Consider the following 57,671-nt stretch of genomic DNA (forward strand, 5'->3'; position numbering starts at 1 on the left):
TCAGACAACTAGTATTTAGCTGGGACAAGCCTTTGAGCTGTTCCAAAAAAAATAACCCCTGAGTGTCTTGCTGTTAGATCACAGCTCGACCAACTAAGGGGTATCGATGGCTGAATTGCGTAAGCTATTTACTACTATCCACAGCGGCTGTATGCGATCGCGTTTTCGCAAAGTTAACCTTATATTAACCAATGGTATAACTTCACGGTAAGACCAGTTGCTCAGACCTCAGACAAATAGTATGTAGCCGGGAAACGCTTTTGAGCTGTTACACAAAAAAAATACCCCTGTCTTGCTCTTAGATCACAGACAGAGGAATGAAGGGGTATTGATGACTGAATTGCGTAAGCTATTTACTACTATCCACAGCGGCTGTATGCGTACGGGTTTTCTTATAGTTAACCAATGGTATAACTTCACGGTAAGACCAGTTGCTCAGACCTCAGACAACTAGTATTTAGCTGGGACAAGCCTTTGAGCTGTTCCAAAAAAAATAACCCCTGAGTGTCTTGCTGTTAGATCACAGCTCGACCAACTAAGGGGTATCGATGGCTGAATTGCGTAAGCTATTTACTACTATCGACAGCTGCTGTATGCGATCGCGTTTTTCCAACGTTAACCAAAGAGTTAACCTTATGTATAAGAGATGGTTTAGCCGATGATGGCGGTTTCGGGCAACCAAGAATACCCAAGAATACCAGTGCCTGCACCCTTTGGGAGCGTCAATTTGCTACACTTCTGATCAAATATTGGTATTGCCTCCAAAATCAAAACCATGACAGCTACACCACTTGCATCCATACCCCTAAGTGCGATCGCTCAAAAAACCCGTCAAGCTGCACAGAAGTTAGCCGTTCTCTCAACAAAGGCTAAAAATGAAGCTATTGAGGCAATAGCCCAAGCCTTGGAAGCTGCAGCACCGGAAATCCTAGCGGCGAATGCTGCAGACTGCCAAGCGGCTGAGGCAGATAACATTCCGAAACCCCTTTACAATCGCCTGAAGTTGAACGAAACGAAGCTCAAGGGGGCTATTCAGGGGGTGCGAGATGTGGGCAACCTTGGTGATCCTGTAGGCAACGTCCAAATTCATCGAGAACTGGATCAAGGACTAATCCTCAAACGAGTCACTTGTTCCTTAGGAGTTTTAGGAGTTATCTTTGAAGCTCGTCCCGATGCCTTAATTCAAATTACCTCTCTTGCGATTAAATCCGGTAATGGTGTTATCCTCAAAGGCGGTAAAGAAGCAATTCGCTCCTGTGAAACCCTAGTCAAAGCAATTCATAAAGGATTATCTACGACAGCAGTTGATCCAGCAACGGTACAGTTGTTAACCACTAGAGAAGAAATCAAAGAGCTGTTACAACTAGACAACTATGTGGATTTGATTATTCCCAGAGGGTCGAATGCTTTTGTTCGGTTTGTGCAGGAGAATACTCGTATTCCAGTACTCGGTCATGCTGATGGAATTTGCCACCTCTATATTGATGCAGCAGCTGACTTGGAGAAAGCGGTAACTATCACCGTTGATGCTAAAACGCAATATCCAGCTGTTTGTAATGCTATTGAAACCCTGCTGGTGCATTCAGCAATTGCTCCTCGTTTCCTGCCCCTAGCAGCAGAAGCTTTGAAAAAGCGTAATGTAGAATTGCGAGGGGATGAAGCTAGCCGTGAGATTATTCCAATCTCGGTAGCAACGGATGAGGATTGGTCTACAGAATACAGTGATTTAATTCTTTCTATCAAAGTAGTAGATTCTGTAGAAGAAGCGATTAACCATATCAATACTTATGGTTCCAGACATACGGATGCAATTGTTACTGAAGACCAGGAGGTAGCAGATAGCTTCGGAAATCAAGTGGATGCCGCTAATGTTTTCCACAACTGTTCTACTCGCTTTGCCGATGGTTTCCGTTATGGGTTTGGAGCAGAAGTAGGAATTAGCACTCAACAAATGCCCCCTCGTGGTCCAGTGGGGTTAGAAGGATTAGTAACTTACAAATACAAGGTTACAGGGAATGGTCACATTGCGGCTACTTATGTTGGTGAGAATGCTAAGGCTTTTACCCATCGGGATATGTGATGTTCTTCCTTAAATTTATCTTGTTAAATAAACTAAGAGGTTTTAAATTCCGAAAGGATTTTCCAGTAATGCTTTGAGTATAATTCTACTGCCAGGGGCACCTAGTAAGCGATGCAGCGCGGTCTTGGGGGTTTCCCCCATGAGCGACTGCATCAAGACAGTGCTCTTGATCGATATTTTTAGACTTTTGCAAGAGGTCTATAAAAAAAACCTCAGCGGGTAGCTGAGGAATTAGTCACGTTGCATCTACTATTTCTTAATCCTTGATTGGTCTCTCTCGATCCGGAAGAAATTAGAAATGCTTACGTCAAGGAGACAGCCAAGATGGCTATCCCACATAGAACTGATAGATTGGTTGAGATAAGATTAAACAAAAAAAATCCCCAGCGGGTAGCTGAGGGATTAGTCAGGGTGCATCTACTATTTCTTAATCCTTCATTGCTCTATCTAGATCCGGAAGAAATTAGAAATGCCTAAGCCAAATAGAACTGATAGATTAGTTGAGACAAGAGTGAACAAAAAAAATCCCCAGCCGGTAGCTGATGGATCAGTCAGGGTGCATCTACTATTTCTTAATCCTTCATTGCTCTGTCTCGATCCGGAAGAAATTAGAAATGGGTAAGCCAAATAGAACTAATAGATTGGTTGAAACAAGATTAAACAAAAAAAATCCCCAGCGGGTAGCTGAGGGATTAGTCAGGGTGCATCTACTATTTCTTAATCCTTCATTGCTCTGTCTCGATCCGGAAGAAATTAGAAATGGGTAAGCCAAATAAAACTGATAGATTGGTTGAGACAAAATTGAACAAAAAAAATCCCCAGCCGATAGCTGAGGAAGGAGTCAGGGTGCATCTACTATTTCTTAATCCTTCATGGCTCTGTCTCGATCCGGAAGAAATTAGAAATGGGTAAGCCCAATAGAACTGATAGATTGGTTGAGACAAAAGTGAACAAAAAAAATCCCCAGCCGATAGCTGAGGAAGGAGTCAGGGTGCATCTACTATTTCTTAATCCTTCATTTGTCTATCTAGATCCGGAAGAAATTAGAAATGGGTAAGCCAAAGAAAACTAATAGATTGCTTGAGACAAGAGTGAACAAAAAAAATCCCCAGCCGGTAGCTGAGGAAGGAGTCAGGGTGCATCTACTATTTCTTAATCCTTCATTTGTCTATCTAGATCCGGAAGAAATTAGAAATGGGTAAGCCAAAGAAAACTAATAGATTGCTTGAGACAAGAGTGAACAAAAAAAATCCCCAGCCGGTAGCTGAGGAAGGAGTCAGGGTGCATCTACTATTTCTTAATCCTTGATTGCTCTCTCTAGATCCGGAACAATTTAGAAATGCCTAAGCCAAATAGAACTGATAGATTAGTTGAGACAAAATTGAACAAAAAAAATCCCCAGCGGCTAGCTGAGGGATGAGTCAGGGTGCATCTACTATTTCTTATTCCTTCATGGCTCTGTCTCGATCCGGAAGAAATTAGAAATGGGTAAGCCAAATAAAACTGATAGATTGGTTGAGACAAAATTGAACAAAAAAAATCCCCAGCCGATAGCTGAGGAAGGAGTCAGGGTGCATCTACTATTTCTTAATCCTTCATTGATCTATCTAGATCCGGAAGAATTTAGAAATGGGTAAGCCAAATAGAACTGATAGATTGGTTGAGACAAAATTAAACAAAAAAAATCCCCAGCGGGTAGCTGAGGGATTAGTCAGGGTGCATCTACTATGTCTTAATCCTTCATTACTCTGTCTCGCTCCGGAAGAAATTAGAAATGCTTACCCTAAGGAGACAGCCAAGATGGCTATTCCACATAGAACTGATAGATTGGTTGAGACCAGAGTGAACAAAAAAAATCCCCAGCGGGTAGCTGAGGGATCACTCAGGGTGCATCTACTATGTCTTAATCCTTCATGGTTCTACCTAGATCCGCTGGTTCCCAGATCCGCTGTGCCCAGATCCCCTATTCCCTATAGCTGAAATCCCCGAGTTTTGAGTAAATTCTGACTAATTAAAGCCTGAAACCCTTGTATAAACTGGGTTTCGGGTGTTTTGTCTTACACAGCTACTTGAGTTCCAGGGTACCATGGGCAATTTGCCCTTGACTTATCCACTCAAGTTTCAGTACAATAAAGTAGAACATTTGTACTACTTTATTGTTTTCTCTTAACCATTGCACCCACACCCCTAGAGCCATCACATCGCTCCTACAACGAAGGATTGTAGAGCAGCGATTGGCCTACAGCCACGCTAAGCGATCGCGTATCCCTGTGGGTAGTGTGGGGTACTCCCCGTTAGTAACTGGCTGATAGGGAAACCTCTTGTTTGGGAATTATCTCAGATAAGAGCACTGTTCTAAGAGCACTGTTCTAGTAGGGAGTAGTTAGTGGATCAATATTGCTAAACAGCCACCGGCTACTATAGCGTTTCCTATATTAATGAAATACACACACCTATTTTTTCCCTGTTCCCTATTCCCGATTCCCGAGGACTTACGCGGTTAAGTTTATTTCGCCCCCCTAGCCCCCCAATTCTGGGGAGAATGATGTCAAAGTCCCCCAGAATTGGGGGATTTAGGGGGCAAATGCGTAAGTCCTATTCCCGATTCCCGATTCCCGATTCCCTACTCCCTACTCCCTATTCCCTGGCCGCAGCGCTATAGCAATTTTCAACTAATCATTTTCAAGTAAAAAAATCTAAATATCGTCAAAGGAACACACTATATGGTTGCCACAAAAGACAGTAAAGACCAAATTTTCCAAGCCTTTGAGCAAATCCTAAAAGAGCGGCAAAACATTGACTCAAAAATTGCCACCAAAGAAGAGGAGGCGGAAAAAGCTAAAAATCAACAAGTGCTGGAAACGGCCTCAAACTATACCGTTGATAATATTGTCAAAGGAATGGCTGATTTACAGCTAGAGTTTGGCACCATTGTTAATGAATTGTCAGAAAAATTATCCTCAGAAGCCTCTAAACTTGATCAGCTAAAGCTGGCGATTAAGGTAGAAACTGAACACTTGCAATACCTTCAGCAAATTCGAGTTGTAGCTGATGCCTTACATTTGCTGAATCAAGAGCACCAGGAAAAGCTGAAATCTCTAGAGCAAAAAGCAGATCAACAGCGAGAAGAGATCGAAAAAGACCAAGAGCAAAAACGTAAGCTTTGGCAAAAAGACCAAGAAGACTTTGAAATAGCACGTCAAGAACAAAACGAATTATTGACTCGGGAACGACAACGCCAAGAAGCTGACTATCAATACGAATTAGAACGTAACCGTAAAATTGAGACGGATCAGTATGAAGAACTGAGCCGTAACCAGGAGCGAGAATTACAAGAGGCCAATCAAGAAAAAGACAAGCAATGGTCTGAGCGAGAACAGAAGCTAGAAGAATCTCAAGCCCTGTTTGAAGAGTATCAACAGAAAGTGGAAGCTTTCCCAGCTGAGCTAGATGAAATCGTTAAAAAAGTAAAAGACAAAGCCATTAAAAAAGTCCAAAACGACGCTAAGGTACAGTCTGATTTACTCGCCAAAGAGTGGGAAGTTACTCAACAGGGTTATGACGTTAAAATTCAGTCTCTGGAGCAACACATAGAAAAACAAAATAAACAAATAGAAAATCTATATAGTCAGCTACAAGAGACCCTGAAACAGTCCCAAGCCCTGACCTTAAAAGCTTTTGATGGCTCTTCAAGCAGCAAGGCTAAAAATTAGTGAATAGTGATACCAGTTCAGAAATTGTCAAATAGAATATAACCTTGAAAGTATGACACGCAAACCTAACAGCAAGAACACCAAAGCAGAAATTTTAGAGGCTTACAAAGAATTACTAGCAGAACGAAATGCTTTGGAAAAAGAAATGAAGCAGATGAACAATGCGGGAACTCTTCAAGTATCCACGGTGGAAAAAAAGCAAACTAATGGATCAGTATCAGCAAAAGTCATGAAAGACAAAATGATGTATACCCTTGACAGCCTGGTTAAGCTGCAATTAGGGTTTGGTAGTAGTGTCAGTGAGTTGTCGGAAAAACTAACATCAGAAGCGGCTAAGCTAGAAGAATTAAGAACAGGGGTTACTGAGGAAACTCAACAACTTTCTGAACTCCACAATTTATCAGAAATTCAAGACGAGACCTTAGATACCTTAATCGAAACCTATCAGAATAGCTCTAAAGCATTCGATGAAGAAATTTACCAAAGACGGGAAGAGTTAGAGCTGGAAATAAATCAGTTACAACAATCCTGGTACAAAGAAAAAGAGGAACACCAACGAGCTATTAAAGAACGCAATGAAGAACAGAGGAAAATCCGTGATCGGGATGCTAAAGAATATGATTATAATTTAGCCCTACAACGCAGCTTAGATGAAGAAGCTTACAAGCATAACCAAGAAGGTTTATACAAAGAACTGGAGGAAACAAGGCAACAACAAGAGAAACAATGGGCAGAGCGGGAAAATGCGATCGCAGAGCGAGAGAAGCAGTTTGAAGAAGCAAAAACTAAGGTAGAAGCCTTCGACCAGGAAAAATCTGTCGCTATCAAAAAAGCCCAAGAAGAAGGCAAAGCGATTGCTAGCCACCAGGTGAAAATTCAAGCCGACTTGCAGAATAAGGAATTAGAAGGAAATAATCGTGTCTATCAGCTAAGAATTGAATCCCTGGAACAGACAATAAAGGAATCCTCAGCACGGATACACAGTCTTTCCCAGCAACTCGATACTGCCCTCAAACAAGTTCAGGATTTAGCGGTCAAGGCAATTGAGGGTGCTTCTAATATCAACTCTTATCAAGCCCTTAAAGAAATTGCCTTAGAGCAAGCCAAAAATCCCACTAAGGGTAAATAAGCTGAGGGGGTGACAACAAAGCTAAAAAGGAGACAGGGTGTGGGGTGTGGGGTGTGGGGTGTGGGGTGTGGGGTTGAAGAAAGATAGTTTACTTGTATCATATAATGACAATAGAATCTTATCGTGACCTAAAGGTTTGGCAGGTAGGGATGGATTTAGCTCAGATGTGCTATTTAGCTACTCGTCATTTTCCCAAAGAAGAACTTTATGGAATGATTTCCCAGAAATGCCTATGCATCAGCTTCAATTCCAGCTAATATTGCTGAGGGATATGGAAGAAAAACAAGACTTGAGTATATTCAGTTTTTATATATTGCACAAGGTTCCCTCAAAGAATTAGAAACTCATCTTCTACTATCGAAAAGGGTGAAGTTAGGGTCGGGTGAAGTTATTGACTCCCTTCTTAGCCAATGCGAGTCGAATGGTAGATTACTATCAGCTCTAATTCGCGCCCTAGAAAACAAGAACTGATTTTCCCTACCCCCCACCCTTATGAGTAGGGTGTAGGGGGTGGGGTGTGGGGTGTGGGGGATAAGAAAGCGATGCATGCATCGCTTGTTCGTTGTTTTCCTTTTCCTCTCCCTCTGGGTCGTCCCATGTTTTACCCAAATGTAAAAAACCTACCCCCCACACCCTACCCCCCACACCCCACACCCCGCGCCTCACGTCTTTGTTAAAAACCTACTCTTATGAGTTGTATCATCAGTAATATTGGGTCAAAGCACTAATCAACCGATGGAAACAATTTCGGTAAGTGGCGACTCATGATCACCAGTTTGCTGATCTCAATTGAGCTATGGAGCGCGTTCGCGTAGCGTGGCCTACGGCCAATCGCTTCCATTTTTTTTTGGGTTGTTAGGTCAGCAAACACATCTTAAGTTGTCAATTTCGGTATCAGTGTTCTAGTCTATGGTTATGAACGTAATCAAAGAAATTCGGGTGTTACTGATTGAGAGGGGTGATTTGGTGCAGTTGGGTCTAAGAAAAGTCTTGGAGCAGTACAAGGAAGTCAGTTTGGTGTCCCAAGTTTCTAGCATGCGTCATGTGGCGGCCTTTTTAAAAAAATCTAACCCGGACGTAGTAGTCATTAATTTAGAGCCTTCAAGCAATAGTGATGCGTTATTGCGGTTAGTCAGAAATTGGAAAGTGGCATTTTTTACTAACATATTGCTCCTATCTTGGGACACATCAGAAGAATTTGTTATAAGCGCTTTTGGGGCTGGGGTAGATTCTTATTATCTAAAACGTATCAATTTTCCGAAAACTAATGTAGACACCAGTACTTTCTTAGATGCTTTGAGAGCTACCTATGAAGGGCAACACTGGATTGATCCAGAAATAGCTGGTTATCTCCTAAAAAATAGTATCAAGTCACCGGTTAAGAATTTTTCTGGGATTACTTTAATCAATTCCTGTGAGCCTGACTATTATCAAATTCTTAGGGAAAATCCACTGACTGAACGGGAGCTAACTGTCTTGGAATTGATCGTAGCCGGTTATACCAATGACGAAATTGCCGAGCGATTATTGCTAGGTCTTGGCACAGTTAAAACTCACATTCGGTCTCTGCTTTGGAAACTGTGCTGTGACGATAGAACACAAGCAGCAGTGCAAGCACTTCGCAGTGGTTTGGTGAAGTAGATATAGCAGTTTTAAATTGGGTGAGTTACAACGTTTTAGGGAGTAGGGAGTAGGGAGTAGGGAGTAGGGAGCGGTGCGACCCGTGGCGAATTAAATTCGCCTACGGAAAGCGCACCGTAGGGAAGTCAGAAGAAGGAAGTTTGGAATAGAGAATAGCAATGCAGCGGTTTTTAATAACACCAAAAAATCCTCCAAGCTCTTTCCTAATGCTCCCTGCTCCCTGCTCCCTGCTCCCTTTTCGTTCAATCCTATGCTCACAACTCAAATATAAATGCTTTATCCATTAATGTTTTAAGTTTAGTGGTTGTACTTTAATTACTTAAGTTATCTTTTCAGCAAAATAGCTTATTAACTACTAAGTACAAACGCCTCTACCTATAGGTTGGGTTTCAGCGTTTTTTTTGTTAAGTTTTTTTTATTTTATCAGAGTTTTCTTAAAATTAAGTTTATTTATCTATTCCTTTTGGACGAGTAACATTTTGATACTTTTGCGGAGCTGTGCCAATGATATTGAGAGGTTAACTAACTGTAATCCCTGGGGTGAAACAATTACAATCATTTAGGCTATTAAAAATGCTCGTTAAATCAGTAACATTTATTAATCAAGATAAATTGAACTATTCCTCTGGGATCGCTTTTGCGATTTCAAAATTTTCTGTATCACAATAAGAGTCAGAATATTTACGGGAAGAAAAATTCACCATGGTCAACAAGTCCTTTGTTGCGATGTCACCTCGTCAACAACAGCGTTGGAAAAGTAAAGAAACTATGTTTGCTAAGTTGCTTGCTAAGTTGTTTGCTCAGTTGAAGCAAGTGCCCTTGGGCTATTTAATGGGCATGGCTGCGATCGCAATGGCATTGGATCTCTATATCAGTACCTCCCTCACTCCTTTGATGGCTGTATCATTTTTGATATGTCTAGTTGTGGGAGTGAAGTGGATTGGAGTCCAACCTAGTAATTCTGGGAATCAAATTCAACGGCTAATCAGGAAATATGGTTTAGGAGCCTGTCTTTTCCTATTCGCCTTTCTGTGGTTTATGTTGGACTTTACCGCTGCGCCAGCCCATGCCCAGTTTTTCAGAGTCGCAGAAGATTGGCTAACTAGTGCTATTCCTGAAGTAGACGCCGATTTGGTGTCCCTGGTGTTTAACGTTTTACGAGCACTATTCCTCATTTATTTGGGTATTTCATTGGTAAAAGTAGTCAATGCTGCCCAACAAGATGATGACTGGAAAACCCTAGCCCGTACTCCGATCATCATTTTGATTGTAGTTACCTTGGGTGATCTGTTAGCAACCTACATTACTGGCACAGGAGCATAAACTACGCGCTTATCTAATTTGCCTGTTGAGTTTTATCTAGCTGAAGGGATGAGTAGTCAGGGTTTTATTGAGATTGAAGGTTTTTTCAATCACTGATAGGAACGCAAGTCTGATCCAAAATAGCTTGACCTATGGCAAATAATTCAGAACAACAATTCCGTCGTGTTAACCGAACTCTTGATGAAAAACCGAGAATTGGTCCTATTCCAGCCGATCAGTTTATCCCCTGGGCAGTAATTTGGGCACTTGCCTATTACATCATCAAGGGAGTACTAGGAGCTAGTTGGGTATGGACATCTTGTTTCGGAGTTTGGGGTATGTCTACTTGGTGGGTGCTAACTTCCTCTAGCCATTGGAAATTTCTTTCTAAGTTTATACCTGTACCTCAATGGACAAGAGGAATGGGTAGATACCAAAGACTTTTAGATGTTAAACGGGAAAAGGCAAAGGGCAAAGGCTAAAAAGTATGACAACAACTCAAGCTCACGATCAAGCTAAACAAAAGATGGGAAAGAAGCGGGTTGATGTAGGAAATGGTAAAAAGAAAACCTTAAAGCCGTTCGAGGATGACTGTAAGTTAGCGAGTTTCCTAGAAGTCAGAATTGATGGGTCTGATGTTGGGGCATACATTCTCAGAAAAGGAGAAGCTTCCTATAAATTTGTGTTTGGTTTTGAATGTCGAGGCATACACACCACCTTACGCCAGGAGTTAATTGATCCGGTTTTTGATGCCATCGAAGCTGGGTTAAAAGATTTCCCAGAGCAGGAAACCCTCACTATTCACCTAACGTCTTTCACTGATGACACTGATAGACAAAACACGTTGAGTCAGCTGATAAAGGGTACCGAATCTAACGAGTTAAAGTACCTAATTATGGGAGAAAAGAAGCGAATTCAAGACTTGACAAAAGGGGGAATTAGAAAGCCAAAGACCTTGTATTTATTTGCTACCTATACCGTAGAATCAGGTCGAGAGGGAGCATCTGATAAAATCGAAGAATTTTTGATGACAGCTACCAAGTGGTGGAACGGATTCATTGGCAAGCTGGATGAGTATGAAAAACAGCAGATCGAGAGAGTGATAGAGATTGCCTTTAATAATGGCTATCAATTTTGGGAAAGGCTGTTGAGCAATCAAATGGGTCTATCGATTCGCCCTCTTTCTGCTCAAGAGTGTTGGAATTATGTGTGGCAGCGATTTAATAATACACCACCTCGTTCAGTTCCCCAGTTGCTTTCCTTAACTGAAGCTGGAGTTACCGAGGAGGTTTACTCAGAAATCCACCCGGTTTCTCTGTTAATGGAAGACTATACCGCTATTCCATTTGCTGATCGACGTTGGATTAATCTCAAAGACCAGTATACGGCAGTCATGCTCTTTTTAGACAAGCCTGAGGGGTGGAGGAATAAAGAATCCCAAATGCGCTATCTCTGGCAAGTCATGGCAAAAGATGAAGTCTATGACACCGATTGTTTTTGTGAGATTTCCAAAGCGAATATTAAAACAGTAACCAGCAAAATGCATTCGCTGACGAAACAGGCAAATGTCTCCTCAAAATATGCAGAAGAGAAAAATACGATTAATGTTAAAGCCCAATTAAATATTCAGAAAAATGTCGAGGCTCAGGCTGCTATATATGAAGGAGCTGTGCCATTTAATGTCTCGGTTGTTTTCTTAGTCCATCGCGATTCTCCACAAGAGTTAGATCAGGCGTGTTATACGTTAAAATCTTATTTTCCGCCACCAGCTTGGATGGTAAGGGAGACCGAATATCCTTGGAAAATATGGCTAGAAACCTTACCAATTTCCTGGAGCAGACTATTAATGCGTCCGTTTAAGCGATCGCATACCTATTTAAGCCATATTGCACCAGGGTTAATGCCAGTAGTCAAAACCCGGACAGTGGATAGAACAGGATTTGAATTAATCTCTGCGGAAGGGGGTACGCCAGTTTTTATTGACTTATTCAAACAGCATAAAAACCTAGGTATTTTCGGAACCACCCGCAGTGGAAAATCTGTGTTGGCATCAGGAATTATTACCCAAGCCTTGGCTCATGGTATCCCCATCTCAGCTATGGATTATCCAAAACCCGATGGCAGTTCTACCTTTAGTGACTACACCGCTTTTCTCGGGGATAAAGGAGCTTATTTTGATATTGGTCGAGAGGCAGTTAATCTTTTTGAATTGCCCAATTTAAAGGGATTAGATGCTAAACTACAACAAGAGAGACTTACAGAATACAAAGAATTCTTAGTCGAAGCACTAATGCTAATGGTTCTTGGCTCCACGACGTTTCATGACCGGACTTATACGGATAACATCAGAGCCATGTTAAGCTTAGCAATCAAAGCCTTTTTTGATGATGATCAAATCCATGACCGTTATGTAGCGGCAAATATCAATGGCTTAGACTCTCAAGAATGGCAATTAATGCCTACCCTGGCAGATTTTATTGATTTTTGTTCCTTAGAAAGATTGCGGGTTACCTCTGTATCTGGGGATATCCTTCAAGCCTTGGATCAAGTCAAATTGCGACTGAGGTATTGGATCAATAGCCGAGTAGGACAAGCAATTAGTCGTCCTTCTACCTTTAGAAGTGATGCTCAGTTATTAGTCTTTGCCTTACGGAATATTAGTAGTGACGAAGATGCTGCACTACTCTCCTTAGGGATTTACTCAGCAGCCTTAAGACGTTCTTTAGCCTCGCCGGTTAGTATATTTTTCATCGATGAAAGTCCCATTCTATTCCAGTATAATTCCATTGCTGAATTAATTGGCAGATTGTGTGCTAATGGAGCAAAAGCCGGAATTCGGGTAATTTTATCGGCTCAAGATCCAGATACAATTTCCAAGTCTCCCAGTGCCGCGAAAATTTTTCAGAATATAACAACTCGCTTAGTAGGGAGAATTCAACCAACAGCAGTGGATAGCTTTGTCAATATTTTGAAATATCCTTCAGAGATTATTAACAAAAATGCCACAGAAGGATTTTTCCCTAAACAAGAAGGAATGTATTCTCAATGGTTACTCGATGACAATGGGATTTACACCTACTGTCGATTTTATCCCGGTTCAGCACTGTTAACAGCTGTTGCTAATAATCCTGAAGAATCAGCAATTCGTCAGACAGCAATGCGCTTACATCCCCAGGATAAAATTATGGCTATGCATTATGCTAGTAAAAAAATGGCCGAAATGCGTAATTCAGAAGTCCAAGTCGTGACTTCAAAGTTACCCGATCCGAGAGCAGAAGTTAGACTTCAAAATTAAGCCTTCAAAATAGAAGATGATCTAGGTGAGTCAGGGATACGCTTTTATCGTTTAGCTTTCAGTTCTCAGTCTTTAGGCTTTTTTCGTAACTATTCAATCAAGGAGTTCAATCATGGCTAAAAATATCACCAAAACTTGGCTACAGTTGTTAATTATTAGTACCCTAATTACAACAGTTCCTAAACCAGCCTATGCTTCTGGTGGAATTGTGGATAGTTTTGTTGACTCGTTTGTTGAGGAATTTCAGAAGGTTAAGTCTTACTTTACAAATTTCTTCGATGAATTTACCAATCTACCAGAAACCATAGACAACGATTTGAAATCAGCATTGGAAGATTCCATGGGAGTTTTAGGTATCCCCGATGTGGAAGACGTCAGAGCTTCAATTGAGGAAAGTCTCCAAGAAAGCGATTACCCAATTTATGAAGGAGACAAACTTGCTAATGAAGTAGAAAGGCAAGTTGCTAGAGCGTCAGCCTCTCGTGTTCTGAGTCAAGAAGGACAGCAGCAGTCAATCCAGGAGCTACAGCAAATGCAGGATACTGTTTCACAGGTACAGCAATCAGCACAAACAGCTCAAAATCAGACAGTTACTCAGAATGTGATCAAAGAAGTCGCTCTTCAGAATGCTCGTCAAGCCGCCATACTCGGCTCTTTGCAAGCCGCTACCGTTGAAGAAGCGCAACGACAAGAAATTTCTAACATGCTCCAAAGCAATATCTCTCGTGCTTTGGATGGACAAACTCAGGCAGATCAATACCAAAAACTGGGCGCTGGTATGGAAACTTTGAGAATTACCTCCTTAAGTGGCTTGTTTTAGTTAGCTAAAGAGTTAACTGTTGACTGTTGATCGTTAATTGTTAACCGTTAACCGTCAACAGTTATCTGGATCCAGAATTCTTCAATTATTTATCAATTCTGAACTGACTCACGCTCCGCACTTAGCACTTATAGGACTACGCATTAAGGTGTTTGACATTGATACAAGCTGAAACGCTCTTTTAGTGAACTTTTGCCTCTTGCCTCTTGCCAATGCCATTGCGCGTAGCGCTATAACACTCCTCACTCACAACTATTTCTCTTATGTCTCCTTGGTCTAGCTTACCTGCTTGTCCCTATTCCTACCTTCTTTGTTTATCCCCATGTGTAGCGATCGCCATGTCTGTTCGTCCTTATATTCCGGATTTCCTCCGTCTGCCGATCTCTGCGAATTCTTCATCTACCCACTCTCCCCAATGTTTCAACTTTGCTGATCCCATCACTAATCACGTAAAGAGGTAATCATTAAATGATAGTCACCCCCAACTTAATCGCTCAATTTAGTAATGGAGCCTCTCAGATTATCCAGAATGGTCGTACCGGACAAATTGCGATCGCAGAAGCCATGAATGAGCTCTGGAGTGAAGTCCTCGGAGGTGGGTTGTATGCTGTGATCGCTACACTGGGGGTGTTTTTTGCCGTGGGAAGCTTAGTTCTATTCATGACTCAATGGGCAAAAGCTTTAATAGAATACGATGAGCCAATTATGTGGTCTGAGATCATCTGGCCCTTATTAGTCGCGGTTTTGTTAGCGAATGATGGAGCAATGTTAGCCAATGGCACCCAAGGACTCAGAAGTGTAATCAACAATACCTCTAATTCACTACTGCAAAACACATCTGCCAGAATTTCTTTGCAAGAATCCTACCAAATTGTAACAGAAAATATTGGGGCAAAGGCGGTTATTGATTCCTTGGTTTCTCAATGTGATTCTATCGTCGATGTTCAACAACAGGTGGATTGTTTAACAAATGCAGAGCAACAAGCACAGGAGTTTTCTAGAACATTACAACCCTCATCTCAGGCATTGCTCTCTCAAATTGGTTCATTGCTGAATCCTCTGAATGTTACTGAACGAGTCGGCTTTGCGTTACAAACCGCAGTAACGGGTTGGTTAATGTCGATTGGTATGGCATTTCAGTGGGTAGCAGAAGTTTCCATGTTGCTAACCGGACTATTAGGACCATTAGCGGTTGGTGCCACATTATTACCTGTGGGAGCTAAGGCAATTTACGCTTGGTTAATTAGCTTTTTCTCCATCGGTTTAGTGAAAATATGCTACAACATTATTGTTGGGTTAGTCGCCACATTAATTGTTAATGCTGAGAGTTATAACCCATTAGTTTTTGCGTTTGTCGCTGGATTAATTGCCCCCATCCTAGCGTTAGTATTAGCCGCTGGAGGAGGTCTAGCTATTTTTAATAGCTTAAACTCCTTCAGTGCTTTTGTATTAGGAGGCTTGAAATAAATGGACAGCACGACTAGTTCTCCTCAGAATAAGCTAAAATTTCTCCAAAGAGGTAAGAAGAGTACTTGGTTATCCAGTTTCAATGTGACGGATAGTCTGGGGATTATCTTAATCAGCAACTTTGCTTACAATACCTTAATTCTGTTTTTCTTAGCCCTGTTGTATGGCGCTCAAGCCAGGCTAGCTAATAAGCCAGCTCCTTCCTTGGTGCAATTGAATACTGGTGAAACCACTGCTGTAGAAGCCATTGGGAATAAAGAACGGACAGCAGAGGTAATTAAAGCATTTACCATTAAAACCATGAGTGACCTGTTTACTTGGACAGGGCGATTACCTGGAAAAGATGGCGTTCCCTTTTCTAACTTAGACTCTGATCCAGGAGTAGAAATTAATGGCAAAGGTAGGCGTCGAGGTAAAATATCTACTCAAGCCTGGAAAGCTAGCTTTGCCTTAGCCGATGATTTTCGTGATCCGTTTCTCTTAAAGTTAGTAGACTTAACGCCATCCAACGTATTTAAGGGCAAAACACAATTTGCTTTTGTCCCCCAATTTGTCAGAGAACCTATTAAAATAAAAGAAGGGGAATGGACAATCGATTTGGTTGGCACGTTAACCGTTCTAGATACTACCAATAATTTGCCTAGCTATATTCCCTTCAACAAACAGGTTCATGTACGGGCAGTGGAGCCTCCTAAGTATTCACCAGGTATGGCAGAGGATAGTCTACCTCCAATTATTGCTAAAGCTAGAGAAAAAGGTTTGGAGGTGGTCAGTATCAAAGATTTAGACTCGAAATAAACCTGAATCATGAGTCGAATAGTCTTGATTACAAGAGTCCAATAATCCAGGTATTCGTCGGTGTTAATACATCCGTGTTGTGCGACTATTACATCAACTGGAATAATTACAGCAACTGGGAGAAATTATGAAGCTATCAGATCTCAAAGACTTTGATGTCCAAAGTCTCGAACATAAATCTGAAGAAGAAATGAGTAAAAAAACTCTGATTCAGCAGAACAATGGTGCAGAGAATACCGCCCCGACATGGACAGAAGAATCATTAGCTGAGTTGCTAAAATTTGATACTAGTTATGACCAAGAACAAAATCCTAGCACTCAGGGGGGAATAGCATCGACTAATGGTACCGCTGATTTAGATCCAGACTTAAATGTTACCCAACAGGAATTCGCAAAATCCGGTTGGGCAAAAGGTGCTTCCGTTGGTGCAGTAACTGGGTCAATTGCTGTAGTCGCTGGATTAGTTTTTACAGGAATGACCTCCTTGTCTTCTAAGAAGAAATTGGTCGAAAAAGTTACTCCGATTCCCACCAGTGTTGAGAAGGAATCGGAAAACGCGACCGATTCTGAAATCGGACGACTTAAGACTGAATTAGCCCTAGCCAAGCAACAAAAACAGATCCAAGCCATTCAAGAGAAAAAAAGACCAAAAACAACCATAGAGCTGGCCAAGTCAGAAGAACCCCCATCCCCATCACCGAAAACACCTCCACCACCTCGTCCTAGGCCAGCAGTGCGTTCAGCACCACCCCCTCCTGTGGTAAGAGCATCAACCCGTCCAGCACCCCGTCCAGTGCGCCGACCGGTGGTAATTCGTCAAGCTCCGCCACCCCGTCCAGTGCAGCAACCAGTAGTAATTCGTCAAGCTCCACCACCCCGTCCAGTGCGCACAGCACCAGTGCGGAGAGCACCAACACCACCCCCTGTGGCAAAAGCACCAACACCTCCTCCACCTCCTCCAGCCCCAGCAGCAAAGATAGATCCCATGGAGCAATGGCTGGCTTTGAGCCAACTAGGAAGTTATGGTTTGAGTTCTGCCAATACTCCAGAAGCGCCAGAGCAAAATGTAGCGATGATGGAACCAAGCCCACAAACACAACCAGTAGCCCAACGAAACAATGGGATCAGGGGACGCTCTACTATTGCTAATACATACTCAATTCCAGCTGTACAGAGAGTTTCCAACTCTCCCAATCCTCCCCAACCCCTCAATGGATCTCCCGTTATTTTTGCTGATCAAGTTGCTATCTCAGAAGAAGCCAGTATTTTAGCTGGTAGAGCCATCAGACGGAAGCTATTTTCCTTTGGTCAAGAAGCAGCTGGGGAATTAGTGACACCAATTGTTTGGACAAAGTCGAACCTATCTCGAAATTCTCAACAACCAAATTTGGATCAACGATTTGTGGTGCGTCTGAGTGAGCCTCTAGTGGATGAAAATAACCAAGTTTTGCTCAAAGCTGGTAGCAAAATTGTTTTTCGGTGTGACATGGTTGATGATAGTGGACTAGTGAATAGTGATGCGATCGCATTAATCATCGATGACCAAGAATATCAGTTACCCCCAGGAGTGATTAGTCTCAGAGGAAATAAAGGTAATCCCATGGTGGCGAATGTCTGGGATCGGGGTTCTGATGATATCGCCAAAAATGACATGATCGCCTTCTTGTTTGGTTCTGCTGCCAAAGTAGGAGAAGTACTCAATCAACCTGAACGGAGTCAAATTATCACCTCCAGTGGTTTTGGCTCAAGCCAGTCTAGCACCTTCACTAGTCGAGACCGCAACCTATGGGGAGCAGTGCTTGAGGGAGGGTTTAAACCTCTTGCTGATGACATTGTACAGCGTAATGCTTCAGCAACACGCCGACTACAAAATTTGCCCAAATTGTGGTACATGGGTGCCGGAAGTTCAGTACAAATTTTTGTCAACACACCTTTTGAGTTGTAGTAGCGATGCAGCGCGGTCTTGGGGGTTCCCCCCATGAGCGACTGCATCAAGAATAGCGTTTTTCAATTTGGTGAGGTACAAATTTTCTGGTTTTAGGGAACAGGGAACAGGGAACAGGGAATAGGGAAGAGAAACCCACCCCTAGGGCGTGTTTTCAAAGTTTTCCGCAAGATTATGATCCCCCCCAGCCCCCCGCGCGGAAGGGGGGAGCCATACTCAAAGTCCCCCTTTTTTAAGGGGGATTTAGGGGGATCTCCGAGTTTGAAGACACCGCGCGGAAGGGGGGAGCCATACTCAAAGTCCCCCTTTTTTAAGGGGGATTTAGGGGGATCTCCGAGTTTGAAGACAGGCCCTAACCCCTACCCTAAATATGTACCTCACCTAATTAAAAACTGCTATACATTTTGACGGTTAAATTTTTCATTTAAGGAGCTTATAACTAGCCATGAATAATTTTTTGTCAGCCTTGCAAATTCAATTAGGTCAAGAGTTAAAAATTAAACCAGCCAAAACTCAAATTCTTTTACTATTTGCTTTATCCCTTTTTCTAGCTAAGCCAGCTTGTGCAGATCCTGGTAATTCAGCTATAGCAGTCAGACGGGTAAGTCTAACCTCTTCTGGGCAATCTTCAGTGCCTCAAAATAACCCAATTCCAGTAGATTTAGCTCCAGGATATGGAGTAAATATCAGTTTTATTTCTACTGGAGAAGTGATTGAAAAACTCTGGATTGATAATCCCTCATTCGTTGCTGTTGATGTCGATGGTTGCTTAGATAACTTAGTTGCTAAAAAAAACTGTGAGTATAATCAGGCAACTGTAATTCATTTGCGCCGCATTGAAGAACTTGATATTCCTGGTATCCCAAAGACAAATAGCACACTTTTGACAGTAGTTACTCGTTCTATTAATGGTAGGCAGATTTATCTATTTAAAGTGACTCCAGCTGACCGACCTAGCGAAGTAGTCATTGAATTTAATAAACCTACTCCTTCCGTAGATTTTATAGTCGTCGATGCCATAGAGCGGGGGATCTTTCGAGCAACCTTACAAGGACTGTTAGTCAAGGGTTCAGAACTCCATAGAAAGTTAGATAATTTTGTCGTTTTTCTCAAAGACGGTCAGACTATTTCAAATGCCGCCACTCAATCCGGTATTTCTTTGGAATTGGCCGATAAATTGCAAAAAATGGGTCGTCGTCCAACTGTTCCAACAGCCATTTCACAAATGAATGAAAAAAAAGACACCATTGAAGTCCTAACTAAAGAAGTGGTAAACCAGGAGAAAAATAATGAGCAGTAACCATCAGATAAAATCCAATAAAAATAAACCTTGGTGGCAAAAGGATAACCATCGGCGAAAAGCCTTTATTCTACTCTATTGGTTCGTCACTGGCTTAGGTCTTTGCTTTGTACTTTCTGGTATTCTTATTGCCTCTGGATTAAGAATGCCAACAGCGGTCGCAACTCTTACTCCTGTTCAAAACAGTAAACTACCAGTAAAAGAAACGAAAATTAAACCCAAGGTAGAAGCACAAGTAAAACCACACGTAAAACCAAATGTAAAACCCAAGGTAGCATTAAATGCTGCAAGTTATCCTCTGCAAGACTATGTGCCAACCACAGCTTGGGAGGGAACTAAACTACCAAATTGGAATCAAGTCACCTTCGGAACTTTTCCCGGTATTTCTCAAGGGGGTTCTTTTCAAGCGTCTTCAGACGTGATTCAAGCCGTAGGTTATGATCCATCAAGGACATGGTTAGCTGGTCAAACACCAGACCAATATATGAAATTAGGAGACTTTCAGCAGATATTTGAGCTACAAAATTTTAGCTTAAATACCATTATGTCCCTAACCGGATTCGACTTAGGAAATTTTTCCTTAGCAGATTTTGGGTTAATGAGCTCCCAAACCTTAGGTAGCTTAGTAGACGCCATCCCTGATTTGGAAAGATATACTATAGAACAGCTGCAACCAGTCTTTGGTTTACTATCCATCAATTTGGCGAGTAGCTTTGACCCAAAAGAAACCTTAGGAGACTTTTTAGCATTCTCACCCCACCTCAGAGACCTTTCCTTTGACACCCTTGACCTATCGGTTTATGGCTTAGATTCCCTACCTGGTATTGATGTTGCTCCCCTCGCTGCATTTAAGGATTGGCAGAATACCAATATCGCTCAAGTTCCTGGTTTATCCCAAGTACCATTTTCCCAATTTCCCAATCCGATTCAAGCACAAGGGAGCGCCATTGGTATTTTGGATATCGCCTTTGGCATAGCTGAATCTCAACGCAATAATACCATTTCCGGTAGTGATCAAGAAGGATTTAAAGTTCCCTGTGAAAGTGAATGCGCTCATATCGAATTAGCTGGTCAGCCAAGTATCAAAGGTAAGCAGTGGATTAGTGGTAAATATCAAGAAGTTGAAGGAGGTTCCGGTTTTTTAGGACAAATAAATGATGGGATGGAACCCACTGGTAGACACCCCTTTGGCGATGCCTTTAAGGTAGTAGTTTGGGATACATCAGAAACAGAAGGCTCTGCTGGTACAGCCTTATTTTTCCGCTATTGTGTCCGTAACATGTTTGTGGATTTAGGGTGTACACCCTATTTCATCGGTCCTGTACCATTTCTGTCCTACCAGGAGCAAGACCCGATCTTTTTAGGCTTACTTTAGTCATTAATTTGAAAATTGTTAATTGTTAAGCTGTTCAGCATTTAGATTGGTATACCTAAATTAATCAAAGGGAATAGGGAATAGGGAACAGCGATGCAGCGCGGTCTTGGGAAGGCAGCGCGGTCTTGGGGGTTCCCCCCATGAGCGACTGCCGTGGTTTCCCCCACTCGCGCTTTGCATCAAGACAATGACAATGGTGCAAGATCTCGGACTTACGCAAAACTAGCCTGAAAATACGATATAGCATTTATTAATTTGGTGAGGTATACAGGATTTTCCCCCTATTCCCTATTCCCTATTCCCTATTCCCTATTCCCGTCTTGATGCAGTCGCTCATGGGGGAAACCCCCAAGACCGCGCTGCATCGCTATTCCCTGTTCCCTAAAACCCAGGACTCTGTACCTCACCCAATTGAAAACCGCTATAGTTGTCTTCAATTTTCGATTTTCAAAGAAAAATGAACCAGACTCCAAATTACGTTGTTAGTCTACCTCCGGGATTAATTTACCAGCAACTTACCAAAGAAAATCTTATAGATTTTTCCCAAACTAATCAGGGAATCACCATCACCAGCTGTTTGATAGCTTTGGGTTTGCTAGCGATAATCCCGGATGGCAAGAAAGGTCAATTAGCGACAGGCTATTGGGGAGGTAAAAAGGAGAAAAAAGCTGCTCGTAAAAAAGCTCAGGAACAGATGGCTAATCTTTCCAGAAACTCCGTTGCTCTCTACGTCGGCACTCCCGAAGACATTCAGAAGCGTCAAGAGCAAGAATGGATCAAGCAGGGGAAATTGAAAAAGCAACGGAAACCTGAAGCTTTCAATTGGTTTAAGCCTGCTGCCGAGTCCTTATATCTTCCCGATGCCCAACGCGGGATTGCCGCCATTGGAGCCAGTGGTTCAGGCAAATCCTTTTCAGTCTGTGACCCTCTAATTCGTTCATCCCTTGACCAAGGATTCCCCACAATTATATATGACTTCAAATATCCAGCGCAAGCAAAACGGGCCGTGGGTTATGCTTTAAAAAGAGGCTATAAGGTACATATTTTTGCTCCTGGTTTTCCCGAGTCAGATGTCTGTAATCCCTTGGATTTACTCAAAGATGAAGAAGATGCGATCGCAGCCGGTCAAATAGCCCAAGTCATTAACCGAAATACAGATTTAACTGGCGGAAAAGCCAGTGGCGATAAATTCTTTGAAGATGCCGGGGATAGTTTAGTCGAAGGAATCTTTTTGTTAACAAAGGCAGTTGGCACCTTAGTAGAAAATCAGCGATATTGTGATATAATGACAGCTCAGGCAATTTTAAGTTTGCCTGAGCTAGTCAGCCGATTGGAATTTGCTTCCCAGGAGAAATTAAATGTTTGGACGACTCGCCCCCTATCCCAAATCATTAGTATCAAAGAAAGTGAAAAAACCGTAGCCGGGATTATCGGAATTGCTCAGAGAACCTTCCAAAAATTCTTGAAAAAAGACTTTATGGGAGCATTTTGTGGAAAAACCACCTTACCTTTAGATTTAGAAGGAAAACAACTCATCGTCTTTGGGTTAGATCGAAATAACCGGGATATTGTTGGACCACTATTAGCAACAATCCTCCATATGGTTATTAACCGGAACGTATCTCGAATTAAACCTCGAACAGACCCTCTAGTTGTTTCCCTAGATGAGCTACCAAGTTTGTACTTACCCCAGCTGGTAAACTGGTTAAATGAAAACCGAGAAGATGGGTTTTGTGGTATTCTAGGCTATCAAAACTTAGGACAATTAGAAAATAGGTATGGCAAAGAGCTAACCAGAGCTATTCTAGGAGGTACAGCTACAAAGTTCATCTTTAATCCCCAAGATCCAGACTCCGCTAAAACCTTCTCTGACCTATTAGGAGAGTTTCAAATTCATTTCAAATCCAAATCCAAGAGTAGTGGCACAGGGGGCAGTTCTCACTCTAAATCCGATCAAAAAAACAAGCGACCACTTTTAGAGCCCGCTCAGTTTATTAAATTACCTACTGGTAAAGCAGTGATCATCAATCCCGCTTATCAAAGAGCCAAAGAAAGCTATGTGCCTTTGTTAGAACAAATTCAAATTCCTGAATCTGATCTTAAAGAGCAGGAGTGGTCAGAAAATTTATGGGAGAGTATTCGAGACCATTTAATTAAAGTCAAGAGAGTATCTCACCGAGTTTCTAATCAGCAAAGGGTGCGTCAACTTAAGGAGAGAATGGCATTAGTAGAGCAATTATTTCCATTGCCAACAGATGGAGCTAGACAAGCACCAGCATCATTTTCTCCTACCCCAGCACTAATACCAAAATCTGGATCTAGCTCATCCACGGCAACTTCTCATTGGCCTCCACGTCTATCTGATCAAGATGTCTCACCAGACCTTCTGGAAGGAAGTTTTTAATGAGTTACTTTGTTACAGGTTACAGGTTACAGGTTACAGGTTACAGGTTACAGGTTGCAGGTTGCAGGTTGAACGCGATCGCGTGGCCTTTTGGCCAAGGTTGCATGTTGAACGCGATCGCGTGGCCTTTTGGCCAAGGTTACAGGTTACAGGTTGCCATCTGATAACTTGAAAATTGTGTAATTGGAGGAAGCCATGTTTTCTAACTATAAAATAAATCCTGTAGAGGATTTAGATAGGGCAACAAATAACTTATCTGATCTACCCTCATTACCCATCGACTATTTTCCTAATGTGATTGAGATTTTTGATCAATATGGATTATTAGCTGGCGTAGTGGTGTCCAAAGGCATACCCTATGAAATGCCTAGGCACAACGATCAGGTCAGTGACTACAATGCTTGGTATTTCGATGGGCAGCTTTGCGTGTTTTATCGAGGAAAAAATATTTTGCTTGATCGCACTCAGAACTTGCAGCACCGAGCAGCAATTTTTGGAGCCTTAGGCTTGGGAGCATTAGGAGTTTAAAACCATGGCAAAAGTAACAATAGTCAGTGAGTCCTATGTATCCTCTTTACAAGGACAATACCAAGGTGTCATTTCCAAATGGTCAAGTGGACTGGCAGCCTTTAGGCAAAAGCAGCAGCAAAAGCAAGAACAAAATCGACAGGGTCAACAACTCAATGGTCAGGTATACAATAGTAATCAAGAGCCTGAAATCCAAATTACCGACGGTGATCAAGTAGTCTATGGTAAAGATGGAGATAGGTTGGTCAATGACTTAAACTCAGACATCATTGGTCAGTTGACTTTAGCCAAAGAGTCATCTGTAGGAGAGATGGTTGGGGTCACCAATAAAAAAGTAGAATTGGATGGAATCGTTATTTTACAAACCAATGATGAAGGTGTTGTAAAGGTTAACGCTTTTGATGAACAACAGCTACAGGGGCAACAACAAAAGGTATATAGTCCAATTCAACCACAAAACCAACCTTTAAAACCCAAAGTCCAACCCGTAAAAGCTAATACTGAAACCAGAGGTGGATTATATTCAGTACGACGGTCAGTGCAGGCTTTAGAGGATACACCACTAAAGCAGTTTTTGCAGTCCCAGGTTAATGAGATGCGTATGCTTCGTAGTGCTCAAAAACAAAAACAAGAAGCTATGCAATCGGAGTTTCTATCTGAATTAATTGAAGCCCGAATGCTTCAATCAAAGCAGCCTAGTTGGTGGGAAAAGGTCGTTTCACCTATTTCAGAAAAAGTAGAAAAATTCAAAAATGCTGTGTCTAATTACCATGAAACATCCCGTCAAAAAGAAGCTGCTGCTACCTTAGTCCGCTTAATCAATTCCCAAGCATCACCAGGACAAGATACCTATGAATCAGCAGAGTATACGATTCATCGCGAGGATAATTCCTATGCAATGAGGGACAAAAAAGGTAAGGAATTGATCAAGTTTCGCGCTGGTGCTCTAGGGGTCACTGTACAGGGAGAAACCAAACTTAGTGAACAGCAATATCAAGAAATTTCACAGGTAAAAAAGCAATTAGATTGGGGACAGAAACCTGAGGGAAAATTTCGGCAATTAGGAGCTTCTGAGGCTGACTACTTTAGCCGTGTCAAGGCAGTTGCAGATACATTGGTCGAGTATGCCCAATCACAAGGAAATACTGTCCAGGTTGAAGGTAAACTCAACTACAACTGGAGAGCAACTCCCAATGGCGATATCACAATTGCCGCTAAGGACAGACGAGGAACCATCTTTTCACAACAGAAAGGACAATTCATGTCCCAGATGACACAACGGGATTTATCCTACTTTGAGCAAGCCTTAAAACCCTTAATGAGCCAAGCGCCACAACGCCTAGTTCAGCCCTCTCGATCATCAGTGCAGTCTCTAAAATCTCAAAGCCTAGGTGCTCCTAACCCCTTTGCTCACTCCAGTTTAACAGCACTGGCTTCAAGCAATGGACAGGCTTTTCAACCCCCAGCTAAAACACCTATATCGCAACCGATTAATCTCAAACAGAAATCAAAGGAGCTATCTTTGTAAGGCTTTTTGTTAACTGTTAACCCTCAACAATAAACCACCTGAACTATAGCATTTTTAATTTTATCGAAAGGGAGCATGTCAAATTTGTAATTAGGTACATAGATCCCCCCTAACCCCCCTTAAAAAAGGGGGGAATTAGATTGAAAAGTCCCCCTTATTAAGGGGGATAATGGGGGATCTGAATCAGGGATTAACAAAACTGACATGCACCCTTATCGAAACTTTGGTGACATCACCTATTTGGAAAATGCTATAGTTTAATTTTGACTGAATAACGTTTGATTGAGAATGAATATACCCGAAGTTGGGACATTATTAGAATGCTATAGAGCAGTATCTATAGGAATTCCCTTGATTGAAAGACACAATGTACTTAGGTGGATTTGTCAGAGTCTTACTCACCATGGAGTATTCTTGGTTTACCTCTGGAATTTAGCTAGTCGTGGATTTCAGAAAATTGAGTGGGATGGAAATTCTCAAACCTTAGAAAGTTCAATGGTTAATGTCCTAGAAGAGCGTGAGGCATTTTCACAGGTTGTTGAAGTGTTGAATTTTTGCCAAGCCTATTCTGGTAAAGCCTTATTTATCTTAGAAGATTTACCGTCTTTACTCGATAGTGCTGACAGTGGGCAAACCATAACCATCAGAACCTCATTGTCTAATGTTCTCTACAACTTTGGTCTATCAAGCGATAAGTTTCTAATTCTTTTGGATACGGGGGAGAATGAGTTACCTCGAATTTTAAACTCAATTATTCCTGCTGCCGAATTTCCTTTTCCAGAACCCAAGGAAGTCACGGCATTATTAAAGACTCATTTAGTAGAATATGGTTTGGCTGACCAAGAAACACCTCTAGACGATAGACTAGCTCGGTCTATCGGGGGATTGACCCCGGAAGAAATTCGGATGGCTGTCAAACTGGCGGGGAAAAAAAATAAATACGCTCCCATAGTGTCTTGCCTCTTAAGCGATCGCTCTTCAGAGCGCGCCAAAGGCGAACGCAAGCAATTTCATATAGCAGTCAATAAAGCCCAATCTCAATCAGAGCTAGCCAAGCAATTAATCAATTACAAAATTCACAGACTCAAAGGATTTGGTTTAGAATTCCTCAAACCTGATGTTGGGGAATTTGGGGGATTAGATAAACTTAAACAAGCCTTGGAATGGGTGAAACAAGATTTTTCTGATCAAGCCAGAGCTTATGGGATTCCATTGCCCAAGGGATGGCTATTGATTGGTCCTCCAGGAACAGGAAAAACCTTTGCTGCCAAAGTCTGCGCTCAAACCTTAGGATTTCCTTTAATTAGCATGGGAGTGGATTTAGTAATTGGTAGTAGTCCAACCCATTTAAAACGACTTTTGCGTCGAGTTGAGGCCGCGAGTCCTTGTGTTTTGTTTCTCGATGAACTGGATAAGTTTTTTGATTCCCAAACAAATAACACCAAACAAATTCTAGGAATTCTCTTAACCTGGTTGCAGGAGAAGACAACTCCTACATTTGTGATTGGAACTCTCAACCGATTAGATGCTTTGCCTCCAGAATTAACTCGTGCTGGCAGATTTGACAAACTGTTTTATGTGGGTTTTCCCAAAGAGATTGAGCGGTTTGAGATTTTTAAACTCCATGCTAGCCGATTTGATCCTCGTTATCGGGAGGGAAATGGACCATTAACAGAAAAACAATGGCGTCGATTATTGAGTGCAACACGAAAATGTACTGGAGCAGAAATTCGTGCCATTGTAGAATCAGCAGTGCAGCGAGTGTTCCATCAAGGTCAGAGAACTCCTTTTAAAATTGAATTGGAAAATCTATTAGAGCAGCGAGAAGCAATGACTCCCTTGTATTCTCAGGATACAGAGAGAGTTTTAGCAATGGAAAATCGAGCAGAAGGGGTTTGTAAGCCTTCCTCTTCACCAGATAAATCAATTTTTGCTAGGGAAATAACTACCTTGTGGGGAGAAAGATTAAATGTTGGGTCTTAAGTGATATCATGTCCCGATAATTATCCTTAATACCAATTTTTACAGCACACTATCTCCCCATCAATCTTCTTTATTATGGGTATTCAACCGGACTTAATCTGATATCTAATCCGATTTAATGAGTAATGGGTAATGGGTAATGGGTAATGGGTAATTGTGATTACTCTCGTACCATTACCCATTACCACTTAAGCCTTACCGATTACCAACCAGTTTAATCAAGGAATTTTATACCTTGATTAGGTTTAAATATAGCAGTCGAAGTAAAGGTTAAGACATATTTATGTTCCCTGTTCCCTTCCCCCCTTACTAAGGGGGGTTAGGGGGGATCCCTGTTACCTTGAAAACAAAATACTATGTCCTAAACTATACTTTCCTTGCTATAACTGCTGATTAAGACTTAAATTCCAGCAGAGAATTTATCCCCAGTTTGCTGCAAGACGATAGGAGATAGACAGCTTTAGTATTGCCTTTCAGGGCAAAGTATTCCCAAATATGAAGACAATCTCCTAAACTCATAGTTTTCATTATCCCTTCAGTTTCTGTATAACAGAATAGTATCTTACCAGAAAAACCTTTTGCTTTCAATTTTTTTAGTTTTCTCCTTGAGTTAATAATTCCCACCAGTAAAGCAACCGATGAGCCTATGGCATCCATGGCAGCGGATAAACTAACCCGAAACTCCTGATCATCCTCTGTTTTTAATATTTCTAATTGGGATTGACCAATTGTAATCCTAGTCGGGGTTGCTTGTAGCCAATCTGAATCTTGGTTAATTAAGTTCACCCTTGGTTTGATTAATTGATTTGGGTCTTGCTCTAATTGTTCAATGAGTTGCTTTAAGGAAACTGTTTGATTTTTATCCAGGTAGGCGGGGATGAGATTGTCTGACACTAAATATTTCCAATAAGCCAGTAAGCTCTTGAGAGGATAAACAGTCAAGTTTCTCTGGGAAGGAGTAGTAACCCATAATTTTTGATAGCCATTTTCTTCAAGAAATTGTTGAGCTTGTCTTGGAGACTGTCTAATCGGTATAGACATTTGCCGTAAGCTAAAAATAATTTGGTTATCAAGGCTATAAGCTCCTAGGGTGACTTCGTTTAATTGAAGACAGATATGATCTACGTGGGGATAATCCAAAAAATCATCATCAATTATCTGAGGATCAGTGTGATAAGTTTCAGCACTTAGGTGGGTCATAGCCATAAATTCCTTCTTCTAAATCCCTTGATTTAAGTAAGCATTAAGCTATTAGCAGTCAGCCTGCGCTTAGCGCGTTAGCTAACTGCTGAATGCTTACTGATTTAACCTGTTCAAGTTTTTGACTGTTTCTCTTTCTTGGTAGTACTCTCTAAGCAGAGCAACGGATTGATTATGTACATATAACCCCTTATAGTAACGTTCCTTTTTTCAGAGAATTTTTCTCGTTTCAGGATTTTAACGTCTCTATGTAACAAATATTTACAAATCTTGTTATTCTCGAATTTTATGGCTATTTATAAAGAAGTAAGCAAACAAGGAATTAGGGAAATGGTAGGAAGTAATCTTTCTCAAGAAAACCTCTCCCACATCAAGCAACCTGAAAGTCTGTCAGATTTAATTGACGAGAGGGATAAGACGGATTACTCTCTATTGGAAAAGCTGTTAGAAGGACGTTCGGATAGCTTTAAGGCAAAAATTTTAGATTTAGTTGTTGCGACAGAATTGGACGCTAATGACCCGCTATTCCTATTTTTGGTAGCAACGTCCAGTTTGGAAACAATGTTAGCAGATACTCCTAAATCCTTAGAGCAGTTATTCCGAAGTTGGGAAAAGGATATCCAGCAGATGATTGATGTCGTCGGGCAATCCACCATGGATATTCAGCGCCAAGAAATTTCTAAAGCGATCGCTCTTCAGAGCGCGCCAAAGGCGAACGCGTCTGCCATAGAGCAATCAAAGGTAACCATAGAATCCAAGTCAGAAAGACAGCCCTGTTCCTATCCACCCAAAGGCTCAAGGGATTTTCTGGTTGCTAAGACATCTCCTTTTATAAACATTACAGCCATCTGTGGAGCTGTGGTTTTGTCATTGGTTTGTGGACTAGGAGCGGGTTGGGGACTATCTCAGTTAAGTCAGCCAAAATTAGACCCCAATGGTTCTAGACAACTAACCCTAGACGAAGCAGATACCTTAAATTGGGCAATCAGTAAAGAGGGCAAATTAGCCAGAAATATAACCAAGTGGAATGCGGGCTATTTGGATAACTTAGAATGTCAAAAGGATGCCATAGAGGCAGGAATCCGGTTAAACTTTGGGGGCAAAAAAGCGACTAGCGGCTATTGTCTACTTTGGGTCGCCCCTCCGAGCCAGCGCAAGTATATAGACAATGAGTGATCCCAATTTTAGATCAAGTCAGGTTGAATACCCATAATTAGAGGGAGGGTGGGAAGTGTGGGGAGGGTGGGAAGTGTGGGGAGATGGGGAGATGGGGAGATGGGGAGATGGGGAGATGGGGGAGATTTTATTAAGGGTAATTATCCCGACATGATATTATAGGTATTTTGATAGAGATTAGTGTCGGTTTTGTGGGAATGGCTAATAGGTACGAGCCTTATCCCCACCAGAACTACCATTCCGATTAGGGATTAGTCAGTGCTAAATTTTTCTGATGGTACTCCATAGCTTTGGTGTAGTTTCCTTGAGAGTAATAAGCAGCTTTCAGACTAGCTATGGCTTTTTTTGCTGCCTTCCGGTCACCGATGGCTTGGGCAATACTCAAGCGTTGTTCATAGTATTCAACCGCTTGGCCATAATTGTCTAAGGCATCATAAGCCTTTCCCAAGCGACCTAAGGCTTGTTGTTCTAGACGGCGATTACCCATTTGTTGAGCTTTGAGCAATTGCTGCTGAATATAGTAAATCCCTTGAATATAATCTCCTAGTGCCAAGCAAGCATTACCCAGCTTGCCTAGAATCTGTCCTTCTAGGGGACGATCACCCATCTGCTGTGCGATCGCAAAACGCTGCTCGTAATAGTCAATAGCTTGAGCATAATCACCGATGGAGTAGCAGGAGTTACTGAGATTTCTCAGAATTCGCTCCTCCAGCTCAGGTAACCCAAGAGTCTGGGCAACATAGAGGCTCTGTTGCTGGCAAGCCATTGCTCGGGGCAAATCTCCTAGTGCCTTATGGGCCAATCCTAGATTGTTCAAGGCAGTCACCTCTCCCAGTCGGTCTTGGAGTTGCCGCATAATAGTTAGGCTTTTTTGACCATAGTCAATAGCCTTGAGGTGATTTCCTTGGTGACGGTAGGCATTTCCCAAAATTCCCAAAACCTGGCCCTCAAGACGCTGGTCTTTGATGTCTTTTGCGATCGCAAGACTTTTGTTACTATATTTTATGGCTTGTTGAAAGTTGTCCAAGGAATAAGCAGTCAGGGCCATACCACTCAGAGCTTTTCCTTGACCCCGTCTATTTCCCAATTGCGCATATATTGCTAGTGCCTCTTGGAACGACTGTCTTGCTGCGAAGAATTGACATCGCTGGTGCTGCTCAATCCCTTTCTCTAAAAGTTGAGCAGCTTCACCGGCGCGAGGGAACCGCGCAAGGTCATCAACATTATCTGGAATGTTGTTTGGTAATGTAGGAACGAAAGTTTGGCGTGCTGCCTCTGCTAGACGCTCCCTATATTGGCTGTCATCACACGGCAACCGGCTCTCCATTCCTATTGCCTCTTACGGATCATCAAGAGTTTTGTAGTTTTCTAAGTTTGCGCAATCGAGTAAAATCCTTTGCCATATATTCCCTTGTTTTGAATTGCTCAAGGTCGTATCTCATCCTTTGAGTGAGATACCACGGGGCCATTAACGAGGATATGAAGGCTTTCGGATTTAGCGCAGCTGGACCTAACAGTACGAGTGCGGATACTTGACTACTATGATAACCGCATCAATCCTGATTCCGGCCACTTTACCCTTATCATAACAAATGATATACTAACTCTAACTTATGGATGATTTAATCTCAGCAAATAAAAATCCCTAGCTAAGCATTCAGCCTAGGGCTAATGCGCTTAGCCCATGCTACGCTTGCCAGGTATTGAAAGCAGCCCACCGCGCATCAAAGATTTTAGGTGGGGACTGGGCTAAACTTTATTATTCAACTCAATCAAGGTCAGCCGAGTTTCTCTAGATGATGTTGCTGGTGACTTGGTAGTCTCTGGTGTGCAGTAGACTTCGCAGGAGTTATTGGGACTTTCAATCAATTTCACCTTATGAAGTTGGACATCCAATTCTTGAATTGGTTGTTGCAACAACTGACAAATATAGATAGCAATATTTTCGGCAGTAGGAACAACCCGGACAAAGTATGGAATGTCTTTATTGAGGAAAGTATGGTCAAAAGCTTCCACGACATATTCATCCATGACTTGCTGCAAGGAGCCTAGATCAACAATCATGCCAGTGCGCGGATCCATTTCACCCTTAACAGTCACTTCTATGTGATAGTTATGTCCATGTCCGTTGGGACGAGCACACTTACCGTAAATCTGGTAGTTTTCCTCGTCACTGAGGTCAGGATGAGCTAGTCGGTGAGCAGCGCTAAAGTGGTTACTGATAGTCAGATATACTTCCATACCGTTTCCTTGATAGTCAGCCCAGAGTTTTGGATGTTCAAATAGCTGAATCTTCAGTAGTGGTAGGTAAGTAACCAAGTGCTGCCAAATTACTCGTGCTATGTTTTCGGTAGTAGGTAAGGTTTGCTGAAATTCTGACCAAACCTCATTGAGATAAGCGTAGTCAAGTTGGCTGGTGACCTCTCGTTGGATCACCCTTTTGACTTTAGAAAAGTTTTCCACCATGCCATACTTATCCAACTGAGCGGTCAGGAAAACGAACAGAACGTAGTTGTGTCCGTGTCCAGGAAATCGGCTACCCAAACCAAACCGCTGAATGTTCTGAGCTTCACTCAGTTCTGGTAACCAGTATCGGTGGCTGGCTGAAAACTCAGCACGGCGCTTAATGACGCATTCCATGTCAAGTTAGGTAAACTAGACTTATGTTCAGCATAAACTAATTTGGATTAGTGGTCGTTAGTCATTAGTTATTAATGATTATTCATTAATCAAGTCCCTTTTGCATGTAAGTCAAGATTGATCATTCTTGGGTTTGCTACAAAAATCCTATTGGTTACCCATTACCAAAAATCTTTAACTGTGTCTTTAGCTTCCCAGAGCAGATGGGAGGCAATTCTGAACAGTTCTTGACCTGTGTGTAGGTGGTAGTCGTCGTAGTTAAGGGTAAACAGCTTTAATTCTTCTATGCCATCTCCTAACTGATTAAGACAGTAGTAGAGGTTAGCAGCAGCACTGGCAACGGTGGCAGGATTAGGTTGAGAATGAAACAGCCTCTGAGCTTGATGGAGATGATCACCACACTCTTCCAGATAAGCTTCAAACTCTGCCATGAGTTCATCATCAAACGGGTCAGCCGAGAGTTCATCGAGTTGAGCCTCTAGAGGCTCAAGGATATGACTAATCCAGTAGTTTACAGGTTGATAAATTTGCTGCAACCAGTACCCTAGCTGGGCATCAGTCTTTTTTCCCTTTTGCCGATGATGCTGGTAATGTCTTTGGGCATCAGCTGTTCGCTGTTGTCGATTCTGATGCTCTAATGAATGCTGAAAGTAATGCCTCTTTTGGTCATAGGAACGCCGTCGCTCAGGGTTACTGAGTACCTCATAGGCAGCATTAACTTGGATAATTTTTTCGGGATCAGCGGTGGGGCTGTTGCTATCTGGATGAAAGCGCTTGGCTAGCCGTCGGTAGGCTTGTTTAATTTCTAGGGTCGTAGCGTGGGGATGAACATCCAGAGTCTGGTAGTGATTCGAGTCTGACATGGGCGACACTAAACCTACTTAAACCGGCAGCGATAGTATAATTGAGGTACCAAGTAAGCTCAATCCAATATTTCCATAGATTTCCAGAGGTTTTAGGATAACTAGTGAACCGAAGCGCCTTGCCCCATCACACTATCAGTGGTGGCTGTTGGCTCTTGGAACAGGGGGGTGCTCAGGTACCGTTCCCCAAAACTTGGTTGAATCATCACAATCAGGCATCCTTCATTTTCTGGACGTTTGGCAACTTGAATCGCCGCTGATAGTATGGCTCCAGTGGAAATGCCGGAAAGAATTCCTTCTTCACGGGCTAAACGACGACCGTATGCGATCGCATCATCATCCGTAACTGTAATCACCTCGTCCAGAAGTTCCACCTTGAGTACTTCTGGAATAAAACCCGCACCGATACCCTGAATTTTGTGAGGTCCTGGAGACCCTCCAGAAAGTACAGAACTACTAGCTGGTTCAACTGCGATCGCTTTAAAACTGGGCTTACGTTTTTTAATCGCTTCAGCAACACCAGTAATTGTACCACCCGTACCGACTCCAGCCACCAGGAAATCCACCTGTCCTTCCGTATCGTCCCAAATTTCTTCAGCTGTGGTATAATAGTGAATTTTTGGGTTAGCTGGATTACGAAACTGTTGCAGCATATAGGCATTGGATGTGTTTTCTACAATTTCTTGAGCTCGCCTAATACAGCCACCCATGCCTTCACTACCTGGTGTCAGTTCCAAGTGAGCACCATAAGCTCGCAACATAGCCCGTCGCTCTATGCTCATTGTCTCTGGCATGGTTAGGATCAGTTGGTAACCCTTGGCTGCCGCTGCCATTGCTAGAGCAATACCTGTGTTTCCCGATGTCGGTTCCACCAAAATAGTTTTGCCGGGGGTAATCCACTCATTCTGCTCCGCTGCATTGATCATGCTAACACCAATCCGGTCTTTGACAGACGAAGATGGATTCATTCCCTCTAACTTGGCTACAATTCTAGCCACACAGCCTTCTGCTTGAGGAATACGATTCAATTGCACTAGAGGCGTCCGACCAACCAGTTCGGTAATATTTGGAGCAATTCGCATAACTGTTGGAAATTCTGAGTTATTAGTTGTTCTCCATCATCCTAGTATTTTTTGACACTTTCACCCCTTCAAACAAAAATCCCCGCCTCGGGGCAGGGAAAAGTCAACTAACTAATGGTCAATACTCCTTGCGGTGCGACCCATGGGGAATTTAATTCTTAATGGATCAAGCGCACCAGGGGCAATTAGCCAAGGTCTCTAGAACGTGAATGTGGTTCTGATGGTACCAATCACAGCATCATCATTATCATCACTCTGCTCTGGATTAATCACCCAGATCACACCAGGAGTGATAGAGATATTATCGGATAGCTGATACTTGTAGAAGCCTTCTATGTGAATCGGCGTCTCAATCTCATTCAAATCCGAATAGGGCACTGCACCACCAAAGAAACCTAACACACTACCTTCTTTGCCAAAATCGGGGAAGGCTAAACCACCGCCGTAACTCCAAATTTCACCACCACCTTCACCAATGACAATCACATCGGTGTAGTTGAAAAATCCACTAAAGGAAATCTTGTCGGTGAGGCGAAAGGCTAATTCTGCTCCGTAGGAGTTGGTTACCTTGTCAGCTGAATCACCTATACGACTAGCAAGAAGTGCGTCTTGATTCAAGTTGGCAGCACGGGTACCTACGATACCATTTTCTCCAGCGCCTTTGCTGAATATGGCACTGTCCTCTTTATGGAAACCATGGACGTAAGTAAAGCCCACACCAATCCGGTCGTTGACGTTGAAGTTCAACTGACCCAAGGCAGAATAATCACCATTAAACAGACCTGCCCCTTCATCAGGATCTGAAGCATTCCCAGCTAGGTAACCCAGTGTGACAGTACTTGGTCCAATCACGCTCTCTAGTAAACCAAGTTGGAAGCTAACCCCTAAACCAGCACCACCACCAATCCGATAGATGGGGTTTTGTTGAGAAAACGTGGATAGAGAGCCACTACCACCATCGAAGTCTTGGAAATAGGGATTGAGTGTAGGAACGTAATCATCATGCCGACCACCAAAGGCAGCAATGTAAGTTGATACTTGACCAAACGGACCAATAGGAATGTCACCGTAATAGGCTAACCAGTCAACCCCTATATCGTTCCCGTCACCAGTACCATCAATCTCAGTGTTAAAGGTCTGGGTCAGTTCTGGGGTAATCTCACCCCCCTGTGTGAAGGCATTCAGGTTACCAGCACTCAGACGAGTTACCAAACTGTCTTCACCAGTGAAGCTGGTGTCGAGAACTAAACGAACCCGGTCACCAAAGACAACTTGGTTATTGTCATCTTCCCCAAAATCACCAAAGTTATTGGTCAGGGCGAATATCACTTCCCCTTCCAGTTTCGTAGTAGTGGAGAATTGGTGATCCTCTAGGAATGCGACTCGACCTTCGAGGTTATCGACCCGTGCTCCGAGGGTAGCCAGTTCTGCCTCAAACTCTTGAATCAGCCGTTGCAGCGTTTCTAAGTCTTCACGGGTAATAAAGTCAGCAGTACTAGCAGCAATTAAACGCTCAATCTGGTTCAAACAAGCGTTCAAGCCAGCCGCAAATTCATAACGGGTGGTAGCACGGTTGCCACGGAAGGTGCGGTTTGGGTAACCAGCGATACAACCGTAGCGCTCTACCAGACTACGCAGAGCTTCATAAGCCCAGTCTCCAGGGGAAACATCCCGCAGTTGGGAAACGCTAGTTACCTGATCTTGGCTGTTACTACCTTCTTTACCGTAGCGTTGAATTTGATTTAACAGCTGGCTGTTATCTGATGCTGAGGGTACGGCTTGGGCTATTTTTGTTTCCGCCTCCGGTACGTCTACCTTAGGAACTAGGGTATCGACTTTTAGGGTTGATGTTCCCTCACCCAAGGTAGAGCCCATCTTCGTGGAAAAAACTGCCGTATCCTTTACTTCTGGGGCAGTGGGTGCCGCCGCGATCGCCTTTGGCGCGCTCTGAAGAGCGATCGCAAGTGTCTTTACTGGGACAGCTTGACGTGGGGCAGTTTCCGTGGTAATTTTACTCTCAGCTGTTAACGAGTTGGCATTGTTGGCTGCCTGTACCTGATTGGTACCAAAGGCGAGAGCAGCACCCACTACAGCAGGACTTATCAGTAGGGACTTCAACAGTAGTTTAGACATCTTCTCTTAATCCTCACACCTTTACAATTATTGAACTCTCCCCCGGATCAATCACGGAGGATACTAAGCTGATGTTACAACCGAGGGCATTAGCCACATCTCGTAATGCTTACGGTATGATATCTTCACGGTTATTGAATACATCATCCCGTTTGGGAAGGTTCAAAACTTCCCGACCGACCTTGACTATACAAATTCCTAGCTGGATCGTTACTTTTTTCTTGTTGGCGTTGTTAATTTCCAGCTAGCCGATTTTCCACAGCCTAAACCGGTATTTGGTTTTATCTAAGAATCAGCGCTATTGCGATAAAACCTATTAACCTATTACAGGAACAATTTATTAGAGGAACAATTCTTATACTATAGCCTTTACCGACAAAGTGCTACACCAACTTTTTTTCCCTTTGCCAGTGGATTTACTTCTTCTGGCTTGGGGTCTATTGCTAAGGCGATTGTCACTTATTTAGAGTTATTTAAAGCATATTAACCCAGCTCTGAAATAACTTGCGCTAGGTCAAAATCTTTCGAGGTTAAGCCACCACTATCATGAGTGGTTAAAGTAATCGTTACCTTATTGTAGGAAATCTCTAGGTCAGGATGGTGTTCTGCAGCTTCAGATGGGTCAACAAGTTTATTCACAAACGCGATCGCTTCTACAAAACCCTTGAATGTCTTATTACTACGCAGGGTTTTCCCTTCCACACTCCAGTCTTCTAGCTGACTCGCCTTGGCTTTAATTTCTGCATCACTGAGTAGTTGAGCCATGATTCTTAGATGCACTCCTTAAACAATCCCATACAAAAAACTATCCGCTCTCACGGCTAGTGTTTTGGTTAATCCATAACACCTGGTGTGAGAGCGGTCTAGCGGGTCTTCTGATTGAAACCAGGCTGCCGAGAGGAACTCTTAGGTAGCCCTGCCTAAGCAGTCATATAGATTCTCCGTAGAGAATCCAGCTAACTCCTAGAGAACAGCCCCGGCGCACAGCCGGCTAACTCCAACCAGATGACCCATGATTTTACTACTATCTTCCATGGGCATCACCTCCTTTAATCCCTAAGCGGTTTTTTTTACCTTTCCAGGATTATCACCTTTCCTTAAGTTAACAGACTATCGATCAAATTGCAACCTCTGCAAACTAGGATCATGATAAATTCGCCTAATATTGCTCAGAGCGTTCCAGTTTTCTTTTTCTAGAACTGCTCAAAGCCCCACCAGGAGGTGGGGCTTTGAGAAAATCCAACAGCTAACCTTAATTCTGGTTCCGCCTTGGAGTGTTACAGAGCGTTACCGCGAGGCAGTACTTCCTCAGGGAACTCAAAGTTTTGGTGAGGTTGGTCTGCCGGAGCCATCCAAGCCCGCAGACCCTCGTTCAGCAAAATGTTCTTAGTGTAGAACGTCTCAAACTCTGGGTCTTCTGCTGCCCGGATTTCCTGGGAAACGAAGTCATAGGCTCGCAGGTTCAATGCTAAACCTACAATTCCTACTGCACTCATCCACAAGCCAGTTACTGGCACAAACAACATGAAGAAGTGTAACCAGCGCTTGTTAGAGAAAGCAATTCCGAAGATTTGAGACCAGAAGCGGTTGGCGGTGACCATGGAGTAGGTCTCTTCCGCTTGGGTGGGGTTGAACGCCCGGAAGGTGTTGGCTTTGTCCCCATCCTGGAACAGGGTATTTTCCACCGTTGCCCCATGAATGGCACACAGCAGAGCACCACCGAGTACCCCAGCTACCCCCATCATGTGGAAGGGATTCAGTGTCCAGTTGTGGAAGCCTTGCAGGAACAGGATGAAACGGAAGATACCCGCTACTCCGAAGCTAGGAGCAAAGAACCAGCTCGACTGTCCCAATGGGTACATCAGGAACACGCTGACAAATACTGCAATCGGCGCACTGAATGCGATCGCGTTGTAGGGTCTGATGCCTACTAGACGAGCAATTTCAAATTGCCGCAGCATGAACCCAATTAGACCAAACGCTCCATGGAATGCCACAAAGCTCCACAACCCTCCTAGTTGGAACCAGCGAGTCAAGTCTCCTTGGGCTTCTGGACCCCACAACAGCAGCAGGGAGTGTCCCAGGCTGTTGGGAGGAGAGGATACTGCTACGGTCAGGAAGTTGCAGCCTTCTAGGTAGGAAGATGCTAAGCCGTGGGTGTACCAAGAGGTAACGAAGGTGGTACCAGTCAACCAGCCGCCCAAAGCCATGTAGGCACAGGGGAACAATAGAATGCCGGACCAGCCGACGAATACAAAGCGATCGCGCTTGAGCCAGTCATCGAGGATGTCAAACCATCCTCTGGTGCTGGGGGCGCGTCCTACTGCTACTGTCATAGCAAGGATCTCCAGATATATATAAGTACGGTAAGGCGACTTACTTTCTTTATTAAAGGCAGTCTAAGTAAAGAAAAGTAAACTTCGTCTAATATAACTATCATAATATGTCATAATTCTTAATTTTGCTACCCCCTAAAAAAAATTAGGTAATAACTGCACCCAAGATACTGCTCTTACGGTGCTTTGGGCTGGGGTCTAAGATAAGAAAAAGAAGTACATTAAGAAAACGCGCTACGGCTTGATACTCCATGTTTACCATTGACTTAATTCTCAGGAATACACCCATGCCACTGTCTGTCCAACGTAAGTCAGAAGAAGAGGCGCAAGCAACCTACCAGGAAATTTTGACAGCCATGCGCTCTGGGCATCCTCAGTTGTTAGAACTCAGCTGCGATCACAAGCCAGAGAAGAAAATTGGCGTTCTCAGTGATCAGATCAGTGCAGCAATGATTTCTCAAAAATCTGGAGCCACAGGCTCAGGACGTACTCCCGGCTTCTTTGCCATGGCTGAATAAATTCATCGAACAGCAAGATATATAATGACTCAACCAGCAATTCAAGTAAGAGAGGTTGGCTTCAACTGGCCTAAAGGGGGGACAGTTTTGCAATCTTGCTCCCTGGAAGTCCCTAAGGGGGAATTTTGGATGCTCTTGGGAACCAATGGCAGTGGTAAATCAACCTTACTTAGATTACTGGCTGGTTTATTGTCCCCCCAATCCGGTGAAATTTACCTGGCCGGTTCAGCAGGTTTTGTTTTCCAGAATCCTGATCATCAGCTAGTTATGCCTAGCGTAGGTGCTGATGTAGCCTTTGGACTGGTAGCCGAAAAGCTCGACCTAGCTCAAGTTCAAGCCCGGGTAAAAGAGGCTCTTGCTGCGGTGAATTTACTAGAGCTAGAGCGACGACCGATCTATGCCCTCAGCGGTGGTCAGAAGCAGCGAATTGCGATCGCTGGTGCGATCGCAAGACAGTGCGAGATTTTATTGTTAGATGAACCCACTGCCCTACTGGATCCAGATACCCAGATGGATTTAGTTTCACAAGTACGAAATTTAGTCAAAAGTCGAGGATTGACAGCCATTTGGGTTACCCACCGTTTGGATGAGCTAGATTATTGCGATGGAGCATTTTTGTTAGACCAGGGTCGGGTCATTGACCAAGGTCAACCGGAACGCCTGAAGCAAAGACTCCTAGTCTAAGCCTTGGTAATTCCCGGTAACCCCTGGAAGCACCAACTAGGATGCAGGCTAATGATTAAGTTCCTACGTTGATTTGGTCACGACACCCAGGAATGACCTCCAGTTCCTGGCTCTGTCGCTAATCATTAAGGTAAAGGCGAAACGTGTGATTAGCCTAACAAGCCATTTCAACATTGCCGTTCGCGCAAGCGTGTGCGAAGCACTTGGAAAACATAACCAACTTGAGGCATTTAACGATGCAAAATTATGTATTTGTCATTGACACAAACTTTCAACCATTAAACCCCATCCACCCAAAGAAGGCTCGCCGCCTATTAGAAAAAGGCAAGGCAGCTGTTTTTAGGATGTATCCATTCACAGTCATCTTAAAAACGGCGATCGCAAATCCAACCATCTCACCATGTCAAGTCAAGATAGATCCTGGTAGTAAAGTGACTGGATTTGCCTTGGTTCAAAAGGATCAAGTTATCTGGGCGATGGAACTAGAACATAGAGGAGGGCTAATCAAGAAGAAACTAGAATCCAGAAGGGCTGTAAGGCGTGGGAGACGTAATCGAAACACTCGCTATAGAAAGCCTAGATTCCTCAACCGTAAGCGCCCAGAAGGATGGCTTCCCCCTAGTTTAGAACATAGGATTTTAACTACTCAAACCTGGGTTAAGAGGTTGATTAAATTCTGCCCAGTAAGCGAGATCTGGGTCGAAAGAGTTAAGTTTGACACCCAGAAAATGCAGAGTCCTGAAATCAGTGGCGTTGAGTACCAACAAGGGGAACTAGCAGGTTACGAGGTCAGAGAGTATTTGCTTGAAAAGTGGGGAAGAGAGTGCGCCTATTGTGGAAAGCAAAATGTTCCCTTGCAAATCGAGCACATTCACCCTAAGTCCAAGGGTGGAAGCAATCGCGTAAGCAACCTTTGTTTGGCTTGCGAAAAGTGCAATCAACGAAAAGGAAATAAACCTGTAGAGGATTTCTTGAAAAAGAAGCCGAAGCTACTCCAAAAGATTAAAGCCAAAGCTAAACAGCCATTAAAGGATGCGGCGGCGGTCAATGCAACCCGGAACAGACTAGTAAAAGTACTACAAGGCATTAAGCCTGTGATCACTGGGACCGGAGCACAAACTAAGTATAATCGGACAAAATTAGGGTTTCCTAAACAGCATTGGGTTGATGCTGCTTGTGTTGGAAATATTGAGACCTTAACGTTAAAAATCTCTCAGCCACTATTAGTAACCTGTAAAGGCCAAGGTGGCAGACAAAAAGCGGCACTCAATAAATGCGGTTACCCGATCAGACACAACCCATTAAAACCGATCAAAGGTTGGGTTACCGGAGATATAGTTAGGCATCAAAGATTAGGAATAGGCAAGGTTACTCCCAGAAGCAAAGGAAGTTTTGGATTTACCCCGTTAGGAATGAAAGGTTACAAAAGCTGTAAGCCTCAAGATATATCGGCAATACACCGAAAAGATGGATACATTTACAGCTTTTGCGGGTAACTACCGGAAATTACCGGGAATTAGCCCTCCTAGATTTTCCTGGTAAGTCATAATCACTGATTCTCGGGAAGTTTCCAGAAAGTCGTAGGGTTTGTAATCGGCTAACTGTTAACTGCTAAGCGTTAATTATAATACTTAAAGTTGTGACTATAATAGTTTATATGTTAATAGTTAAATGTTGAGTGTCATTTTTGCTCAATCCTTTTGCCTTTTGCTCAAGTGCAATTTATACTAATATAAAGAAATGTTAAAATTAGCGCTAATATGTAGTCCATACGGACGGTAAACAGTATAATACCATGGAAAATGTCCTGTTCTTCACCGCTGGCTATTTTACTAGTTGATGGCTATAACGTCATTGGCTCTTGGTCTTTCCTGAAAAATACCCGTGATCGTGATGGTCTCATGAGTTCTCGCCAAGAGTTAATTGAGACCCTAGCCAATTACAGTGCCTTTGTCGGCTATGACACTGAGATTGTCTTTGATGCTCACTCACTCAATACCCCTAACAGTCGTGAGGTGATAACTAATCACTTATCGGTTTACTACACCGATTTCGGGGAGACAGCAGACACTTACATCGAAAAATTTTGCGCCTCCTATAGAACCAATCTTGTTAAACCCACTAAACGTCTGATCGTCGCTACCTCAGATCGGGCAGAGCAATTGACGGTTGTGGGGTATGGTGCTCAGTGCATGTCTTCCCAGCAGTTGCTCAGCGATGTTGAATTCACAGCTCGTCGAACCCGCCGCAAATACCGACCACAGAAATCCTCTAGTGGTCGTTTTTTAGTAAATTCCTTAGATGCCAAGGCTCAGCAGCGCCTAGAACAGTTGCGAAATAAAATCAAGTAAAGGGACTGGAAAAAAATTTTCCTGATCAAACACTTGACACAAACCAAAATATCCGCTACACTTATAAAAGTGAAATCAATAAGCCCCCATCGTCTAGAGGCCTAGGACACCTCCCTTTCACGGAGGCGACAGGGATTCGAATTCCCTTGGGGGTATCTAAAGAAGCAAAAAATACAACAGAAAAAATTCAACAGCTTAAGGTAGGCGATTTTAGATAAGATTGCCTACCTTTTAGCTAATCTATCCAGTCTTTCTCTAATGGCTAAGTTAATCAGAGAACGTAGCAAAATCAAAAACCAGAATCCGGAAAAGGCAAAGGCGGCTATCGCCCATCCACTATGAGGAACAGATAGGAAAATAGTACCAGCTACCAGGGTAAATCCAGTTAAACAAGCATAAATTAGGCTTTTTAGAGCAAGGGTGATCTGCTTGAGAGTGCGATCGCTTTCTACAGAACGCACGTGTAATTGTAACTCTCCCAGCTCGAGCCGCTCTTCTAAGCGTCGAATGGCTAGTTCGGTAGGGCTAGCCTTACGTAAGTTATATTTCACAAAATCCCTAGCTTGTTTGGCTAGTTCCCCCACTATATTCCCCCGCCCTTGAAAAACAGCCAGGCTTTTAACAAAAGGCTCAGTAGCAACTAACAAATTATATTGGGGATCTAGGGCACGAGCAATCCCATCAAGAGTTGTTAGTGACTTTAAAATAAATGTCAGTTGTGCTGGTAGGCGAAAAGGTTGCTGCTCAAACATTATGTAAAGTTCGCTACTGATTTCCTCAAAAGCTTGTAATTCTATGGGCTTTTCGGTAAATTTTTCCAGTAGAAAAGCAACTAATCGCTTGACTGGCTTGAGATCTGACATGGGTTCAATTAACCCCATGTAAGTTAAACTATTAACGACCTGATCAGTGTCCTTACGCAGTACAGCAAAAAAAGTCTGGAGCATTTGGTCTTTAGTCATGGACTTGACCTCCAGCATTGTGCCAAAGTCATAAAAAATCAGACTGCCCTCTGTAGAGACTGCCATATTTCCAGGATGAGGGTCAGACTGAAAAAAGCCATCTTGTAATAACTGCTTGAGGTAGCAACAAATTCCCAGCTGAATAATTTCTTTAGGATTTATGCCGAGGGATTCTAGGGTCTGACGGTCATCAATTTTAATTCCCGGCATATACTCCATAGTCAAAACTTTTTTAGTTGTATATCGCCAGTAGACTTTCGGGACACTAATGCGAGGATAATTGCTGAAATTTTGACGAAAACTCTCAGCATTCTTCCCTTCATGGATGTAGTCAATTTCTTGATAGAGCAGGTTAAAAAACTCATGGGTTATGGAATCCAAATCATATTTTCTGGTTCCCGGAACAAATCGATTGACAAAACGAATCAATCGATGGATAATCTCAAAATCTAAGTTAAATAGCTTTTCTAAGCCAGGACGCTGAACCTTAACGACTACATCCTCGCCGGTGTGCAATCGGGCTTTATGAACTTGTCCCAAACTGGCAGCGGCTAGAGGAAAATGCTCAAAATCCCGATACAAACCATGAATATCGTGACCCAGTTCTGATTCAATTAGAGTTATAGCATCGGTTACACTAAATTCTGGGATCCGATCTTGTAATTGCGCCAAGGCATTCACATATTCTAAGCTAAGTAAATCAGGGCGTGTGGATAGTGCTTGCCCGATCTTGATGAACGTTGGACCTAAGTCTAAGAGCTTTCTAACTAACCACTGGGCTCGACGATTTCTTTGCTTGGGGGAATTATTAGCCGATACCTTGTCCCACCATAAATAAACCATAAACTGCGCTGCCGCAGTAAAAATATCGATCTGGCGAGCCAGGGGGGAATAGTTAGGTTGTTGCCAACGTGGTGGCTTGGGCGCATCAGTTGTGAGCATACTCAGCTATTCATAGTTACTCCTATCCAATCCGGGAGTATCAATCAGATCATATCCGCTTTAATACCTATTCTTCCCAGTTAGTCTTCCAAGCTATTAGTCATTAGTCATTAGTTTTGCCTTCTTACTTACTAATGACTAAGTTTTACATAAAAGATTGAACCTGGGGCAGAGTAATTGTGAAAGATACCCGAGACGTGCGAGGAGTGTCAGACGGGCCAGTGGAGACATCTACCGTCCCATTGAGATGCTGCACTAAGCATTTTACTAGCGCTAGACCCAAACCAGTACCCTGAACTGCCCTTTGGGTCATCCCCTGACCGCGATGGAATTTATCAAAAATATGTCTGAGGTCTTCTGGAGATATCCCCTGACCAATATTGCTCAAACTCATCACAATCTGCTTCACCGATTGCTGGATTTGCTCAGTTACCTCGATCACCACTGTAGTATTTGGGTGAGAATACTTGCCAGCATTGGTTAAAAGTTCCAGCAAGATACGGTTAAGGCTTTCAGCGTCGGTGTTGATAAACAGCGATGGTAGTGAACTATTGATTGTTAAGGTTAAGCCTTTCTCCGCCCATTTGTACTCAAAGGATTTAGCCAAGTGCTTAATCATCGGCATCAGGTCAATTCTTTGCAAGTGCAGTTGGGACTGGTCAGATTCCAGCTGCTGTAGACTCAACAGGTCGTTAATTAGCTCAATTTCTTGATTACACTGTTGCTCAAGGATTTCTAGATATTTGGCACGACGCTCAAGATCAAGTTTGGGTTGACGCAACATCCGAATCGCTAGACTCATTGCCGTCAAAGGTGTCCGCAATTCATGATTCATGCTACTGAGAAATTCTTCTTTGAGCCGATTTAATTCCTTTAACTGACCCATTTGCTGGCGAGTTCTTTGGTATAACTCTGCCTGAACTTTCAGACTATGTTGTAACTGAGCCGTGCGTTCTTCAACAAGGGATTGTACTTGCTGGAGAGTCTGATTTTGGATAATAGTGCTACTAACTTGTGTACTGACCCACTTGACCAAGTTGATTTCATTCTCTAGCCAAGGGCGAGGTTGAGTATTTTGCAAGACCAAGAACCCCAAAACCTTAACGGATAGCAAACCATGATTATCTGCCCCAACCAGAGGACAGATCAGTAACCCTGGCAATAGGAGCTGATCTAGGAGTGAGATGCTCTGGTGGTCAGATTTACCAATCGGGTGATCTGGTCTATGGGTAATGACTATCGGTTCAGGGGCTTGCTTGAGAGCCTCTTGGTACCAAGAACACTCAGAAACTGGGAAGGATTGATTTAACAGTGCGTCTCCTTTTGAAAATAGATCAGTACTAGAGGTTTCCTTTAACCATTCACAAACCACTGTCAGATCATGTTTTGGTGAATGCTGTCCTGGTAGAGAGCAACACAGGGGATTCGTTTCATCTAACAGTAGCAGTAGTGCCCGTGACACCTGAAGTGCTTCAGCAACAGCTGTGGTAGCTATCTGGAAAATCTCCAGGAGATTGAGAGAGCTATGCATCACTTGACTCAATTGGTTGAGCAGAGTTTGGTCTCGAGTAGCCGCCTTCACTTGGTGGGTTAGCTGAACTTGAGAAATTGCTACCGATACCCATTGGGAAACAACAATTAATTGTTCTTGCTCTATCTTTGTCCATTGGTAAGGCTGGGCTTTTCCTAAAACAATTACCCCGTTGACTACAGACTGAAACTTTGTGGAGGTCTTCAGGATTGCCCTGGCAGATAGCACTTCTTCACCCAAATCTAAGTTAGACCAAGCATCGGATTTTTGCCAATCTGAAATTACCAGTACTGAGTCCCTGCCTAAGTCATCCTCTGTGGTTATGAGTTCCAGCAGTTGCACTGGATTTTTGTAGTATCGGTGTTCTGGGTCAAGGTGTTGATCAGCACGCCACCAGGCTAGTTGGGGCGTAGTGCTAGGGTTAGCCAGCGCCCCAATTAAACAGCTATCCACCTGAAAACTCTCTCCTATAGCCTGGGCGAGCATCGCCAACAGAGTTTGTGTTTCTGAGGTATTTAGTATCGTCTTAGCAATTTGTTGCCCGATCTGAGCTAACTCTGTCGGGTAAGGCATGAGTGAACCTTGATGCTCCTGGCTAAAGGTTGGTTCAAATGTACCTGAGAGACGGGAGTTGATGGAATTTACTCTTGGGGCAAAAATCGCGCTTTCTGCATCCATTATGCTTGTTGCACAACTTGTGAATACTGGTCTTGACTAGAGCAACTACTGTTAAAACAGTAATCTCGCTAGGATTAGTGTTCCCGGCATCAAAGTGCTTTTGATCAAGAGATTGCAGTTTTTTACGACAACCGACCGACACACCCGTTCAATCATCACTCTGGTTAGAGGAGAAGCTGTGGGTCGGTGGCACAACTCCCATCATGTAATCGTCGCAGTTGAGTTAAACTCCCCCCCGGTGCGCTTACAGTCGTCGAATTTAATTCGCGTGATTGTCGCGATCCAAGGCCATGAGGGATTGCTCACGGCCTTGGGTCGCGCCTTTAGGCAAAGCCCGACGCGGGGCGCGAACTGGCGCGCACCGCGATATCAAAATGGTTACTGCTCGAGATTCGTTTACCAAATTAATTTTGATCGGTAGATTGGGTGAGGGCTTTTTGGAGTTTTGACCTAAGCACAGAGCGTAAAAATCCCAAAAGGCGCGCGCCTCTGAGTTGGGTAGACTACTAGTACCTGGAAACCCAGGAGAGAATTGAGAAACTCCAGATATCTCTCCAAGCTGCGCTTTCCAAGGCCGCGAGGGATTGCTCGCGGCCTTGGAAAGCGCAGCTTGGGATTGACATCGATTAATTTTCAACACCTTAAACACCTTGAGCACCTTTTTATACCGTTTTTTAAACAAAACTGATTTAAAACTTCAATTCAACACCACTAGGAACGCTTCTTTCTAGCTTGTTTTTGAGCTTCCTCACTGTTTTTTCGATAAAGTATAACCCGATAACGAGCTATCTGGTAGCGTTGGTCATCAGGTTTTACCGTCTCCATTAGATTTGATGCCCGTTCCCACTTAGCTGCCACATCTAACCATTGAGCTGAGGTTTCGACACTTTCGCCTGCTGCGGCTGCTTCTTGAGCTAGGCGCATTGCCTCAGTAAAGGGGTCCTGAGTAAAGGGGGGGTCTGGATTACTAGAAGATCCCTCGGAAGAAGAATTGGCTGGGTCTTTTGCCCAATCTTCGGCTTGAGTTGGGTTTAGGGATTCGATTTCCCTCCCAAACCAATCATTGAGTAACCAACCTACTACGATCAGGAATAAACCCAAACCTAACCCAATCACAACACCTTGCCGCAATCGACCTTTTTTACGTAGTTGACTGTAAGAAGCTGGCGGTAAGACCAGTTGCTGATTCGGTAGTTTTTTTTGGCTCAGTTGACGGGAAAATCCTGGTGTTAGAGCCAGTTGCTGGCTCGGTAGGTTTTGGCGATTGTTGAAGGTTTGAGCCAGTTGCTTGAAGAAATTTGGCCTAGTAAGGGTGATGTCTTCGTACCATAACAGCTGATTGTCTGGGTCACGGCTAATTTCTTCTAACCAGAGTAATTGTTCCTCTCGCACGATGCGGCTGTTGATCCTGACACGACGAATGTTACGCGGTGAAATCTCTTCCAGAATTTCCTGGATTTGACTGACTAGAATCGATTGTTCCAGCTGTTCTGGTTTTGCTGCTTCACACAAAACTTGCAATACACCATCAGCCAGAATGGCTCTAGTTCTCACCCCAAAATCGGCTAATCGTTCATTCAGTGTTTGAATAATTGCCACCACGCTACCCTGGTGGGCTTGTCTAGCAATATCTTCCATGGTACCAGACATTTTTTTTAGCTATGACATTGGATTAGTGTGTTTGACTTTACTTAATATAGTTTTTCCCTTTAGAGTACCAGGATCTTCCATTAGTGCATGTATTGTTAATTTTTCTTCCCCCGTGGAGACCGCCGCTAAAACCCAGGTTGCTCTAGTAATTATCATAATCATGAGGTACATTTTTTGAGTAACCCTACCAGTAACGGAAAACAATACTCGATTAACTATTATTAAAAACACTCCTGAATTCCGAAATAATTAGGTGCGCGTTCACGGTTAGCTTTGAAAAAGCGCGGGGTCGCACCGCTCCATACTCCCGACTAATTTGTACCTCACAAAAATGATAAATGACAGATTTAAATCACATCGAGTAGGGCCAATGGCCCGCACAGTTCGAGTAAACAGCGGCTTCGGACTGCTGTCTACGGTTGTAGGGAAACCTACTATGAAAGTAAGTGACTTTTTGGTAATGTCTGTAAAATCTCATGCACGTGGTTGTCAGACCATTATCTCCTTCAAAACTGACCGGTGCGCTTACAGTCGTCGAATTAAATTCCCGTGGCGGTGCGCGCCCGTTCGCGCACCGCAAATCTTTGATGGGTTTGCCGGGAATTCACATGGTGACCATTGACTACTGCCTGAAAAGATGAAAAAATAAAGTCTGTGAGCAGGAGGTTTCTAGATGCTGTTAAAGTCCACCACTCGTCATATCCGAATCTATACAGCAGAGGTTAAAAACAACGAACTAGTCGGGAGTGATAACGTTTTAACCTTAGACATTGACCCCGATAACGAGTTCAATTGGAATGAAGATGCTATACAGCAGGTTTACCGGAAGTTTGATGAGTTGGTTGAATCCTACAGCGGATTTGATTTAACCGAATACAACCTGCGTCGTATCGGTTCTGACCTAGAACACCTTGTGCGATCGCTTTTGCAAAATGGACAAATTAGCTACAATACCGAAAGCAGAGTGATTAATTACAGTATGGGGTTGCCCCAAGTAGAACCTCATAATTAAGCAGTAGGAGATAGGCAGACAAGCTACTTTCAAACAAACCAAGTCACGACCGGATCAAATAACTAAAGCCCATGTCTGCCTTGATCCCCAGCCACAATTTAGTCGGTTGGCTTGACCAAACCATGCTTTTATTGATCAATCCCGTGCTTAGTAAAAGAAAGTCAGACGTGGTAGTTTAGATGTGGTAGCTTAGAAGGTTAATCTTGTCTACAGAAAAAAAATTCAATCCCTGGAGTTATAAGCCTTGGTGGTGCCAACCCTGGTCAATACTATTGACCGGATCTGTCATCCTATTAAGTATATGGGTAGTTTTCAAAACCATCTGGATCACGCTACTCGCTGCTATGCCAATTATGCTTTGGTGGACGTACTTTTTGCTGATCTGGCCTGAGTTAATCAAGAGTAGTGTGATGAGTGAGGGGACGGCATCAATATTGCGCAATAATGATTAATACATAAAACGTAATCCTGACCTTCCCCATAGACCCGCTCGGTAACCATTGCTGCGAACGAATGTATCGCGCGCAACTCATTCATGATAGAAGTAAATCATTAACCAGCCCGTAAGTCAAGCGCTACAATCTTTAATCAATGGGCTGATTTTGGCACTTCCTTTGTGGGCACATAATTCCTTCAAAGAAAGCTGTGCTAATGTTAACCCGGTTCCATCAGGCTATCTTTAGCAGCAAAGAGTTTCATGGACAATCCGGCGGCAACGCTCCACTGCCCAAATCATCAATGTCAGGCTCCCAATCCCCAGACCAACAAGTTCTGCCAAAAATGTCGCACGCCGCTGCTCAGACGATACTTGTGGGCTATTGGGTCAGGCATAAAAGCCGCTCAACCGGGAGAACTTATTGCTAAGCGCTACCTCCTGATTCACTCTCGTGTTCTTTTAGATACTCAACCAGCGGTACCGCCAGAGACCCCACTAGAGATTCCTCAAACCATAACCCCATACTTGAGACTGGTTTCCTATGGATTACACCTGCCTCAAGTGTATGGTCTGCTAACACCGAAGCCAAGGCATAACAAAGAGATTTGGTTACTCGAAGGAGTACCAATTCAGGCAACAGGGAACATTAATAATATTGGACAACTGTCACCAGAACTGACCAGCGTCTGGAAAAATGCCTCACCAATACGCCAACTCAACTGGCTGCAGCAATGGGCTTCACTATGGCAACCGTTGAGCCGAGAAGGAGTAGGGTCTAGCTTACTGAAATCAAACCTGGTGCGGGTGGAAGGAGCCTTGCTAAGGTTATTGGAATTGGAGCGTGATCAAACGCCAGCACCAACCTTAAAACAGCTGGGTCAGCTGTGGTCACAACTGCTTCAGGGAGCTTCCCCTGTTATTAGTGAGTTTTACCAACAACTCTGTTCCCAGCTTACAAAAGGACAGATACAGACATCAGAGCAGCTGTTAGCATTACTGGCGAAAGGGTTGTTTGAATGCCGGTCATGGCAATCGAGAACCTATAAGACTCTCACTCGTACCGATACCGGTCCGGGTCGTAGCCACAATGAAGACGCTTGCTACCCTCCTAATGGTAAGCTAATTAGCTCTTCAAGAGGGAAAGAAGCGATCGCAATGGTTTGCGATGGCATTGGTGGACAAGCAGGTGGTGAAATTGCTTCCCAACTGGCAATTGACACTCTGCGACAACAGCTCAAACAACTGCCAGCTAAACTGGAGGTGTGGAACCCAACCACTCTAAGCCTGGAATTGGAAAATGCTGTCTGTGCTGCCAATGACTCCATTAGCCAACGCAATGATCATGAGAACCGATTTGATCGGCAGCGTATGGGAACAACCTTGGTCATGGCTAGAACCCATGCCCATGAAATATACATTACCCATGTCGGGGATAGCAGAATCTATTGGGTGAGTCGCCATGGTTGTCACCAAGTTACTCTAGATGATGATTTAGCCACAAGAGAAGTGCGGCTTGGATATACCCTTTACCGACATGCTCTACAACAACCAACATCTGGTGCCCTAGTGCAAGCGTTAGGGATGGGTTCATCAACCACACTACACCCCACTGTACAGCGCTTGGTGTTGGATGAAGATTGTGTGTTTCTGCTGTGTTCTGATGGTCTTAGTGACAATGACCGAGTCGAGCAGTACTGGGAAACAGAAATCCTGCCCATTCTCGACGGTCAAATTGATCTCAAGAAAGCAGCAGAACGAATCATTGAGCTTGCTAATACCAAAAACGGACACGACAATGTCACGGTGGGGTTGATTTACTGTCAAGTCACACCAAGCCAGCCTTCGATGCCCATCCAACTATCACCCCCACAGCTAGAATCCATTGGCAATCTCGAGACCAACAATACTCTAATGTTAAACGTTAAGAGTGATCAGCAACCCGCTTCTATTGATGAACAAAAAACAGCGTTGCTCACACTTAACCTCATGGAAGAGGGGGATGCATCTGGTGACCAAAATCCTCATTATTCAGCTTCAACCTCTCCTGAGAAGACTGGCAGACTGTTGTTGGGAATATTCGTGCTTTTGGTGTTAGGGGGGGTAGTCGTTTATCTGTTGAGTCCAGTGTTGAGTCTAAAGGCGAGTGGACAGATAAATCGCTTCTTGAGTGGGGTTTTTAGTCTTGGTAAGGGGCAAGAACTAACCGGTTCTAAAACCACCCCTAAACAGAGTCCAGAAACTAAAGCTATCCCAGGACAAACTCCTGAGTCCGTGACCCTTGCTAAGCGAGCTGCCTTAATTAAAAACCAAGATATTATTAGAATAGTGGGTCAAACTGTACAACTTTTGGTTAACCCTGAAAAGCAATCAATCCTTGGCAGAGTTCCTGCTGGTAGCGTTTTGCAGGTTATTGCCAGAAAAAGGTATCCTCAGGAAGAGACTTGGTGGATTAAATTAAGAGTTTGCTCACCCGGAACCAACACAACTGATATTTCATCGGATCAAATGGCTAGCTCCCCCAAAGTTGGCTCATCCTCAGTACCGTTAAACTCTAAGCAGACTAAACCCTCTGCTACCTTGGTGTCACAGGGACAGGAAGGGTGGATAAGAGAAAAGGAGATTTTACCTATGATGGCTCGTGATTTTACACCAACCCCAACACAAGCCAGTCAATGTCAGAAAAATACCCCTCCGTCTAATTCCCCTAGACCTATTCAATCTCCGTAAGTCTTGAGCAAGTAGTCAAAAGCTTATCGCTTTTAAGTTAATGCTCACCAAAGCTTTCTGACTAACCACTTAACTCCTCAACTAAGAACTGAAAACTAATGATGTCCTATTAATGACCAATTCCTCATTATTGATAGCGCCAATACCACCCAACACTCGATAGACTGATCCTCACATCGGTATATTCCCTATAATGATGAACCTTTAATGTCTGGTATCGAAAATCCTTGCCTCAGTTTAGCGATCGCTCGTCTATCTGCCGCTGGCAGAGAAAACTTGGCTATCTGGGTGCTGAAAGCTCCTTACCCAGGGGGTATGGTTCATCATGATTCTACTTGGTCTGAATACATGACTCAGTCCTGGCTGGCTTGGCAGGACATGTTTTCCCCATTTTCAAACCATGTGCCGATTAGTGGTCATCACAACCAGTATCCCACCACTTTGCCCTCACAGAATCAAAACGGTGCTACAGGTCCGGAGATTAGCTACAGTGGTCGTTTGATGCAAGGTTTGGGCATTGACCTCTGGCAGTGGCTGTTTCAAGGCTCAATTCGCAATGCCCTCGAACGAAGTCAAGGCATTGCCTTGGGACAAAATAAACCCCTTCGCCTGCGCTTGGAAGTTCGCGCTCCAGATTTCATTCCCCTCCCCTGGGAAATTATGCAACCCATGGCGGGTAAACAGGCAATTTCCCTCTCTCAGCAAATTCTGTTTAGCCGCACCACTAGTGATGTAGACGCCCTCGAACCCCTGCGCTCCCACCAGGCTCTCAATATTTTGTTAGTTCTAGGAGAGAAGGTTCAAAAATTAAATGGTTCGACTACCAATTTGGATCTCGAAAAAGAAGCGGCTACCTTGGTAAATGCCCTTCAAGCTGGTAGAGCCGCTCAAACTTCTAGGAACCAATCCGTTCCACCAGTTACCTGCAACGTCTCAAAACTAATACAACCGACACCAGCTGAACTGATTAAAGCACTCGAAACTGGTGCCTATAACATCCTATTCTATGCTGGTCATGGTGAAAGCGCACCAGACGGAGGTTTGCTATTTTTACGCTCGGATGCGAAAATTAGTGGTACGGAATTGGCTCAGGTTCTGGTGCGCACCCAGGTTGCCTTAGCTGTATTCAATGCCTGTTGGAGTGCCAAACCTGACCAAGTGAATTCCCAAACCATTCCCCGTAGTAGTTTAGCTGAGGTGCTGATTCACCACGGTGTCCCAGCAGTTTTGGGGATGCGGGACTCCATTGCTGACCAAGAAGCCGTGAGTTTTATTCAATCATTCGCCCAAGCCTTGGCGGAGCGCATGCCAATTGACCATGCTGTAGCTGTGGCCAGACAGCACATGTTGACCCTTTACAAGTTTAACCAACCAGCCTGGACCTTGCCTATCCTTTATATGCATCCTCAGTTTGAAGGGGAGTTAATCCAACCGGTGGGAGAAGGAATTACAGAACTGCCCACCATCACCTCAAGCTGGCTTGAAAATCCACCCCCAACTGCGTCTTTGCGTTCCATAGGAAAAACCGATCAGGTCTGGCCGATTCGAGGTGGATTGATGCGAGTGGGACGCCTACAATCTCACAACGATTTGGTGATTCCCGAAGTTTGTGTGAGTAAGCAACATGCTGAAATTATCTGCCGTGATGCTTTCACTGACCAAGGCTCGGATCCAACTTACTTCTTGAGGGATTTTTCTCGTAATGGTACGAGAATATTGATCGATAATGGTTGGAAAACTGTTCATCATCAGGAAGTTCAGCTAAGGTCGGGTATTCAGCTTAAGTTTGGTGGTCCTCGTGGTCAGATCTTTGAGTTTATTATTGACTCCCCAGAATCTTGAGTAGGACTATCCTCGTGCCGAAGATAAAGTCAAGCTTATGCTGTTAACTATGCTGTTAACAATGGGAGTTTCACAAGGATACTGGTTAGAGTCAAATGGCAACTAGTGGCTGTCTACCTAAGGGAGCCTCTCAATAGCTCACTAATATCACACATAAGTTGATTTGGAAAGTGCTGTTGCCATGGTAATTAAACACGCGCTGAGAAGTCCAGATTATTTTTTCAGCTGTTGCGGAACTTCCTCAAAAATTGATGTAGCTATTTTATGTCAGGTTTCATCTACTAACCCAAACAGGAGGGGCATTATGAACAGCCAAGCTATTCAATATCAAGAACATCAACAATCATATTTTGAGGATACTTCGGTTCAAATCCAAGAAGAACTACTAGAATTATTACAGTCAGAAGAGGAGTTTTATCCTTGGGATCCAACTGATCCAGAAGCAGAAGCTTATTTTGCTGAGCTAGAAGCAGGTTTTTCCCTCAACGAAATCCAAGATGACCAGGAAATTGCTCAGGCTTCTCTTGCCTTTTTTGAGCGACTAAATCAGTGTTGGGAATTACCTCTCGAATCGAGCATCGAATCGAGCATCGAATCGAGCATCGAATCCACCATTGACTCGTTGAAGGCAGCTTTAGCTAACGGATGTGCGTCTTGCATGCCTCCCGAATGGCTCGAAGCGATCGCTTCGAGAGCTCAAGAGGTTGTTCACAAGAACTTGTCCTTAGCAGAGCAACTTGTGCTTTGTGTCAAGCCATTGTTACAAAACTGGACAGAAGACGATCTATTGGTGTTAGCTCGTCCGTGGGCTTACGCCATGCGCAGTAGCTCAGACTCCATGAATGTCAGTGCTTCAGTTAAATCTGAACAGTGGCACTCTTTGTCTTCTATCCAACAAGTCCGCCTAAGCCTAGAAGTAGCTCATTCGGCTCTGATCGAACTAAACAATCACACTAGTAACTAATTATCTGACTAATCATCTGACTAATCATCTGACTAACCATCGATATTAACATATTAGTGTCGTAACTGGTCTTAGTGATTAGCGTAATTACTGATTAGTCATCACCCCCAAGCTGGGTTTGAACCGAAAAACCGTTTTCCGGTTCTGTATTTACCTAGATTAATTGTAATCCGGACATGATAGTTATCCCAAGTTGCATTGATATGTAGCACCATTACCTCCCATCTTCGTAATCTGTGGTTTCTGACGTCTACCCCATCCAGAATGCAATTTTATAGCGGTTTTCAGGTTTTTATTCCGATTATGACAGCCGGTGATTGCACTCGGAATTTCCTAGAGGCGTGCTGTGTATTCTACCCTCGCTGGAAACCGCTATAAATTTTTAATCTACTCCAAGGTAGCTTAACGGGTTAATGCTATCAATAGATGGCTTTTTGCAATCAATAAAATCAAAAAATTTTGAACATTGACACAATACTACAGGTAGCTGGGTAACAGTGGTAGTAAAAGAGTGACAAAATAATAAACCAAAGGGGCAGTGAACACATAGCTGTCTGTTCGGTCTAAAATGCCACCATGACCAGGAATTAATTGCCCGGAATCCTTGACACCAGCATCCCGTTTCATTAAGGACTCCGTTAAGTCTCCTAAGAGGCTAGCTACACCAATGATTACTCCGAGCATCATGCCGCTCAACTGCCAGCACGGCCAATTCAGATACCAAGCTCCTGCGATTCCTACAGCAATACTACTGACAAGGCCAAATATAGCGCCTTCCACAGTTTTTTTAGGACTGATCATAGAAAGGCGAGTGCGACCAAAAAATTTGCCGAAGGTGTAAGCTCCGATATCTGCTGCCCAAATACAGCTAAATGCTAGGAGAGTTGAAGTTAACCCAGCAGGTAAATCACTCAGATTAATCGAAAAATTAGACCAGTATCCACTGCTGGGTAGGTTCGTAGCGGCGACTGTAGCATCTCGAGCTAGGGAGGACGTTTCAGTCAAATCAGTCAAACCCACTCGCAGACGGACCCAATACCCGGGCAGATAACCACCATAGAGTAAACCTAATATGGAAGCCCCAATATCCGCAATGGTTGCTATCTTGGGTTGGAACAGTAAGTAAAAGCAAATAAATGTTCCAGCAATGGGAAACACCGCATCAGCCAGGGTTGGTGAAATGGTAGCTGTAATTAGTAGTAGCTGAGACACAAACATGGTGCTTTTGGTTGCTGGCACCATGCCTTTTGCTTTTACTAGTTGAAAAAGTTCTAACTGACCTAAATAGACAATGACACAGAAGCCGATGGTAAAATACCATCCCCCAAGTAAGATCATCCCCATCGCCAGGGCGATCGCAACTATTCCACTAAAAATCCGTAACCAGGGCATATGACGTTTTTTTTTGACACTCCTGTTCTCACACAAGAACAGGTTATTTATATTATTATTGTTAATTTTGTTCCCTGAAGGGGTCTATTCCTTACTCTAACTTCTCACCACTAAGAATAAAAATGGGGTTAACTGCTGCAAATGTTTGATAATTCCCCCGTGTCTCTAGGCGATTGACGGCTGACTGAACGACTTCGATATTGCGAGCCTGTAACTCCGCTAAGCCTTCTGAGATGGCATAGAGTCCTTCTAGATTATTGGTGGTTGCTACTATCCTCCCTGGAGATTGTAGGTAGGGCCAGACTTCTTTGAGTAGAGTTTTGATTGGTCTTCCTCCTTCAAGGCAAACTCGGTGGGGTTTCAATGGTAGATCTTTGAGACATTCTGGGGCGTTACCTTCGATGACTTCTACGTTGGTGACATTAAAGCGATCGCAATTGTGTCGAATCAGGTTGGCTACTTCTTCATCCCGTTCTACGGCAATAATCTCACTTTTGGGACACAGTAGTCCAATTTCTACAGGAATGGTACCGGTTCCAGCACCGATGTCCCACAACCGGTCTTGGCTTCCTAGTCGTAGAGCAGAAATGATCAGCAGCCTGACTTCTCGCTTACTTAAGGGAATACCGGGTAGGCGTTCAAAGAGGTGATCTGGGATTCCAGGAGTAATGTATGGCCAAATTGGGGATGACATTTGTGGTATTTAGGTTTCGGGGTATTTTTTTTCCTTTAGTTATTTTGATGTATTCAACTAACCCTTTCAGGTATAGAGCACAAAAATAGTATTATAAATATGGCTGTTTGGTACCTGTTATACTTATGTTTTAATTTTAATCAACCAAAACGATTACTGTCTCTAGTTTTGATAGTTTTATAATTTAGCTTTTATCCTAAATAGATGCTAAATTATAAAAATAACTTAGCATCTATTTGTAGGAACTAACCATAACTATTTACGAAGATTATAGCCTTGATCATACTTATTAGGTGTATTCAATTTTCTTCCCTCTTTATTAAGGGGGTAAACCCCCAATGCCTATCTGCATGCCAACTTTCGACTCCCGACTCCCGATTCCCGACTCCCGATTCCGATTAAGCCAGGACCAGGTACCGCACCTAATTGAGAACTACTATACTAGTCAATAACCTTTAGGGTTTGGAGGCTGGGGTCGCTACAACCGGTAATTTGACCACCTAAGGTTAGAATTTTTTGGAGGTATTCAATAGTAGTTGATTTGATTTGT

General features: G+C 43.3%; 48 protein-coding genes and 1 tRNA gene (1 of these 49 running past the window's edge). 32 read left to right on the forward strand and 17 right to left on the reverse strand.

All coding sequences use genetic code 11. From position 1 onward, the window contains the following. Window positions 1-775 precede the first annotated feature (775 nt). The gene (locus F6K46_RS00705; RefSeq protein ID WP_293054992.1) at window positions 776-2,080 is read left to right on the forward strand and encodes a glutamate-5-semialdehyde dehydrogenase; all 1,305 of its coding nucleotides are present in this window, start codon (window positions 776-778) and stop codon (window positions 2,078-2,080) included. Between the two features lie 2,065 nt (window positions 2,081-4,145). Here the strand turns inward: F6K46_RS00705 and F6K46_RS00710 are convergent. Further along, window positions 4,146-4,277: a hypothetical protein gene (locus F6K46_RS00710; protein WP_293054994.1), complete on the reverse strand. Its 132-nt coding sequence runs from the start codon at window positions 4,275-4,277 to the stop codon at window positions 4,146-4,148. A gap of 526 nt (window positions 4,278-4,803) precedes the next feature. On the opposite strand from F6K46_RS00710, the gene F6K46_RS00715 reads away from it, so the two are divergent. The 4 genes from F6K46_RS00715 (at window position 4,804) to F6K46_RS00730 (ending at window position 7,393) form a co-directional block, all read left to right on the forward strand. Continuing rightward, window positions 4,804-5,793: a hypothetical protein gene (locus F6K46_RS00715; RefSeq protein ID WP_293054996.1), complete on the forward strand. Its 990-nt coding sequence runs from the start codon at window positions 4,804-4,806 to the stop codon at window positions 5,791-5,793. 52 nt (window positions 5,794-5,845) lie between these two features. Continuing rightward, a complete protein-coding gene (locus tag F6K46_RS00720) occupies window positions 5,846-6,922 on the forward strand; it encodes a hypothetical protein (protein ID WP_293054998.1) in 1,077 nt (358 codons plus the stop codon). Between the two features lie 104 nt (window positions 6,923-7,026). Beyond that, the gene (locus F6K46_RS00725; protein ID WP_269086947.1) at window positions 7,027-7,179 is read left to right on the forward strand and encodes a four helix bundle protein; all 153 of its coding nucleotides are present in this window, start codon (window positions 7,027-7,029) and stop codon (window positions 7,177-7,179) included. Window position 7,180: 1 nt separating this feature from the next. Beyond that, a complete protein-coding gene (locus F6K46_RS00730) occupies window positions 7,181-7,393 on the forward strand; it encodes a four helix bundle protein (protein ID WP_269087114.1) in 213 nt (70 codons plus the stop codon). 6 nt (window positions 7,394-7,399) lie between these two features. Here the strand turns inward: F6K46_RS00730 and F6K46_RS00735 are convergent, their stop codons facing one another. Continuing rightward, window positions 7,400-7,531 carry a hypothetical protein gene (locus F6K46_RS00735; RefSeq protein ID WP_293116696.1) on the reverse strand — a complete coding sequence of 44 codons (132 nt, stop codon included), beginning with the start codon at window positions 7,529-7,531 and terminating at the stop codon, window positions 7,400-7,402. Window positions 7,532-7,831: 300 nt separating this feature from the next. Here F6K46_RS00735 and F6K46_RS00740 point away from each other — a divergent pair, with 300 nt between their 5' ends. The 5 genes from F6K46_RS00740 (at window position 7,832) to F6K46_RS00760 (ending at window position 13,980) form a co-directional block, all read left to right on the forward strand. After that, a complete protein-coding gene (locus F6K46_RS00740; protein WP_293055002.1) occupies window positions 7,832-8,563 on the forward strand; it encodes a response regulator transcription factor in 732 nt (243 codons plus the stop codon). Between the two features lie 702 nt (window positions 8,564-9,265). Then, window positions 9,266-9,886: a hypothetical protein gene (locus F6K46_RS00745; protein ID WP_293116699.1), complete on the forward strand. Its 621-nt coding sequence runs from the start codon at window positions 9,266-9,268 to the stop codon at window positions 9,884-9,886. Window positions 9,887-10,017: 131 nt separating this feature from the next. Next, on the forward strand, window positions 10,018-10,347 hold the full coding sequence (locus F6K46_RS00750; RefSeq protein ID WP_075896945.1) for a hypothetical protein: 330 nt from the start codon (window positions 10,018-10,020) through the stop codon (window positions 10,345-10,347). 5 nt (window positions 10,348-10,352) lie between these two features. Beyond that, a complete protein-coding gene (locus tag F6K46_RS00755; protein ID WP_293055007.1) occupies window positions 10,353-13,160 on the forward strand; it encodes a hypothetical protein in 2,808 nt (935 codons plus the stop codon). A gap of 112 nt (window positions 13,161-13,272) precedes the next feature. Further along, a complete protein-coding gene (locus tag F6K46_RS00760) occupies window positions 13,273-13,980 on the forward strand; it encodes a hypothetical protein (protein ID WP_293055009.1) in 708 nt (235 codons plus the stop codon). A gap of 276 nt (window positions 13,981-14,256) precedes the next feature. Here the strand turns inward: F6K46_RS00760 and F6K46_RS00765 are convergent, their stop codons facing one another. Continuing rightward, window positions 14,257-14,379: a hypothetical protein gene (locus tag F6K46_RS00765; protein ID WP_293055011.1), complete on the reverse strand. Its 123-nt coding sequence runs from the start codon at window positions 14,377-14,379 to the stop codon at window positions 14,257-14,259. A 69-nt stretch (window positions 14,380-14,448) separates the two neighbouring features. Between F6K46_RS00765 and F6K46_RS00770 the strand changes: the two genes are divergently transcribed. From F6K46_RS00770 to F6K46_RS00820, 11 genes are all read left to right on the forward strand, one after another. Further along, complete coding sequence (locus F6K46_RS00770; protein ID WP_075896951.1) at window positions 14,449-15,447, forward strand: hypothetical protein; 999 nt, start codon at window positions 14,449-14,451, stop codon at window positions 15,445-15,447. Continuing rightward, entirely contained in the window at window positions 15,448-16,245 is a 798-nt protein-coding gene (locus F6K46_RS00775; RefSeq protein WP_293055013.1) for a hypothetical protein, read from the forward strand. A gap of 127 nt (window positions 16,246-16,372) precedes the next feature. Beyond that, entirely contained in the window at window positions 16,373-18,190 is a 1,818-nt protein-coding gene (locus F6K46_RS00780; RefSeq protein WP_293055015.1) for a TrbI/VirB10 family protein, read from the forward strand. A gap of 445 nt (window positions 18,191-18,635) precedes the next feature. Further along, window positions 18,636-19,490, forward strand: a complete 855-nt coding sequence (locus F6K46_RS00785; protein ID WP_293055016.1) for a hypothetical protein — start codon at window positions 18,636-18,638, stop codon at window positions 19,488-19,490. After that, window positions 19,480-20,865, forward strand: coding sequence for a hypothetical protein (locus F6K46_RS00790; protein WP_075896959.1), 1,386 nt, complete (start codon window positions 19,480-19,482; stop codon window positions 20,863-20,865). Before F6K46_RS00785 ends, F6K46_RS00790 begins: the two co-directional genes overlap by 11 nt. A gap of 323 nt (window positions 20,866-21,188) precedes the next feature. Beyond that, a complete protein-coding gene (locus tag F6K46_RS00795; protein ID WP_293055017.1) occupies window positions 21,189-21,326 on the forward strand; it encodes a hypothetical protein in 138 nt (45 codons plus the stop codon). Then, on the forward strand, window positions 21,323-23,269 hold the full coding sequence (locus F6K46_RS00800) for a type IV secretory system conjugative DNA transfer family protein (RefSeq protein WP_293055019.1): 1,947 nt from the start codon (window positions 21,323-21,325) through the stop codon (window positions 23,267-23,269). The genes F6K46_RS00795 and F6K46_RS00800 overlap by 4 nt, the downstream gene beginning before the upstream one ends. Beyond that, window positions 23,269-23,433, forward strand: coding sequence for a hypothetical protein (locus F6K46_RS00805; protein ID WP_293116702.1), 165 nt, complete (start codon window positions 23,269-23,271; stop codon window positions 23,431-23,433). The genes F6K46_RS00800 and F6K46_RS00805 overlap by 1 nt, the downstream gene beginning before the upstream one ends. A 31-nt stretch (window positions 23,434-23,464) precedes the next feature. Further along, window positions 23,465-23,797: a hypothetical protein gene (locus F6K46_RS00810; RefSeq protein ID WP_009149093.1), complete on the forward strand. Its 333-nt coding sequence runs from the start codon at window positions 23,465-23,467 to the stop codon at window positions 23,795-23,797. Window positions 23,798-23,801: 4 nt separating this feature from the next. Then, a complete protein-coding gene (locus F6K46_RS00815) occupies window positions 23,802-25,325 on the forward strand; it encodes a hypothetical protein (RefSeq protein ID WP_293026787.1) in 1,524 nt (507 codons plus the stop codon). A 288-nt stretch (window positions 25,326-25,613) separates the two neighbouring features. Then, on the forward strand, window positions 25,614-27,308 hold the full coding sequence (locus F6K46_RS00820; RefSeq protein WP_075896967.1) for an AAA family ATPase: 1,695 nt from the start codon (window positions 25,614-25,616) through the stop codon (window positions 27,306-27,308). Between the two features lie 393 nt (window positions 27,309-27,701). On the opposite strand, the gene F6K46_RS00825 is transcribed toward F6K46_RS00820, so the two are convergent. Next, the gene (locus F6K46_RS00825) at window positions 27,702-28,514 is read right to left on the reverse strand and encodes a hypothetical protein (RefSeq protein ID WP_143727475.1); all 813 of its coding nucleotides are present in this window, start codon (window positions 28,512-28,514) and stop codon (window positions 27,702-27,704) included. A 282-nt stretch (window positions 28,515-28,796) separates the two neighbouring features. On the opposite strand from F6K46_RS00825, the gene F6K46_RS00830 reads away from it, so the two are divergent. Beyond that, on the forward strand, window positions 28,797-29,684 hold the full coding sequence (locus F6K46_RS00830; RefSeq protein WP_293055022.1) for a DUF6753 family protein: 888 nt from the start codon (window positions 28,797-28,799) through the stop codon (window positions 29,682-29,684). A 244-nt stretch (window positions 29,685-29,928) separates the two neighbouring features. Here F6K46_RS00830 and F6K46_RS00835 read toward each other — a convergent pair whose 3' ends face one another. The 7 genes from F6K46_RS00835 to psbD all read right to left on the reverse strand — a co-directional run bounded on the left by F6K46_RS00835 (window position 29,929) and on the right by psbD (window position 38,738). Then, window positions 29,929-31,011: a tetratricopeptide repeat protein gene (locus F6K46_RS00835; RefSeq protein WP_293038160.1), complete on the reverse strand. Its 1,083-nt coding sequence runs from the start codon at window positions 31,009-31,011 to the stop codon at window positions 29,929-29,931. A gap of 422 nt (window positions 31,012-31,433) precedes the next feature. Continuing rightward, window positions 31,434-32,324 carry a 6-carboxytetrahydropterin synthase gene (locus tag F6K46_RS00840; RefSeq protein ID WP_293055024.1) on the reverse strand — a complete coding sequence of 297 codons (891 nt, stop codon included), beginning with the start codon at window positions 32,322-32,324 and terminating at the stop codon, window positions 31,434-31,436. Between the two features lie 161 nt (window positions 32,325-32,485). Continuing rightward, complete coding sequence (locus F6K46_RS00845) at window positions 32,486-33,187, reverse strand: DnaJ domain-containing protein (protein ID WP_293019511.1); 702 nt, start codon at window positions 33,185-33,187, stop codon at window positions 32,486-32,488. Between the two features lie 101 nt (window positions 33,188-33,288). Next, on the reverse strand, window positions 33,289-34,269 hold the full coding sequence (cysK, locus tag F6K46_RS00850; RefSeq protein ID WP_293055026.1) for a cysteine synthase A: 981 nt from the start codon (window positions 34,267-34,269) through the stop codon (window positions 33,289-33,291). Window positions 34,270-34,467: 198 nt separating this feature from the next. Beyond that, window positions 34,468-36,402, reverse strand: a complete 1,935-nt coding sequence (locus F6K46_RS00855) for an iron uptake porin (RefSeq protein WP_293055028.1) — start codon at window positions 36,400-36,402, stop codon at window positions 34,468-34,470. A 483-nt stretch (window positions 36,403-36,885) separates the two neighbouring features. Beyond that, window positions 36,886-37,167 carry a 4a-hydroxytetrahydrobiopterin dehydratase gene (locus tag F6K46_RS00860; protein ID WP_293019508.1) on the reverse strand — a complete coding sequence of 94 codons (282 nt, stop codon included), beginning with the start codon at window positions 37,165-37,167 and terminating at the stop codon, window positions 36,886-36,888. A gap of 512 nt (window positions 37,168-37,679) precedes the next feature. Beyond that, on the reverse strand, window positions 37,680-38,738 hold the full coding sequence (psbD, locus tag F6K46_RS00865) for a photosystem II D2 protein (photosystem q(a) protein) (RefSeq protein ID WP_008183309.1): 1,059 nt from the start codon (window positions 38,736-38,738) through the stop codon (window positions 37,680-37,682). A gap of 251 nt (window positions 38,739-38,989) precedes the next feature. Here psbD and F6K46_RS00870 point away from each other — a divergent pair, with 251 nt between their 5' ends. The 5 genes from F6K46_RS00870 to F6K46_RS00890 all read left to right on the forward strand — a co-directional run bounded on the left by F6K46_RS00870 (window position 38,990) and on the right by F6K46_RS00890 (window position 42,446). Next, entirely contained in the window at window positions 38,990-39,256 is a 267-nt protein-coding gene (locus F6K46_RS00870; RefSeq protein WP_293055030.1) for a hypothetical protein, read from the forward strand. 24 nt (window positions 39,257-39,280) lie between these two features. Continuing rightward, on the forward strand, window positions 39,281-39,940 hold the full coding sequence (locus tag F6K46_RS00875) for an energy-coupling factor ABC transporter ATP-binding protein (RefSeq protein ID WP_293055032.1): 660 nt from the start codon (window positions 39,281-39,283) through the stop codon (window positions 39,938-39,940). A gap of 236 nt (window positions 39,941-40,176) precedes the next feature. Continuing rightward, window positions 40,177-41,436, forward strand: a complete 1,260-nt coding sequence (iscB, locus tag F6K46_RS00880; RefSeq protein ID WP_293055034.1) for an RNA-guided endonuclease IscB — start codon at window positions 40,177-40,179, stop codon at window positions 41,434-41,436. Between the two features lie 306 nt (window positions 41,437-41,742). Further along, a complete protein-coding gene (locus F6K46_RS00885; RefSeq protein ID WP_075896987.1) occupies window positions 41,743-42,291 on the forward strand; it encodes an NYN domain-containing protein in 549 nt (182 codons plus the stop codon). 82 nt (window positions 42,292-42,373) lie between these two features. Next, window positions 42,374-42,446, forward strand: a tRNA-Glu gene (locus F6K46_RS00890). A 69-nt stretch (window positions 42,447-42,515) separates the two neighbouring features. Here F6K46_RS00890 and F6K46_RS00895 read toward each other — a convergent pair. From F6K46_RS00895 to F6K46_RS00905, 3 genes are all read right to left on the reverse strand, one after another. After that, complete coding sequence (locus F6K46_RS00895; RefSeq protein ID WP_293055036.1) at window positions 42,516-44,195, reverse strand: AarF/ABC1/UbiB kinase family protein; 1,680 nt, start codon at window positions 44,193-44,195, stop codon at window positions 42,516-42,518. Between the two features lie 145 nt (window positions 44,196-44,340). Further along, a complete protein-coding gene (locus F6K46_RS00900) occupies window positions 44,341-46,404 on the reverse strand; it encodes a GAF domain-containing sensor histidine kinase (protein WP_293055038.1) in 2,064 nt (687 codons plus the stop codon). A gap of 711 nt (window positions 46,405-47,115) precedes the next feature. Next, window positions 47,116-48,054 carry a hypothetical protein gene (locus F6K46_RS00905; protein ID WP_075896995.1) on the reverse strand — a complete coding sequence of 313 codons (939 nt, stop codon included), beginning with the start codon at window positions 48,052-48,054 and terminating at the stop codon, window positions 47,116-47,118. A gap of 673 nt (window positions 48,055-48,727) precedes the next feature. Here F6K46_RS00905 and F6K46_RS00910 point away from each other — a divergent pair. The 5 genes from F6K46_RS00910 to F6K46_RS00930 all read left to right on the forward strand — a co-directional run bounded on the left by F6K46_RS00910 (window position 48,728) and on the right by F6K46_RS00930 (window position 55,035). Beyond that, complete coding sequence (locus F6K46_RS00910) at window positions 48,728-49,066, forward strand: NAD(P)H-quinone oxidoreductase subunit M (RefSeq protein ID WP_070391392.1); 339 nt, start codon at window positions 48,728-48,730, stop codon at window positions 49,064-49,066. Window positions 49,067-49,338: 272 nt separating this feature from the next. Further along, entirely contained in the window at window positions 49,339-49,518 is a 180-nt protein-coding gene (locus tag F6K46_RS00915) for a DUF6737 family protein (protein WP_366510691.1), read from the forward strand. A 245-nt stretch (window positions 49,519-49,763) separates the two neighbouring features. Then, window positions 49,764-52,229, forward strand: a complete 2,466-nt coding sequence (locus tag F6K46_RS00920; RefSeq protein WP_293055043.1) for a protein phosphatase 2C domain-containing protein — start codon at window positions 49,764-49,766, stop codon at window positions 52,227-52,229. 207 nt (window positions 52,230-52,436) lie between these two features. Further along, window positions 52,437-54,071: a CHAT domain-containing protein gene (locus F6K46_RS00925; RefSeq protein ID WP_293055045.1), complete on the forward strand. Its 1,635-nt coding sequence runs from the start codon at window positions 52,437-52,439 to the stop codon at window positions 54,069-54,071. A gap of 304 nt (window positions 54,072-54,375) precedes the next feature. Continuing rightward, entirely contained in the window at window positions 54,376-55,035 is a 660-nt protein-coding gene (locus F6K46_RS00930) for a hypothetical protein (protein WP_081431078.1), read from the forward strand. A gap of 477 nt (window positions 55,036-55,512) precedes the next feature. Here F6K46_RS00930 and F6K46_RS00935 read toward each other — a convergent pair whose 3' ends face one another. The 3 genes from F6K46_RS00935 to F6K46_RS00945 all read right to left on the reverse strand — a co-directional run. Beyond that, entirely contained in the window at window positions 55,513-56,427 is a 915-nt protein-coding gene (locus F6K46_RS00935; RefSeq protein ID WP_070391395.1) for a phosphatidate cytidylyltransferase, read from the reverse strand. 91 nt (window positions 56,428-56,518) lie between these two features. Continuing rightward, the gene (cbiT, locus tag F6K46_RS00940; RefSeq protein ID WP_075897007.1) at window positions 56,519-57,121 is read right to left on the reverse strand and encodes a precorrin-6Y C5,15-methyltransferase subunit CbiT; all 603 of its coding nucleotides are present in this window, start codon (window positions 57,119-57,121) and stop codon (window positions 56,519-56,521) included. A 441-nt stretch (window positions 57,122-57,562) separates the two neighbouring features. Then, window positions 57,563-57,671: the end of an aminotransferase class I/II-fold pyridoxal phosphate-dependent enzyme gene (locus F6K46_RS00945; protein WP_293055049.1), read on the reverse strand. The gene runs 1,352 nt beyond the window's last position; 109 of the gene's 1,461 nt are visible here — the last part of the coding sequence; its start codon lies beyond the right edge, outside the window — the gene reads right to left on this strand; its stop codon occupies window positions 57,563-57,565.

Origin of the sequence: Moorena sp. SIO3E8 (genome assembly GCF_010692445.1) — a bacterium.
Classification (GTDB): domain Bacteria; phylum Cyanobacteriota; class Cyanobacteriia; order Cyanobacteriales; family Coleofasciculaceae; genus Moorena; species Moorena bouillonii.

What these genes read in the sequence shown, in the direction of transcription:
- cbiT (WP_075897007.1), bottom strand. Translation starts at nt 57,121, where the DNA reads ATGTCATCCCCAATTTGGCCATACATTACTCCTGGAATCCCAGATCAC.
- F6K46_RS00900 (WP_293055038.1), bottom strand. Translation starts at nt 46,404, where the DNA reads ATGGATGCAGAAAGCGCGATTTTTGCCCCAAGAGTAAATTCCATCAAC.
- F6K46_RS00845 (WP_293019511.1), bottom strand. Translation starts at nt 33,187, where the DNA reads ATGTCAGACTCGAATCACTACCAGACTCTGGATGTTCATCCCCACGCT.
- F6K46_RS00935 (WP_070391395.1), bottom strand. Translation starts at nt 56,427, where the DNA reads ATGCCCTGGTTACGGATTTTTAGTGGAATAGTTGCGATCGCCCTGGCG.
- F6K46_RS00785 (WP_293055016.1), top strand. Translation starts at nt 18,636, where the DNA reads ATGAATAATTTTTTGTCAGCCTTGCAAATTCAATTAGGTCAAGAGTTA.
- F6K46_RS00905 (WP_075896995.1), bottom strand. Translation starts at nt 48,054, where the DNA reads ATGTCTGGTACCATGGAAGATATTGCTAGACAAGCCCACCAGGGTAGC.
- F6K46_RS00840 (WP_293055024.1), bottom strand. Translation starts at nt 32,324, where the DNA reads ATGGAATGCGTCATTAAGCGCCGTGCTGAGTTTTCAGCCAGCCACCGA.
- F6K46_RS00705 (WP_293054992.1), top strand. Translation starts at nt 776, where the DNA reads ATGACAGCTACACCACTTGCATCCATACCCCTAAGTGCGATCGCTCAA.
- iscB (WP_293055034.1), top strand. Translation starts at nt 40,177, where the DNA reads ATGCAAAATTATGTATTTGTCATTGACACAAACTTTCAACCATTAAAC.
- psbD (WP_008183309.1), bottom strand. Translation starts at nt 38,738, where the DNA reads ATGACAGTAGCAGTAGGACGCGCCCCCAGCACCAGAGGATGGTTTGAC.
- F6K46_RS00810 (WP_009149093.1), top strand. Translation starts at nt 23,465, where the DNA reads ATGTTTTCTAACTATAAAATAAATCCTGTAGAGGATTTAGATAGGGCA.
- F6K46_RS00875 (WP_293055032.1), top strand. Translation starts at nt 39,281, where the DNA reads ATGACTCAACCAGCAATTCAAGTAAGAGAGGTTGGCTTCAACTGGCCT.
- F6K46_RS00855 (WP_293055028.1), bottom strand. Translation starts at nt 36,402, where the DNA reads ATGTCTAAACTACTGTTGAAGTCCCTACTGATAAGTCCTGCTGTAGTG.
- F6K46_RS00760 (WP_293055009.1), top strand. Translation starts at nt 13,273, where the DNA reads ATGGCTAAAAATATCACCAAAACTTGGCTACAGTTGTTAATTATTAGT.
- F6K46_RS00710 (WP_293054994.1), bottom strand. Translation starts at nt 4,277, where the DNA reads ATGGCTCTAGGGGTGTGGGTGCAATGGTTAAGAGAAAACAATAAAGTA.
- F6K46_RS00830 (WP_293055022.1), top strand. Translation starts at nt 28,797, where the DNA reads ATGGCTATTTATAAAGAAGTAAGCAAACAAGGAATTAGGGAAATGGTA.
- F6K46_RS00790 (WP_075896959.1), top strand. Translation starts at nt 19,480, where the DNA reads ATGAGCAGTAACCATCAGATAAAATCCAATAAAAATAAACCTTGGTGG.
- F6K46_RS00740 (WP_293055002.1), top strand. Translation starts at nt 7,832, where the DNA reads ATGGTTATGAACGTAATCAAAGAAATTCGGGTGTTACTGATTGAGAGG.
- F6K46_RS00770 (WP_075896951.1), top strand. Translation starts at nt 14,449, where the DNA reads ATGATAGTCACCCCCAACTTAATCGCTCAATTTAGTAATGGAGCCTCT.
- F6K46_RS00750 (WP_075896945.1), top strand. Translation starts at nt 10,018, where the DNA reads ATGGCAAATAATTCAGAACAACAATTCCGTCGTGTTAACCGAACTCTT.
- F6K46_RS00895 (WP_293055036.1), bottom strand. Translation starts at nt 44,195, where the DNA reads ATGCTCACAACTGATGCGCCCAAGCCACCACGTTGGCAACAACCTAAC.
- F6K46_RS00860 (WP_293019508.1), bottom strand. Translation starts at nt 37,167, where the DNA reads ATGGCTCAACTACTCAGTGATGCAGAAATTAAAGCCAAGGCGAGTCAG.
- F6K46_RS00765 (WP_293055011.1), bottom strand. Translation starts at nt 14,379, where the DNA reads ATGAAGAATTCGCAGAGATCGGCAGACGGAGGAAATCCGGAATATAAG.
- F6K46_RS00825 (WP_143727475.1), bottom strand. Translation starts at nt 28,514, where the DNA reads ATGGCTATGACCCACCTAAGTGCTGAAACTTATCACACTGATCCTCAG.
- F6K46_RS00815 (WP_293026787.1), top strand. Translation starts at nt 23,802, where the DNA reads ATGGCAAAAGTAACAATAGTCAGTGAGTCCTATGTATCCTCTTTACAA.
- F6K46_RS00780 (WP_293055015.1), top strand. Translation starts at nt 16,373, where the DNA reads ATGAAGCTATCAGATCTCAAAGACTTTGATGTCCAAAGTCTCGAACAT.
- F6K46_RS00805 (WP_293116702.1), top strand. Translation starts at nt 23,269, where the DNA reads ATGAGTTACTTTGTTACAGGTTACAGGTTACAGGTTACAGGTTACAGG.
- F6K46_RS00930 (WP_081431078.1), top strand. Translation starts at nt 54,376, where the DNA reads ATGAACAGCCAAGCTATTCAATATCAAGAACATCAACAATCATATTTT.
- F6K46_RS00820 (WP_075896967.1), top strand. Translation starts at nt 25,614, where the DNA reads ATGAATATACCCGAAGTTGGGACATTATTAGAATGCTATAGAGCAGTA.
- F6K46_RS00800 (WP_293055019.1), top strand. Translation starts at nt 21,323, where the DNA reads ATGAACCAGACTCCAAATTACGTTGTTAGTCTACCTCCGGGATTAATT.
- F6K46_RS00910 (WP_070391392.1), top strand. Translation starts at nt 48,728, where the DNA reads ATGCTGTTAAAGTCCACCACTCGTCATATCCGAATCTATACAGCAGAG.
- F6K46_RS00925 (WP_293055045.1), top strand. Translation starts at nt 52,437, where the DNA reads ATGTCTGGTATCGAAAATCCTTGCCTCAGTTTAGCGATCGCTCGTCTA.
- F6K46_RS00715 (WP_293054996.1), top strand. Translation starts at nt 4,804, where the DNA reads ATGGTTGCCACAAAAGACAGTAAAGACCAAATTTTCCAAGCCTTTGAG.
- F6K46_RS00775 (WP_293055013.1), top strand. Translation starts at nt 15,448, where the DNA reads ATGGACAGCACGACTAGTTCTCCTCAGAATAAGCTAAAATTTCTCCAA.
- F6K46_RS00755 (WP_293055007.1), top strand. Translation starts at nt 10,353, where the DNA reads ATGACAACAACTCAAGCTCACGATCAAGCTAAACAAAAGATGGGAAAG.
- F6K46_RS00725 (WP_269086947.1), top strand. Translation starts at nt 7,027, where the DNA reads ATGACAATAGAATCTTATCGTGACCTAAAGGTTTGGCAGGTAGGGATG.
- F6K46_RS00745 (WP_293116699.1), top strand. Translation starts at nt 9,266, where the DNA reads ATGGTCAACAAGTCCTTTGTTGCGATGTCACCTCGTCAACAACAGCGT.
- F6K46_RS00795 (WP_293055017.1), top strand. Translation starts at nt 21,189, where the DNA reads ATGCAGTCGCTCATGGGGGAAACCCCCAAGACCGCGCTGCATCGCTAT.
- F6K46_RS00835 (WP_293038160.1), bottom strand. Translation starts at nt 31,011, where the DNA reads ATGGAGAGCCGGTTGCCGTGTGATGACAGCCAATATAGGGAGCGTCTA.
- F6K46_RS00870 (WP_293055030.1), top strand. Translation starts at nt 38,990, where the DNA reads ATGTTTACCATTGACTTAATTCTCAGGAATACACCCATGCCACTGTCT.
- F6K46_RS00720 (WP_293054998.1), top strand. Translation starts at nt 5,846, where the DNA reads ATGACACGCAAACCTAACAGCAAGAACACCAAAGCAGAAATTTTAGAG.
- cysK (WP_293055026.1), bottom strand. Translation starts at nt 34,269, where the DNA reads ATGCGAATTGCTCCAAATATTACCGAACTGGTTGGTCGGACGCCTCTA.
- F6K46_RS00920 (WP_293055043.1), top strand. Translation starts at nt 49,764, where the DNA reads ATGGACAATCCGGCGGCAACGCTCCACTGCCCAAATCATCAATGTCAG.
- F6K46_RS00885 (WP_075896987.1), top strand. Translation starts at nt 41,743, where the DNA reads ATGTCCTGTTCTTCACCGCTGGCTATTTTACTAGTTGATGGCTATAAC.